Here is a 57,671-nt window from a genome sequence, read left to right as displayed (position 1 = left end):
GCTACCTAAGGTAATTTCAAATAATCCCGAAATAAATGGAATGCTTAACATTTCCGGAAATGATAAAAAGGAGAGACCCATTTCAACCGATTTTCCAAGTGCAGCAGTTATATGTAAGTGATAAAGAAGTTTGTTCACCACTGAGAAAAGAATAATGAATCCACCGACCATTAACAAGGTTTGAATGGATGAATTGACAGCATCACCTAGAAGTTTACCAATAGGCCGATTATCTTTTAATCTAGTTTGATGCAGTGCAGAAACAGCAGCTCTAAGTTTAAATCTTTTTCTACTTTCCCTAGTTTCGACAGGTGACTCATTCCCATAAAACCGCATGATAATGCCAACGCATATATTCCCTAAATAATGGGCTAATCCGAGGAGAAGACCTAAACGGGGATTATGGAAGAATCCTACTGAAACAGCTCCGAAGATAAATAAAGGATTTGAAGAATTTGTGAAAGAAACGAGCCTTTCAGCCTCAATTTGTGTTAATTGGCCTTCCTGGCGTAACCTCGCTGTAAATTTGGCGCCGGCTGGGAACCCTGAGGCCATCCCCATTGCCCATACAAATCCTCCCACACCAGGCACCTTAAACAGTGGTCTCATGAGGGGTTCCAGCAAAACGCCAATGAACCTAACAACCCCAAAGCCAATTAACATTTCAGAAACAATAAAAAAAGGTAACAGAGAAGGGAAAACGATTTCCCACCACATATCGAGACCGCGTATAGAGGCTTTTAATGACTCTTGCGGGAAAGAAATAAGTGATACTGCCAAAATAGTGACAGATGTGGATAAAAGAATAGTTTTTAGTTTTGAGCGAAACAATGAAGGGGACCTCCTTCCAAGGGGATAAACTAGTTCAAACTGTGCAAATCAAATATTTGAATGGTAAAATAGAAAATATTCTTTTAACGATTTTGGAAAACACTGTCTCGCTGAAACGTATGGCCGTTTCCGGATTTCGCCTTGTCCCATATAACACAAATATACTCATAGAAGGTTATTTTAGACCATAAGATTGAATGAGTAAGCTAAGATTCTATGGATGAATAAATTGGAGGTAGCGATTATGGAGCACCCTAGAATAGGTTTAGCACTTGGTTCGGGTGGTGCACGAGGGTTTGCTCATTTAGGAGTCATTATCGCCTTGAAAGATGCGGGAATTCCAATTCATCTAATTGCTGGCAGCAGCATGGGGGCACTTGTTGCCAGTTTTTATGGGGCGGGCATCGACTTGAACCGGCTATATAAATTTTCAACCGCCTTTAAAAGGAAATACTTTTTGGATTTTACCGTTCCAAAAATGGGCTTTATCTCAGGAAAGAAAGTGAAGGATTTTATCAAGGTTTTTACTCATGGAAAAAATATTGAGGACTTATCGATACCAATTGGCATTGTCGCAACCGATTTACTAACAGGAGAAAAGGTTGTTTTCAAAGACGGGCCTGTCGCTGAAGCTGTAAGAGCAAGCATCTCTATCCCTGGGATTTTTGTACCGGAAAAATACAAGGGGAGGCTCTTGGTGGATGGCGGTGTTGCTGATCGTGTCCCTATCTCTGTTGCGAAAGAAATGGGTGCAGATATTGTTATTGCCGTAGATGTTTCCATGGTGAAACGTAACGCCGAAATTACCTCGATTTACGATGTCATTATGCAGAGTATTGACATAATGCAAATGGAAATCGTCAACAGCAGAGAGAATACGGCAGACGTGATGATCCGTCCCCCTGTCGATGTTTATAGCTCGCGAGCCTTCACCAATATTGAGGAAATTATCAACCTTGGTCAGGAAGAAACTAAAAAATATCTAAAGCAAATAGAAACTGTCATTGAAGAGTGGAAGGGGTAAACGTCCAATGCGCAAAAAAATATATATAGGATCCTTCGTATTGCTTGCCATCATCTTAATAGGGGCGATGAATTATTCATTGCCCTATTATGTATCAAAACCGGGAATGGCGAAGGAGCTTGGGCCGATTATAACAGTGGAAAACGGCTATAAGGATGAAGGAAACTTTATGCTTACAACAGTAAGAATGGGAAGGGCTAATATTTACTCCTATTTAGAAGCAAAGATGCAAAAATATGAGGAAATTTATCCACTGGATTTGGTGTTAAATAAAAAAGAGACTGAAGAAGAGTACAATGTCAGGCAGCTCCATCTGATGGCCGCCTCGAAGTTGAATGCGATAGAGGTCGCCTACCGGAAAGCCGGTGTGCCTGTAGACTATAATTATAAAGGAATTTACGTTATGCAGGTGATGAACGATATGCCCGCCGCTGGGAAGCTTCAAGCAGGTGATCGGATTTTCAAAGTGGATGGGCATCCATTCCCGTCCTCAGAAGAATTCATTAACTATGTGGGCAAAAAACAAGCCGGGGATAAGATTGAATTAACCTTTTCTCGAAATAAGGCAACAAAAAATGTTACCTTGAGTCTTCAGCCGTTTAAAGAAGACCCTAAAAGGGTTGGAATTGGCATTTCATTAGTGGATGATAAGGAAATTGTTGTCGACCCAAAGGTTACGGTAAAGACCGATACAATTGGCGGCCCATCTGCAGGACTGATGTTTTCTTTGGAAATCTATAACCAGTTAACGAAAGATGATTTAACGAAAGGCTACCAAATTGCTGGAACAGGCACGATTGATGTTGACGGGACTGTGGGACCTATTGGCGGGATTGAACAAAAAATTGTCGCCGCTGACAAGGCAGGAGCGGAATTCTTTTTAGCTCCGAATGAAAAAGGGGTCAAGAATTCTAACTACCAGGCTGCCGTAAAGACCGCTCGTGATATTAAAACAAAAATGAAGATTGTTCCAATCGATAGTTTCGATGAAGCAGTTCAATATTTAGAGAAGCTTCCAGAGAAGTAAAAAAGATGGTGCCTATCGCATCATCTTTTTTACTCAACCAATATTGGCGGCTGCTTGTATTCTTGTTTAATCATTTCATTTTTTAACTGATTCGGGATGACTAGGGAATAAACTCGTGCTGCTTTTACATCCAGTAAAATTTCTTTTTCCTTAAAGGAAGATAGTTTAGAAACGAGGGGGAGGCTGAACTCCTTTTTTCTCTTATTCAAGTATGCTTTTCCTATTGTTGTCATTCCTAATAGTCTTAAATAAGAGGCTTTTTCACTATTTCCATCCATTTCTGCCTTTTTTGTATTTGTCAAAATATGAACGCATAATCTTTGAAGTCTTGTCCATGTATAACGTTTTGTTTTTATTTTTTTCATAAATTCTTGAAAGTTATTGGACACTAGAGCTGCGGATAGTAATCTGTGCTCAAGTCCTTCCTCCACTTCATAAATTTCTCTTAGTTCTTCTGGACTGCTATGAATGAGCCGGAATTGAAGGAAGCTCCAATAATTTTCCCATTGGTGAAACGCTTGATTTTCGTGTAAATATTGTTGTAACAATTGATTGGTTGGCTCCGGTACATATTGGTCAATTTCCGATTTACCATCCTCATTTGAAAAGATCGCTTTTCGGATACTCGTTGCGCTCGCTATCGTTTCCGAAGCAAAATTTTCATCGTGATAGTCAGCGTTTTTGCGAGGAACCGTCAATGCTTTTATTGAGCTTTTTTGCTGGTTGATTGCTTTTATGTATTGAAAGCCTAGGATATTATTTGGTTTTGCTAAATCCAAATATCGTTCCGAATCTGGTAATTGTCTAAATGAAAGTGATACGGCCTTAGGGTAACTGACACCTGTATCGATAAATCGTTTGATATGATCATCAAATCGTGTTTGCTGTCCTTCTAAAAAATCAATTGTTTGATAAAAGGCGGAAAGATCCCCGCTTTCACTTCCAAAGCATAAAGATTCGCAGCCAACTGCATCAAGAATCGAGACGGCCCCATTTGCAAAGGTTTCTGCCTTTTGTACAGCGAAGCGGTAGGGAAGTTCAATAACAATATCTACACCATTTAATAGCGCCATCCTCGTGCGATACCATTTGGAAACAAGTGCAGGTTCCCCACGCTGCAAAAAATTCCCACTCATGACCGCAATCACAACATCGGCCTTTGCTGCTTCCTTCGATGCCTTCAAATGGTGGGCGTGTCCGTTATGAAAGGGGTTATATTCGACAATTAAGCCAACAGCTCTCATACTAATCTCCTTCATTAAAAATTATTATCATTATAGCAAATTTTTAAAGAAACCAATCAATTTTTATGATAAGATGTTGTAGATGTTTGTAAAAAGTGGTTCTGGATAAACTAATATAGGATAACGTTTGTTCAAATTGCCTTTTTAAAAAATCACCTGACGAGGTGTAAAGAAAAAACATTGACAAAAATTTTAACGAAGGCTATAATTACTTTTGTTGCCTTGAGGTGATTCAATTGAAATGGACATTAAGTCAATTACAAAAATATCGAAACAAGGATTTTTTGCTTGATGAAACGATTCGGGTAGATGAGATTATTGAAATCGATCCATCCATTCGGGAAGTCTCTCCGATTCACATTACGGGTCGTGGAGATATTGATTCAACGAAAGTGACATTCCATTTAAAAATCGAAGGTCATTTAATTCTTCCTTGTTCTCGTACTTTAGTGGATGTTAAACTTCCAATTAATGTCGAAACAACTGAAACGTTCCTCTTACAAGGTTCAGTTTATGAAACTGAAGAGGAAGCGCATCAAGTAAAAGGTGACGTGATTGATGTAATGCCAATCATCCGTGAAATTCTTTTACTTGAGGTTCCGATGCAAGTGTTTTGCGAAGACGTCGATTCTGAAGGAGCTGCACCGCAATCCGGTAAGGATTGGGAAGTGGTTCATGAAGAGGATCAAGTAAAAAAGGTTGATCCGAGACTAGCAGGCCTTGCTAAGTTTTTTGACGAAAACAATTCTTCTTCGTAAATCTAATCGGCAAAAACTAAGAAGCAAAGTGAAGAACCAGTATCCCTGGCCTTCATTCCTTTCTTAATACTCTTTAAGGAGGTGGGAAGAATGGCTGTACCTTTTAGAAGAACTTCTAAAACTGTAAAGAGAAAACGTCGTACTCATTTTAAATTAAACGTACCTGGTATGGTAAGCTGCCCAAACTGTGGTGAAATGAAACTTAGCCACCGCGTATGTAAAGCTTGCGGAACATACAAAGGAAAAGACGTTGTAAACGACTAATTTCTGTTAGGATAGAAAGCACAAGGGTTTTTATGCCCTTGTGCTTTTGTCGTTTACAAAAGTTGTTAATAAATAATCATCTATATGAATGGAAGTGGGAATTTGTCATATACCATTGAAAAACGGGATAAGGGTTATCTGTTATTTACAATTACAAGAAATGAAAAAAGAAATGCTATTAATTATGATGTGATGAACGGAATAGGAGCGGCGATAAAAAGAGCTTCTGAGGATGATAGTAAGGCGCTGATTATTACTGGAGAAGGGGACCAGGCCTTTTGTTCCGGAGGAGATTTATCCGTTTTTCATCTACTGCACACTAAAGAGGAAGCCTACTCTATGCTTTCAAAGATGGCTGCGATTCTTTATTCGCTGCTTACGTTACCGATTCCGACCATAGCGCTCATAAATGGATCCTCGATTGGGGGCGGCTGTGAACTTGCTGCAGCCTGCGATTTTCGTCTTGCGCGAAATGGAATTAAAGCAGGTTTTGTCCAAGGAAAGCAGGCGATAACCACTGGCTGGGGCGGAGGGGCTATCCTTGCAGAAAAACTCCCGGCAGCAAACGCAATGAAAATGCTAATGGATGCTGAACTGCAAACAGCAGAAGAATTAAAAGCTTCCGGTTTTATTGATAATCTTTTCGAAAAAGATGCGTTAAAGTCGTGTGAAGCATATCTTGAAAAAATCTTAGCCAAGGATTTAAGAGTCCTGAAGTCCTATAAAAGAATATGGACTCGAAAGTGGGAGGAATCGAAGCTGCGCGAAAGAATAGAGGAAGAGGTAAGAAATTGTGCATTGCTATGGGAAAGTGATGCCCATCATGATTATGTTAACCGATTTATGAATAAAGATTAAAAAGACAACCCTTGTTTGAGTCTATCTTTTCTAGTAGATGCATATGTATTATAAAAACACTAGGAGGGATGAACTGATGTCACCAACCCGACAAGATGCGTGGTCCCAAGACGAAGATTTGCTGCTTGCTGAAGTGGTGCTCCGCTATATCCGTGAAGGCGGAACACAGCTGCAAGCATTTGAGGAAGTAGGCAAACAGCTATCAAGAACCTCGGCAGCCTGCGGATTCCGTTGGAACTCATATGTTAGAAAGCAATATAAATCAGGAATTGAGCTTGCAAAGAAACAGCGTAAAGAGTTGAAGAAGCAAGAAAACCCAGTGGAAGCGGAGCCTTTTCAAGAAGAGCATCAAGTGGAAACGATATCGGCGCCGCCTGGATGTGAGCAGGGCAGTACAATTACCTTCCCCGCAGTCGTTCATTTTTTAGAAGGACTTCAAAAACGAGCGGAAAACTCATCCAGCATTGAAGAGGTTAGGAAGAAATCTTCGGAAAAAATCAAAGAGTTGGAGAAGAAAACTTTTTATTTGGCTGCGGAAAATGAAAGACTGGCAAAAAATTTAAAGGCAATTGAAGAGGATTACCGCTCTTTAATTGAAATTATGGAAAGAGCTCGGAAGATGGTTGTCCTCCAAGATGAGGACAGACAGCAAAAGGTAAAATTCCAAATGGACAAAAACGGCAATCTTGAAAGAGTAGAGAAATAGTAAAAAGCGGACACTTCTTTGTCCGCTTTTTACTTCGTTCCTCTATTAATGATGCTGTGCTTCGACACCATCTGGATACCAGACAAGTGGATTTTCTCCACGGTCACGCTCCATGTCATATTCTACATTAGCAAACTCCATCTTTTCCCAAAAGCTGCTTGACTTCACTCTCGGGTTTGTTTTGATTGGCAGACCAAAGCTTTTCGCAAACTCGACAAGCTGTTTGCCATACCCCTTACCTTGATAATCAGGTAACACTTCAAGCTTCCATAATTCTAAATAGTTTTGCGGTGGATAGAAATAGCGGTCAAATTTAGCGTTAATTTGATATAGACTCATGCGTGCTACTAGTTTGTCCCCGAAATAAACTCCGTAAAATGGTGATTCACTATCATTATCAATCATATTTGCTTCAAGATCTTCAAGCATGGATAACTCTTGAATCCCATATTCTTTAAATTTTTTAAACTCTTCCAGTGTTTTAAAATTTACTTTTAGTTTTTCCACTTTTACTCCCATAGCCATCCTCCTAAAATAATAACCTCATATTTTTGTCTATATGCGATTGTTTCTGAATAACGTGAGGTGAATAATTTTTGCATTTTTCAAAACGAATTAATATCATTATATAACAAAAATAGAAAAAATTCTTCCTATAAACTCTGATAGCGTTTTCAAATTTTGCAGGAAATTCGGGGAATGATGTAGAAACATATTAATGATGGAACAAAAGGGGTATGAAAGGGGAAAAAATGTGCAAAAAATTTTAATTGCCAATCGAGGAGAAATTGCGCTGCGGATCATTAAGACTTGTCAGGAGATGGGAATTGAAACGATTGCGATTTATTCCGAAGCTGACAAGGAAATGCCGTTTGTGAAAGCGGCTTCTAAGGCGGTTTGTGTGGGGGAACCGCCTGTCAATAAATCCTATTTGCAGGCAGAAAAAATTTTAGAAATTGCAAGAAGCGAAAACGTGGATGCCATCCATCCAGGATATGGCTTTTTATCTGAAAATGCCGCATTTGCGAAACAAGCGCTCAAAGATGGAATTATTTTTATCGGACCAAATCCCGAAACGATCGAATTAATGGGAGATAAAATCGTTTCGCGCCAAACAATGGAGCTGGCGGGAATACCAGTAGTGCCCGGAAGCGAATCCGGGTTAAAGACGATTGAGGAGGCTTGCGGCCTTGCAGCATCAATCGGTTATCCTGTCATGCTGAAGGCAAGCGGCGGCGGCGGCGGGATTGGAATGGTGCTTTGTGAAAATGAGCAAGCGCTCGTTAAGTCTTATGATTCGACAAAGTCGCGAGCAATGGCCTATTTCGGTTCTGATGAAGTTTTTATTGAGAAATATATTGCTGATGCCAGGCATGTTGAAGTTCAGGTATTTGGCGACAATCACGGAAATATCGTTCACCTGTTTGAGCGGGACTGTTCGATTCAAAGAAGACATCAAAAGGTTGTCGAAGAATCACCATCGCCATTTCTTTCGGAAGCTGTAAGACAAAAGATGTTCGAAACGGCAGTAAAAGCAGCGCGTGCCGTAGATTACACGAATGCAGGAACGATTGAATTCATTGTCGATGAAAATGAAAATTTTTATTTTTTAGAAATGAATACACGACTGCAGGTAGAGCATCCCGTAACCGAAATGATTACGAATCTTGATTTAGTCAAATGGCAAATTCTCGCAGCAAGAGGGGAGAAATTACCTTTGCCGCAATCAGCGATTGTTTCATCAGGCAATGCGATTGAGTTTCGTCTTTATGCGGAAGACCCTGTCCGCTTTTTACCATCACCAGGGAAAATTACTTCGCTTAACTGGAATCAAAGCGGCGAAGTAAGGATTGATGCGGGTTACGAGGAGGGGGGAACTGTTACCCCATTTTATGACCCAATGATTGCCAAATGTATCGTTCATGGTCAAACACGGAAAGAAGCATTGGCAGCAGCAGAAAACTTCTTTAACGGTGTGAAAATTGAAGGAATAAAAACAAATGCACCACTTTTTTTAAAGATTCTAGCCAATGAAGACTTCCAAAATGGATCGTATACGACAAGTTTTTTAACAAAAAAATTAGTGAAATAAGGGGAGAGAAGCATGAAAGAAATTACAGCATCGATGGCAGGAACGGTTTTGAATATTTTTACAGAAAACGGTAACCCCGTTAGTGCAGGTCAGGAAGTATTAATGCTTGAATCGATGAAAATGGAAATTCCGATTGAAAGCACGACAGAAGGCATTGTACTAGAAGTGAAGGTTACGATCGGTGATTTTGTCAATGAAGGCGACGTTCTCATTGTCTTAGAATAGCATTTTTCGAGGGGGAGCATTAATGGCAGCAACAAACACATTAACTGAGCAATTAAATGAAAACAGAAAAAAAATTGAGACTGGCGGTCAACCAAAATATCATGAGAAAGCCAAGGAACAAAAAAAACTCTTTGTTCGTGACCGGCTTGCCTTATTGTTTGATGAAGGTAAATACGAAGAAGACGGTAAATTTGCCAATTTTAAGGCTGGAGATTTGCCGGCAGATGGCGTCATAACGGCCATTGGTAAAATTAATGGCCAGACAGTCTGTGTCATGGCAAATGATTCGACCATCAAAGCTGGTTCTTGGGGAGCTCGGACAGTTGAAAAGATAATCCGGATTCAGGAAACAGCGGAGAAATTGCAGGTTCCTTTATTTTATCTAGTCGATTCAGCCGGAGCACGAATTACTGACCAATTAGAGATGTTTCCAAACCGCCGCGGAGCAGGAAAAATCTTCTATAATCAAGTGAAGCTTTCCGGGATGATTCCGCAGGTTTGTATTCTATTTGGCCCTTCAGCAGCTGGAGGTGCATACATTCCAGCGTTTTGCGATATCGTCATCATGGTTGACCAAAATGCCTCGATGTATCTTGGCTCACCACGGATGGCTGAAAAGGTTATTGGTGAAAAGGTTTCCTTAGAAGAAATGGGCGGCGCCAGAATGCACTGTTCAGTCAGCGGCTGCGGTGATGTCCTTGCCTTCAGTGAGGAAGAAGCGATTGAATCAGCGAAACAGTATATCAGCTATTTTCCTGCCAGCTTTAAAGAAAGAACAAAAATCACGGATGGTGTGGCCGCGAAAGAAGGCCGCGAATTAGAAGCAATCATTCCAGAAAACCAAAACGCTCCGTTTGATATGTATGAATGTATCGATAGACTGGTTGACAATGCTAGTTTTTATGAAGTGAAAAGATTGTTTGCACCGGAATTAATTACCGGATTAGCTAGAATCGATGGAAGGGCTGTTGGTATCATTGCGAATCAGCCTAAAGTAAAAGGCGGCGTATTATTCGTTGATTCTGCTGATAAGGCGGCAAAATTTATCCAGCTCTGCGACGCCTTTCACATTCCATTATTATTCCTTGCCGATGTACCTGGTTTTATGATTGGGACAAAGGTAGAACGCGCCGGAATTATTCGTCATGGGGCAAAATTAATTGCGGCGATGAGCTCGGCAACGGTACCGAAAATTTCTGTTGTTGTTAGGAAGGCTTATGGTGCTGGTCTTTATGCGATGGCTGGTCCGGCGTTTGAACCTGATTGCTGTATCGCACTGCCAACTGCACAAATTGCCGTTATGGGTCCTGAAGCGGCTGTCAATGCTGTCTATTCCAACAAGATTAATGAAATTGAGGATCCAAAAGAAAGAATCGCCTTCGTCCAAGCAAAGCAAAAAGAGTATAAAGAACATATCGATATTTATAAGTTAGCATCTGATCTCATTGTTGACGAAATTGTTGCACCAGCTGAATTGAGAGATGTGCTCATTCAGCGCTTTGCTTACTATGAAACGAAAGAATTAACCTTTAGTGTTCGCAAACACCCAGTTTATCCAGTATAGTCCAAAAATCCCTGGTCGTTCTATTGACGATAAGGGATTTTTTTCATTAATCTCATTCACAAGAAACCGCTATTATCTGATAAAATAGGAGGAAAGACTACCAAATGAGGGATTACCATGAAGGTTGGAATAATCGGAGCCGGTTCAATTGGATTATTATTTGCTGCGTATATTAGCAGAGTTTTCGAGGTAACGATTTACACAAGAACAGAGGAGCAAGCAGCCCAGATAAATAAATATGGAATCTTATTGCAAAAAGAATCAGAACAAACGATATCCATGGTTAGTGCGTTACCAATTACCGAATGGCAGGGAACAGAGGCTTTAACGATTATTGCTGTTAAGCAATACCAGCTTCAAGCGATTATTGAAAAAATAAATCATTTACCCGTGATGCCTGAAAATCTATTATTTCTACAGAATGGGATGGGCCATTTAAAGCTTCTTAAGAAAATCCGGGCCAAGAATATCTTTCTGGGTTCAGTCGAACATGGAGCATTAAAGGAAAATCCATATCGAGTAAACCATAATGGTGAAGGTAAAACTAACGTTGCGGTTTTCAACGGAGATGGCTTATTGCTGCATCAATTTTCTGCCAGCTTTTCAAAGGAATTTCCGATTGTATTCCAGGAAGACTACTACAAAATGCTGGAAAATAAATTAATTGTCAATGCGGTCATTAATCCCTTGACTGCCATCCTACAGGTGCAAAATGGGGAATTGGTAAACAATCGCGCTTATTATCATGTATTAAAGAGTCTTTTTTGTGAAATCTCTTTTATTTTGAATTTGGAAAAACAGGAGGAGCATCTACAGCAAATTATTGCTATTTGTAAAAACACTGCAGAAAATCGCTCTTCGATGCTAAAAGATATTGAAGCAAACAGACTGACGGAAATAAACGCTATTTTGGGATTTTTATTGGAAGAGGCTGTTAGACAGGAAAAGAAAGCTCCTCAACTAGAAATTTTTTATTATTTGATTAAAGGAAAAGAAGGAGAGAGGGGGCGGAGGTCCTGACTACTATCTTTTCCTCTATATTAACTGTGGTCTTTACACTGCCGTTTATCGGTTCTATATTAGTGTATTTACTAATAAAATTAATGACAAAAAACAAGCGCAAATCTATTCATAAAGCGTTAGATTATACAACCATTTTATATATTATTTCTGTTCACTTTTTAATTATCACCCTATCGGGGAAATCATTATCGTGGCTAATCATTTTATTTATGATTTTAATTGCAATGGTGTTTGTTGTCGTTCATTGGAAGGTGAAGCAGGAAATCATCTTAAAAAAGGTGGTCAAGGGTTTTTGGCGCTTTAATTTTATTATTTTTTTTCTTGCCTATATTACCTTAACCCTTTATGGTTTAATTTATCGTGCGATAACCTTTACCTTTGTATCTTAAGCAAAAATTTTTTTAAAATGGGTGGGTAGTGGTATACTCGTAAAAGAATGAATTTGGATGAACAGAAAGGAAGTACATGAATGGAGATTTTAAATCTCTCTTTACCAGCAGCCAATCGGTTTGCGTCAAGTTATTTGGAACAATCTGCTGATATTCAGCCTTTTTTTCATTATCGGTTTAATGATCGACACGATGATATGAAAAGAATAGCTGAATTAGCTGGTAGACCGTTTCCGCGCATGGAGGTTGCTGCCCATATTGAGACTTTTATGAAGCGTTTTCCTTCTTCAGATGCTGTTGAGAGGTCTATAGATAAATTAAAACAAAGTAATAGCGTCGTTGTGATAGGCGGACAGCAAGCTGGAATCCTAACTGGACCGCTTTACTCGATACATAAAGTTATTTCGATTATTAAATTGGCAATACAAAAAGAAAGTCAGCTTGGGATTCCTGTTATTCCTGTTTTTTGGATAGCGGGAGAAGATCATGATTTCCAAGAAGTTAATCATTTGTTTGTGCCGGTTGAGCAAAAAACAGACAAATGGACCTATCCGGAAAAAGTTTACCAAAAGAAAATGGTATCAGATATTCATTTAAACAAAGACCTTTGTTATTCATGGGTAAAAAATTTAATTGAAAACTTTGGAGAGACGGAACACACGAAAGAATTATTAGCATTTGCTGAAGCTCAGCTTGTAAAATCGTCCACCTTCGTCGATTTTTTTGCTAATATTATCATGGAATTGTTTAAGGATTATGGGCTTTTAATCGTTGATTCCGGGAACAAGGAATTCCGCCAGTTACAGAAGGAATTCTTAACGGCGCAAATTACTCATCATGATTCGATAACATACTCATTGTTAGAGCAGCAAAAGCAAATAGGTAAAAAGGGTTTTCCCCTTACAATTGAAGCAAGCGAGCAAGCGGCAAACCTGTTCTATTATGATGAAAAAAGAAATGAGCGAATTTTACTTGAATATGATCGCACAATAGATTGTTTTGTGGGTAAAAGTGGCGCTATCTCCTTTTCTAAGGAAGAGTTAGTGGGGCTGGCTGCTGAAAATCCAGCGAAACTAAGCAATAATGTGGTGACGAGGCCGCTAATGCAGGAATGGCTTTTTCCAACCATTGCGTTTATTGCAGGTCCTGGGGAAATTTCGTACTGGGCGGAGCTGAAACTTGTTTTTGAACATTTTAAAATAAGTATGCCTCCAATTGTCCCGCGTTTGAATATTACCTTCCTAGACCGTTCGGTTGAAACAGATATTTCGGAGTTAAATTTGGATTTAGCGGATGTTTTAAGCAGGGGAACGGAAATAGAAAGAGCCAAGTTTCTAGAAGTAATCAAAGATAAAGAATTAGAAGAATTATTTTCAAGGACAAAAGACCTGTTATTAAAGCAGTATCAGCTGATTGAAGCCAAAACAGAGGAGCTAAACCAAGCACTGGTGCCGATGCTTAAGAAGAACGAAAATTACCTGTTAAAGGAAATCAGTTTCATGGAAGCCAAGCTTGAAGGCGCCGTTAAACTGAAACACAATACCCAATTAAGGAAATTTGCCCGGGTCGATCTTGCATTAAGGCCAGATGGCTTTCCGCAAGAAAGAGTTTGGAATATTTTTTACTATTTAAATCAATATGGTCTTAACTTTATTAACGAGATAATGATGCTTTCTTTTGATTTTGATGGCCGCCATAAGGTAATCGCCATTTAGAAAAACTTCACTTTACAAGTGAAGTTTTTTTGTTTTTTAAAAGGATTTTAAACAATTCGGGGCGAATAGTTTAAAAATAGGTGGTGGAAAGTGGGGGAATGTGGTACATTTTTAATAGAAAGTGGGGGTAATGGGTATGTTCATGGGTGAATACCATCACAGCATTGATAATAAAGGCAGGCTTATCGTGCCCTCCAAGTTCCGCGAAGAGCTTGGCGAGATGTTTATCATCACGCGCGGATTGGATCAATGTTTATTTGGTTACCCAGTATCAGAGTGGGGGCTTATTGAAGAGAAGTTAAAAGGCCTTCCGCTGACAAAAAAAGATGCCCGAGCTTTTACCAGATTCTTCTTTTCAGGGGCAACAGAGAGTGAACTTGATAAGCAAGGAAGAATTAATATCCCTGCACCGCTTTTTCAATATGCAAAGTTGGATAAAGAATGTGTCATTTTAGGTGTTTCCAATCGAATTGAAATTTGGAGTAAACAGATTTGGGAAGATTATTTTACACAGTCAGAAGAATCTTTTACGGAAATTGCAGAAAATATGATTGGCTTTGATATATAATGGGAAAGTTATATTAATATATTTTCTCATTATGATCGTTCGATTGGAAAAGGAAGGTACGTAAATGTTTGAACATACAACTGTGTTATTAAAGGAAGCTGTTGACGGATTAAATATTAAGTCAGATGGTATTTACGTTGATTGTACGCTGGGAGGGGCCGGACATAGTGCTCTCATCCTTTCAAAGCTTGGTACGGACGGAAAATTGTTTGCATTTGACCAGGACGAAACAGCTATAGCCCATGCTAAAGAGAGATTATCCGAATACGGAGATCGTTTAATTATTATTAAAAGTAATTTCCTATATTTACAAGAAGAACTTGCGAATCGCGGGATTGAAAAAGTTGATGGTGTTCTTTATGACCTAGGCGTGTCCTCACCGCAATTGGATACACCGGAAAGAGGCTTTAGCTACCATCACGATGCACCACTCGATATGAGAATGGACAATGAAGCAGAGATTTCTGCTTATGATGTCATTAATCATTGGTCATATGAGGATTTAGTACGAATCTTTTTCCGCTACGGCGAGGAGAAGTTCTCTAAGCAAATTACCCGCAAGATAGAAGCTGCCAGAGAGAAAAAACCGATTCAAACAACAGCTGAATTAGTTGAAATTATTAAGGATGCAATCCCTGCACCTGCGAGGAGAAAGGGCGGACATCCCGCCAAACGAATTTTTCAAGCGGTCAGAATTGCAGTCAATGATGAATTAGCTGTGTTTGAACAATCATTAAATCAAGCAATAGATTTGTTAAATCCAGAAGGTCGAATAAGTGTGATTACTTTTCACTCATTAGAGGATCGAATTTGTAAGGCTGCCTTTAAAAAGGCGAGTGAAACCCCTAATTTGCTTCGTGGTTTACCAACCATTCCGGATGAGTATAAACCGCTTTTAAAGTTAATATCTCGAAAACCAATTGTCCCGTCGGAAGAAGAATTAGAGGCAAATAATCGTGCTCGATCAGCTAAATTGCGAGTTGCAGAAAAAAACAAATAAAAAAATCCGGAGGGGAAATGTTTGAGTAATCTTGCCAGGAATTTAGAACGACAACAGAAAGTCGAACACAAAGTCGAAAAACAGAGTCAAATAAAGATTAAAAAATCCTGGCTCACTCCAGGAGAAAAAATTATTGGGATTGCATTTGCCGGTTTGGTTTGTTTTGGCTCTGTCCAGCTCATTTCAAATCAAGCAAAAATTTACAAGGTTAACACTGATATTCAAACAGTCGAGTCACAGGTAAATGAACAGCAGAAGGTAAATAGTGATTTGCAGGTTCAGGTACGTGAGATGAGCACATACGAACGGATTCGCGATAAGGCTAAAAAAATGGGTCTTGAATTAAATCATGATAACGTCAAGGTCGTGCTGGAGAAATGAACAAGAAACAGCCATATATGAATGTGGGAGCAGCGATATTGTTTGTAATATTCGGCCTGCTCTTTTTTGTATTACTATACAGATTCTATTCGATTCAAATCACTGGAGAAGTAGGCGGTCAACCGCTTACTGCTAAAGCGCAGCAGAAATACAGCAAGGAAGGAATGATTCAAGCTGCCAGGGGAGACATCCTTGACCGAAATGGTGAGATTGTCGCTGAGGATGCAGCCGCTTATACCCTTATTGCCATTCTTGATAAGAAAATGACGACGAATTCCAAAAAACCAAAACATGTGAAAGATCCAAGCAAGACAGCGAAACAACTCTCACAAGTCATTGACATGGATGAATCAGAGATTTATAGAATTTTAACGGCAGGGATCAAAAAAGGCAGATTTCAGGTTGAGTTAGGCAAAGCGGGGAAAGATATCAGCCATCAAACAAAGAAAAAAATTGAAGCCTTAGGGCTTCCTGGAATTACGTTTATCCGAGATTCAAAACGTTTCTATCCAAATGGAATTTTTGCTTCCCATTTAGTGGGGTATAAAGAAAGTTTAAAGCAGGATGATGGTACCTATAAAACAGTAAGCATGGGAATCGAAAAACAGATGGATGATGAACTGACAGGGAAAAATGGCAAAATCAATTATGAGAGTGATTTGTGGGGCTATTTACTTCCCGATGGAGAAGAAAAGATTACTCCAGCCCAAAATGGAAATGATATTTATTTAACACTAGATAAGAAGATTCAAACCTTTTTGGAAGACGCCATGGATCAAGCAGTAAAGCAATATAAACCGAAAAAAATAATTGCGATTGTGGCGGATCCAAAAACAGGGCAAATATTAGCGATGGGGCAGCGGCCGACGTTTCATCCGAAGACAAAAGAAGGTATTGATAAAAGCTGGTATAATGAAGCGATTGAAACCTCGTTTGAACCAGGTTCGACGATGAAAATCTTTACCCTTGCAGCCGCCATCCAGGAAAACAAGTTTGATCTAAATGAAAAGTACCCTTCCGGTTCCTATCAGGTGACACCAAAAGACCAAGCCATTCATGACCATAATGGTTCAGGGTGGGGATCAATCACCTATCTTGAAGGTGTACAGCGTTCTTCCAATGTCGCATTTGCCAAAATTGCCAAGGAGAAGTTAGGGTTTGATAAATTTAGAGAGTATTTATCCAAATTCGGCTTTGATAAACCGACAGGGATTGAACTTCCAGGAGAAACATCAGGAAAAATTCAATACACGTATCCGATTGAAAAAATCACTACTGCCTATGGACAGGGAACGGCCATTACGGCGATTCAGCAAATCCAGGCGGCAACAGCGATTGCGAATGATGGGAAGATGTTAAAGCCGCATGTAGTCGAAAAAATTGTTAATCATGATACTGGTAAAACAATTAAGGAAGTAACACCGGAAGTCGTTTCGACACCTATTTCTGCTGCAACTGCCCGCAAGGTTCGGGATATTCTTGAAACGGTTGTGACGTCTCCTAAAGGCACTGGCGGCCGTTACAAAATTGACGGTTACAGTGTAGCAGGTAAAACGGGGACTGCTAATATTCCTGGATCAGGTGGAAGATACTTACAAGGTCCGAATAGTTATATGTTTTCCTTTTTAGGAATGGCCCCGAAGGATAACCCTAAGTTAATTGTTTATGTTGCGGTTCAAGAACCAGAGCTGAAAGGGGAGGAAACGGGTCAAGGAGCGATTCCCGTTTCAGCGATTTTTAATCCCGTTATGCAAAACAGCCTGCATTATTTAAATATCCAGCCATCCACAGTAGTAAAAGCAGCCGTTAATAAATTACCAAAGCTAAAGGGTCAGTCAGTGGAGGAAACGGTCAAAAGTCTTAATGCAAGCGGCTATGATACCGTGGTGCTTGGCAGCGGTACAAAAATAACCGGGCAGCTTCCAGAGGCTGGGACAGCTGTCTTAGAGGGTGAAAAGGTCATCATTCAAACCGATGGTGATTTAATAGCACCTGATATGACAGGATGGTCACTCCGTGATGTGATGAAAATAGCTAATCTCGCCGGGCTTAAGCTCAATCCCAAGGGGAAAGGATATGTTGTCCAGCAAAATCTAAAACCAAAAGCAGTATTACGTGACGGGGATATCCTGATTGTAGATTTAAAAACTCCTGAAGAACAGTGGGAAGAAGCAAAGAAAGCAAACAAAGATGAACAAGGAAAGACAGAGGAAAACTCGGAAGATAAGGTCCAAGATTAACCGTAGATCCCGCTTAATAAAGCGGGATATTTGCATGTCTTGACCTTGAGGCTCCGTTCTAATTAAAAAAGTACAAGCATATAAATGAACGATAATGTTAAGTGAATGCTGAGAAAGGAGAATCATTCATTATATGCGTGTATCTAATGTTACTGTCCGTAAACGGCTAATGATTGCACTATTCATTGGTATATTAACCTTCTTGGTTATTGATGTCCGGCTTGGCTATGTACAATTTGTCCTGGGTGATATGTTAACGGATCGGGCCAAGGGTTCTTGGAGCCGGAACATCCCCTTTGAACCTGAGCGCGGTGAAATTGTCGACCGGAACGGTGTAGCATTGGCAACGAATGTTAGTGCGCCGACCGTTTATGTTATTCCAAGGCAGGTAAAAGACCCGGCAGCCACTGCTGAAAAGCTGGCAGCTGTGTTAAATATGCCAAAAGACAAAGCCTATCGAGAAATAACGAAAAAAGCATCGTCCGTCCGGATAAAGGAAGGCAGAAAAATTTCTCATGAAAAAGCAAAAGAAATCAGAGCACTCGGTCTTGAAGGGGTCTATATAGGTGAAGACTCTAAGCGGCATTATCCAATGGGGAGTTATCTTTCCCATGTCCTTGGATTTGCAGGTGTCGACAACCAAGGTTTAATGGGACTCGAGAAGTACTATGATAAAGAGTTAAGTGGTGAACGCGGGGCTGTTAAATTTTACGCCAATGCTAAAGGTGAAAGAATGAATGATATGGCTGACGATTATGAACATCCAATTAACGGCCTTAATTTGAAACTGACGATTGATTCCAAGATTCAGACCGTTATTGAAAGAGAACTGGACATAGCCCAGGCAAAATATAATCCAGATGGAATTGTCGCAATTGCAATGAACCCAAACAACGGTGAAATATTAGGGATGTCAAGCAGACCGACATTTGATCCAGCAAATTTCCGAAATGTTCCCCAAGAGGTTTATAATCGAAACCTGCCTGTCTGGTCCACTTATGAGCCAGGGTCAACGTTTAAAATCATTACCCTAGCGGCCGCGCTTAATGAAGGGAAAGTGGATCTAGAAAAGGAGCATTTTCATGACTCAGGTTCCGTTCAGATAGCCGGAGCAAGGTTAAAATGCTGGAAAAGGGGCGGTCATGGCGATCAAACCTTTTTGGAAGTAGTCCAAAACTCCTGTAACCCGGGGTTCGTTGCATTAGGTGAGCGTTTAGGAAAAGACAAGCTATTTAAATATATTAAGGATTTTGGATTTGGACAGAAGACTGGAATTGATTTGCAGGGGGAAGGAACCGGGATTTTATTTAATTTAAACCGGGTTGGTCCTGTTGAACAAGCAACCACAGCGTTTGGACAAGGTGTATCTGTCACGCCGATTCAGCAAGTAACAGCAGTAGCTGCAGCCGTAAATGGCGGAATATTATACAAGCCGTTTATTGCCAAAGAATTAATCGATCCGCTGACAAAAGAAGTTGTCATGCGAAATTCTCCCGTTGAAAAAAGAAGAGTCATTACGGAGGAAACGTCCAAAGAAATCAGACATGCCCTCGAAAGTGTTGTTGCTCAAGGAACAGGTGGAAGGGCGTTTGTTGACGGCTATCGGGTGGGCGGAAAGACAGGAACAGCACAAAAAGCACAGGGCGGGCGATATTTAGAAAATAACTTCATCGTTTCTTTTATTGGATTTGCTCCTGCGGATGACCCGCAAATTGTTGTCTATGTTGCGGTTGACAATCCTAAAGGAGTTACTGCCTTCGGGGGTACAATTAGTGCGCCAATCGTTGGCAATATAATGAAAGATAGTCTAACTGCGATGGGGATAGAACCGAGAAAAGAGCAAATTGAAAAGAAAATAAAATGGCCGGATTCTCCTTTAATTAAGCTGCCTGATTTCGAGGGATTATCGAAAGAAGAGCTCCAAGAACAAATTATTAATCTAAGAATTGATGCCAGCGGTGAAGGGGATATTGTTGTGCGGCAATCGCCTGAAGCTGGTACCAAAGTAAAAGAAGGTTCTAAGATTTGGCTTTATTTCGGTAAAGGCGATTAACCTGAATTAGATGTAAGTCATTGAAAGGGCGGCTGGAATCGATTCCGCCGCCGATTTTTTTATTTATCCTGCATAACTAAATAGCAAAATAAAAAGATTTAATGTAAAATAAGATGGAACTTTTGCTAGGAGTTCCTTTAGGTAATGATTAGCAAGAATGAATGTAAGGTCATGAGAGGATTTGAGTTAAAATGAAGCTGCAAGAGCTACTTAAGTCTTTGCATCCAATTGTTCCTTTTACGGGCGAAAACCCGGTTATTACATCGATTGAAAATGATAATCGGAAGGTGCAAAAAGGGAGCTTATTTATTTGTATTAAAGGCTACACCGTGGACGGCCACGATTTTGCGGAATCTGCAGTTGAAAAAGGGGCTGCCGCGATACTTGCAGAGCGCCCGTTATCTTTAGAAGTGCCTGTTTTTGTTGTTAAGGATACAACAAGAGCAATGGCAGTGCTCGCTGATACCTTTTACGAGCAGCCAACGAGAAAACTGCAGTTAATCGGCATCACCGGTACAAACGGAAAAACGACTACCAGTCATTTAATTGAAAAAATATTTGCGGATGCAGGAGAAAAAACAGGCCTGATTGGTACGATGTATACGAAAATTGCTGACAAGACATTGGAGACCAAAAACACAACACCAGAGAGCCTGACACTGCAAAAGACGTTTCGGGAAATGGTGGGAGCCGGCGTCAGTTTAGCAGTCATGGAGGTTTCCTCTCACGCTCTCGACCAAGGTAGAGTCCATAGATGTGATTATGATGTGGCGGTATTTACTAACCTAACGCAGGATCATCTTGATTACCATAAAACAATGGCGGAATATCAGCGGGCCAAGAGCTTATTATTTGCCCAACTTGGCAATACCTTTGATAATGGTAAACCTAAATATGCTATCATAAATGCTGATGACCCTGCTTCAGAAATGTTAACAAGGTCAACGGCGGCAAATGTTATTACATATGGAATTGATGAAAAGGCGGATATTCAAGCAAAAAATATTCAAATGACTCCTAAAGGGACTAAATTTGAAATTTTGATTGAAGATGCCAGCTATCCAATCAACATACAGTTTCTTGGGAAATTCAGTGTTTATAATGTTTTAGCAAGTTTTGCGGCCGCATTAGTTTCCGGGATTGGAATCAACGACATTATCGCATCCATTGAGAGTATGGAAGGGGTAGCTGGAAGGTTTGAGCTTGTGAACGCCGGCCAAGAATATACGGTAATTGTTGATTATGCCCATACACCAGATAGCCTGGAAAATGTGTTAAACACAATTCAGCATTTTGCGAAGAAAAGGGTTTTCGTGGTCGTAGGCTGCGGCGGCGACCGAGATAAAACGAAACGGCCTTTGATGGCACAGATTGCCTGCGAGCTTTCAACCGATCCAATTTTCACCTCGGATAACCCAAGAAGTGAAGAACCGCTAGCAATCCTAAAGGATATGGAAGCAGGAGTAGAAGGTGAAGCCTACCAAGTCATTCCTGACCGTAAAGAGGCAATTAAAACAGCTGTCAGTCAGGCATCAGCAGGGGACGTTATTTTAATTGCCGGAAAAGGACATGAAACCTATCAAATAATAGGCAATGTTGTTCATGACTTTGATGACCGGCTGGTGGCAAGGGAAGCAATCGAGGTGAGATAGGGATGTATTTATCTAGTAAAGACATAGCTGTCTTGTTCAATCATCAACGAGGAATGAACGACGACTTTTCGTTTAATACGATTACAGACAAAGCAAGTTTTTCGCAGCCCAAGGGTTTATTTGTCCGATTAAACAAGGAATCAGGGGAACTTTCGGAAGCCATTGCAAATGGAGCCATCGCAGCCATTTGGGATGATGATGAAAAGCTGCCGCAATATACACCAAACCATTTTCCGGTTTTCTTTACCAATGATTCAGCGGAAGCAATAAAAGAGCTAATAAAAATATATAATGAAAAATTAGATGGAGAAATGAATAGTAAAATGGAGATAACTAACTTTAAATTTTCAAATAAAAAACTTCTTAATAAAAATAAACAAACATATGATATAGCTGTGATATTAGAAAAACTAACAAATAAAATGGCACTAAATAAGGAGAGGAGGGGATAAAATGAAGGAGCAAGTTATTTTTTTCACAATTATTATGGGCTTTCTTATATCGGTCTTACTTTCTCCGATTTTTATTCCCTTCTTAAGAAGATTGAAATTTGGACAAAGCATTCGGGAAGAAGGTCCTAAATCACATCAAAAAAAATCAGGAACCCCAACAATGGGCGGGGTAATGATTTTATTTTCAATCATTATTACGACACTTGTCATGATTGGGAAATACTCAGATCAAATACCAGTTACCGTGTTTTTACTGCTGTTTGTTACATTTGGTTTCGGTTTGCTTGGTTTCTTGGATGATTTTATCAAAGTAGTCTTAAAACGAAATTTAGGGTTAACATCAAAGCAAAAGCTTTTAGGTCAAATTATTATATCGATTATTTTTTATCTAATCTATAAACATACCGGACAATCAACCGAAATCAAACTTCCGTTTGGTGATTACTCGTTTGATCTTGGCTGGTCCTATGTATTTTTAATCATTTTCTGGCTGGTTGGTTTTTCAAATGCAGTCAATCTGACAGATGGTCTTGACGGCCTGGTGTCTGGCACCGCAGCCATCGCATTCGGTGCATTTGCCGTTCTGGCTTGGAATCAAAACAACTTTGAAATTGCTATTTTCTCGGTAGCTGTGGTTGGGGCAGTCTTGGGTTTCTTGGTATTTAACGCCCATCCTGCTAAGGTGTTCATGGGGGATACAGGATCACTTGCCCTTGGCGGCGCCATCGCAGGTATCGCGATATTAACCAAACTTGAACTTTTGCTAATTATTATTGGTGGAGTATTTGTTATCGAAACGTTATCGGTTATCCTCCAGGTCGCATCTTTTAAGACGACGGGTAAGCGAATTTTCCGAATGAGCCCTTTGCATCATCACTACGAATTGGTCGGCTGGTCGGAATGGCGAGTTGTCGTTACCTTCTGGAGCGTAGGAATCATATTGGCAGTACTAGGAATCTATATTGAGGTGTGGTTGTAAGTGAAGCAGATTGATTTGTATCGTCATAAGAAAATCCTTGTTCTTGGGCTGGCAAAAAGTGGGGTAACCGCTGCTGCTCTTTTACATAAACTTGGGGCATTTGTTACCGTTAATGATAAAAAACCTTTCTCGGAAAATCCTGAGGCACAGGGATTATTAGAGCAAGGAATTAAAGTGATTTGTGGAGACCATCCGATTGAGCTATTGGATGAGGGCTTTGAGCTTATTGTAAAAAATCCCGGCATTCCTTATAATAACCCAATGATTGCCGGTGCGATTGAAAAGGAAATTCCTGTTATTACGGAAGTAGAGCTTGCTTATCAAATATCAGAAGCTCCTTTTATCGCGATTACAGGGACAAATGGAAAAACAACAACAACAACACTTATTTTTGAAATGTTGAACCAAGGAAACAAACAGCCGTTAATTGCTGGAAACATTGGAACAGTGGCATCAGGTGTAGCACAAAAGGCGACGAAGGAAAATACGATTGTGATTGAATTATCGTCGTTTCAGCTAATGGGAATTGACACCTTTAAACCTAGAATTGCCATTATCACAAACCTTTATGATGCACATTTGGATTACCATGGAACTAGAAGAGAATACATGGCGGCAAAGTCGAATATTACGAAAACGCAAACGGAACTGGAATATTTAATCATAAATGCCGATCAGGAAGAAACACTTGAAATTGCCCGCCATTCCAAAGCGAAGATAATTCCCTTTTCTACAAAGAAACAGCTGTCTGAAGGTGCGTTCATTAGCAATGGCTGGATTTGTTTTAATGATGAGCAAATAATGGAGATTGAAAAAATAGCTTTGCCTGGCGTACATAATCTCGAAAACATTTTATCCGCTATGGCAGCCGCCAAGCTTTCCGGTGTAGAAAATAGTGCGATTCAAGAAGTGCTGCAAGCCTTTACGGGTGTTAAACATCGTTTGCAATATGTTACTGCAGTGAATGGCAGAAAATTTTATAACGACTCAAAGGCCACGAATATTTTAGCAGCCATCAATGCTCTTGCCGCTTTTGAGGCGCCAATTATTTTACTCGCAGGCGGACTTGACCGCGGCAATGAATTTGATGAACTGCTTCCTTATTTAAAAAATGTTAAAGCATTGATTACATTTGGAGAGACGGCTCCAAAGATTGAGCGGATTGGAAGCAAGGCTGGAATAAAAACAATCAAGCGTGTCGATAATGTTGACAAGGCGGTGCCCGAGGCTTATCGTCACTCTGAACCAGGGGACATCGTTTTATTATCTCCTGCCTGCGCAAGCTGGGATCAATATAAAACTTTTGAAGTCAGGGGAGACATTTTTATCGAAGCGGTGCATAAGCTTAAGTAAGGGCTTGTCTCACCTAGTATCCACATCTGTGGTCCTGCTAAGCCCCAATACTCGCAGTTGAGGTGGATAGTGTGCCGACAAAGAGAACTACTCCTGATTTTATTTTAATGATCGTAACCTTCACGCTGCTGGCGATCGGGTTAATCATGGTTTACAGCGCAAGTGCGATTTGGGCTGAATATAAATTTCATGATTCCTTTTTCTTTGCAAAAAGGCAGACCTTGTTTGCCGGAGTCGGAATTGCTGCCATGTTTTTTATTATGAATATCAACTACTGGACATGGAGAACCTGGTCGAAAACAATCATTATTGTTTGTTTTGTGCTGTTAATCCTCGTCTTAATTCCTGGAATAGGAAATGAGCGGAATGGGTCAAGGAGCTGGATTGGGGTTGGGGCTTTTTCGATTCAGCCTTCAGAATTTATGAAGCTGGCGATGATTGCTTTTTTGGCAAAATTTCTCTCTGAACGGCAAAAGCTGATTACCTCGTTTAAAAAAGGTCTCATCCCTTCTTTAGGGCTTGCATTTTTAGCCTTTGCCATGATCATGCTCCAACCGGATTTAGGCACAGGAACCGTTATGATGGGTACATGTGTGGTCATGATTTTCATCGCAGGTGCACGCATTAGTCACTTTGCTTTCTTAGGGCTTCTGGGAGTTGCTGGCTTTATCGGCTTAATAGCTTCCGCTCCATATCGAATAAAGAGAATTACCTCATTTTTAGATCCTTGGTCAGACCCACTCGTGAGTGGATTTCAAATCATTCAATCGCTTTACGCAATCGGCCCTGGTGGATTATTTGGACTTGGCCTTGGTCAAAGCAGACAAAAGTTTTTTTATCTGCCTGAACCACAAACAGATTTTATCTTCGCAATCCTCTCTGAAGAATTAGGATTTATTGGCGGTTCGTTCATTTTACTCTTATTTGCGCTATTATTATGGCGCGGTATCCGGATTGCTCTTGGCGCACCAGATTTATATGGAAGCTTTCTTGCGGTTGGGATTATCGCCATGGTAGCCATTCAGGTTATGATTAATATCGGTGTCGTAACAGGGCTTATGCCGGTAACCGGCATAACACTGCCATTTTTAAGCTATGGGGGCTCATCATTGACCTTAATGCTAATGGCTATCGGTGTCCTCCTTAACATTAGCCGGTATTCAAGATATTAAAAATGATACCCTGTTCTCTGGCAGGGTTCTTTTTTCGTTACATTTAGATAACAATCTTTTTTCATTTGCTTTTTTTACTCTGTTTTTATAGTAAGATAGGTATGCAATCAGGTGTTAAATAGTTAATGAGGTGGAAAAATGAAAATAGTCGTAAGCGGCGGCGGGACTGGCGGACATATTTATCCGGCACTCGCACTAATTAGGGAAATTCAAAAAGAGAACAAAGATGCAGAATTTCTATACATAGGTACAATAAATGGCTTAGAAAGTAAACTCGTTCCTAGGGAGAATATCTCATTTAAATCGATTCATATTACTGGATTCAAGAGAAAGCTGTCCTTTGAAAATGTAAAAACGATTTTTCGATTTCTGAAAGGTGTAACAGATAGCAAAAGAATATTAAAAGAGTTTAAGCCTGACATTGTCATTGGAACTGGCGGATATGTGTGCGGACCTGTGGTATATGCGGCCGCTAAACTGCGAATTCCAACCATTATTCATGAACAAAATAGTGTACCCGGCCTGACAAATAAATTCCTGAGCCGATATGTGAATAAAATTGCGATATGCTTCGAAGAGGCTAAAAATTATTTTCCAGGAGATAAGGTCGTATTTACTGGGAATCCACGGGCATCTGAGGTAATTGGCAAGGATGGGATAAAAGGCCGGCTGTCAGCAGGACTTAGTACAACCATGCCTGCTGTCCTAATCTTTGGAGGCAGCCGTGGTGCCAGGCCAATCAATGAAGCGGTAGTTAAGGCATTATCAGAATTGGCAGAAAAGCCTTATCAAGTTCTCTATATTACTGGCGATGTTCATTATGAAGCCGTCAAAAAGGAAGCAGAGTTAATTGGAAGTCCGAAAAATGTCGTGATAAAACCGTTTATTCATAATATGCCCGAGGTTCTTGCCGGTATTGATTTGGTTGTCTCAAGAGCTGGCGCAACAACACTGGCAGAAATAACCTCACTTGGCATTCCAAGCGTTCTTGTCCCGAGTCCGTATGTTACCAATAATCATCAAGAGAAGAACGCTCGATCCTTAAGTAACCATGGTGCGGCAGAATTACTTTTAGAAAAAGATTTAAATAGTAAAAGTCTGGTCAACTCCATTGATCAAATTCTTTTAAATAATGAAATTGTAAAAGAGATGAGAGTAAAGGCGAAAAAAATCGGAGTTCCAGATTCAGCAGAGAAGCTTTACGCATTAATGAGACAGCTTGTTAAAGAAAAACAAAAGTAGCCCAAATCGATTTTGGTGCATAAACTAAAGTTAAGTGTATATTGGAAAGTTAGGTGGTTAATATGGACGGAATTATAACGGAATTACAGGCTTTAAATATTGGGAAGGTAAAGAAAAATGAATCTCTTGCCCAACATACGACAATTAAAATTGGCGGTCCAGCCGACCTGCTTATTGAACCTTCGTCAGTAGAAAACTTAAATCATGTAATGGGTGTGATTAGAAAAAACCGCTTAAAGTGGCGGGCAATTGGCAGAGGGTCCAATCTTTTAGTCTCTGACAAAGGGATTGAAGGGGCTGTGATTAAGCTCGGTTCCGGTTTGGACCATCTTGAAATTAATGACACCGAAATTACAGTCGGCGGTGGTCATTCTCTCGTCAGCCTATCGACTTTAATTAGCAAAAAGGGGCTGACAGGACTTGAGTTTGCCAGCGGTATCCCAGGGTCTGTCGGCGGGGCTGTTTATATGAACGCCGGTGCACATGGTTCAGATATTAGCAAAATTCTAACTAGGGCACGTATTCTTTTTGATGATGGGACGATGGAGTGGCTTTCGTCTGCAGAAATGGAATTTTCTTATCGTACCTCTGTCCTCCAGAAGAAACGTCCAGGAATTGTCGTCGAAGCTGTTTTTCAGCTTGCACAAGGTGATCGAGCAGCAATTGTTTCACAAATGCTAAAGAACAAGGATTATCGAAAAGAAACACAGCCGTGGAATTTTCCTTGTGCTGGCAGTATTTTTCGAAATCCCCTGCCTAATTATGCCGGTAACTTAATTGAGGTCGCCGGATTAAAGGGCTTCAGTATTGGCGGCGCAAAGATTTCAGAAATGCATGGGAATTTTATTGTCAATGCCGGTAACGCTACTGCTGGAGATGTACTTGCCTTAATTGAGCATGTAAAGGATACCATTTACAGTTTATATGAAATAAAAATGGAGACCGAGGTAGAAATAATCGGTAGAAAATAAGAAAAGCGGAAGCGCCTTGCTCAGCCTCAGGCATAGCACAAGACGAGCCGGCCGAAAGGTTGTTTTTTAACCTTTTGGACGGATTGGCTTGTGACCTCGAGGGGCTAGGCGCTGGAGCTAGACAGCTCTCAAATAAACTTACTTTTCTTGTAAGAAATCCCTTACGAATGACAAAAATTGTGTTATAATAACTGATAATATAATAGGTGGAAAGCCTGAAGATTATGAATGACGGCATGATTTCTCGTGCCGTTGTTTCTCATTTCATGGTAACCACATCGATTTTTTTAGGACAAGCCGATGTTGTAATTTAGGGCAGCCGCTTTATGTGGAGGAATCACGAATGGAAAAAGGTAAAATTGTTGCTCTTGAGGATCGTATTCCTAAGCTTAAGGAGCAAAGAAGGCGGAAAGCAAACAGACGTCTAGTGCTCTTGTTAATTTTGTTTTTTACAGTGATTGTCGTCATTGCCTATACACAATCACCTTTTAGTCATGTTAAGACCATTACAATAAAAGGGAATGAAGTCTATTCTCATGGAGAAATAATCAAGAAGAGCGGCCTTTCGAAAAACACAAATATTTGGAAAGTTAGGAATAACACTATTGCTTCGAAATTACAGCAATTATCCGAAATTAAGAAAGCCGATGTAAACATTCAATGGCCAAACACGGTTCTAATTCAAGTAAAAGAGTATAAAAGAATAGCCTATCTTAAGCAAGATACAAACTACTTTCCAGTAATGGAAAATGGTAAAATCCTGAAGGATAGACAAGCGGAAAAAATTCCTGTTAATTCTCCGATTCTTTTGGAATTTAAAGAAGGGGCAGCCCTTAACAAAATGATGAAAGAGTTAGAAAATCTTCCAAGTGAAATTTTAAACTCCATTTCCGAAATTTATTATTCTCCGAAAAAAACCGATCTATATCATATTTCCTTATTTATGAATGATGGCTTTGAGATAAGTGCGACATTAAGAAGTTTTTCGGAAAAGATGGTACATTATCCCTCAATCATCAGCCAATTAGATCCTAACAAAAAGGGACTCATCGATCTGGAAGTAGGTTCATATTTTAAGGCTTTTGAACCGGAAGTGGAGGGAAAAGAAGTTGAAAAAGATCAAGGTGAAGGGTAAACATTTTATCTTGTCCCTTGTCTGTCTTGTACTTGGGTTTATGATTGCCTTTTCCTATCATCTGACCCAAATTGAGAAGCAAAATGAAAATCTCGATAGGTCAGGTAAACAATATGAAAAGACGCTTGTCTTAAGAAATCAATTGATTGCCCAAGAAGAGACGAATCGTAAGCTTCAAAAAGAATTACATCAAAAGCAAGATAAGGTACTTAAAAATGAAAAAGACCTAGCAAAGGAAGCCCAAGTTTTTCTTAACCAGGCTGAAGATACTGAAAAATATCGGATGTTTCTAGGCAAAGTAATGGTAAAAGGGAAGGGAGTAAAAATTACTCTTTCCGATGGTGACTATGACCCAAAAGAAGTGAATATTAATAATTATCTTGTCCATGAACACCATGTATTTAAAGTAGTAAATGAACTTTATATTTCTGGTGCAGCAGCTGTTGCGATAAATGGCCAAAGGCTGACGAGCCATTCTTATATTGTATGTAATGGGCCAGTCATTACCGTTGATGGGATTCAGTATCCAGCTCCGTTTGTCATTACAGCAATCGGGGATTCTGATGTACTTGCCTCCTCGATAAACTTGACTGGAGGAGTAAAGGACCAGCTAGTTAATGATAACCTAGTTTTTACACTTGAAAAAGTAAATGAAATGATTATGAATCCAATTTTAGGAAGTTGATTAAAAGTCCACTTTAAGATTAATTTAAAGGTTAGGTAAAAATAATGGACAAGCCCAAAATGAATGTTAGTTTTACCTTAATTGCTGCAGTAGTCGGTTTTATGATTGCGATTCAATTTCAAACAGTGAAGAAACCGGATGAGCGGGATACCCGCGATGTCTGGCAGCTACGCGCGGCCTTACTGAAAGAAAAAGAACTTCAGTCCAATTTATTGGGGGAGATTCGTTCTAATGAAGAAAAAATATCAGCCTATGAATCTGAAAGGAAACAGAGTAAGGAACAGGTATTACGGGATACATTACAAGAATTAAAAATGGAAGCGGGGCTGACGGAAATTTCAGGACCTGGGATTACACTGAAAATTGAACCTGTAATTGAGGATATCAAGCTAGGCGCTCCTGTTACAACGGTCGTTTCACCCGAACTCCTAAAAAGGCTGCTGAACGAATTGAACATGTATGAAGCAAAATATCTGGCGATTGATGGTCAAAGAATTATTAATACCACTGTAATAAGGGATATTAATCGGGAAACTAAAATTGACGGGCATACACTCAAGAATTTGCCGATAGAAGTTAAAGTCGGCGTTGATACGATTAATACTGCTGAAAAATTGTCTAACCGGATGAAAGTATCAAAGGCCAGGGATGAATTCTTTACTGAAAGCTTGAGACTTACCGTTTCTGAGGCGAATCCAGTCGTGACTATTCCTGCCTATGAAAATCCAATTCGTATTAAATACATGGAGCCGATTAAAGAAGGGGGCGGTTCCTAATGTGGCTTCCGTTTGTGGGACTAATTATTGGCATCATTCTCGGTTTATTAACGGAAATTCGAATCCCTGAAGAATATTCCAATTATTTATCAATTGCAGTCTTAGCAGCCCTTGATACGCTTTTCGGGGGAATTAGGGCTTACCTGCAGAATATTTATGATGATAAGGTATTTGTTTCTGGATTCTTTTTTAATATAATACTAGCAGCAAGTTTAGCTTTTCTCGGTGTTCATCTTGGTGTAGACTTGTATTTAGCAGCAGTTTTTGCGTTTGGTGTCAGGTTGTTCCAAAATATTGCCGTCATTAGACGAATAATATTGACAAAATGGTCACCAAACAAAGAAAAAGTAGAAAAAAATTGATATTTTTTAAAGGGAAATATTTTAGTTGTGACGAATAATTTTATATGATAATACTATGAAAACATTTAATTGAACAAAAGGAATTGTTGTTCGACCTATGGAAATTTAAAGGAGGTGCCAAAGAATGAACAGCAATGAAATATATGTTAGCCTTGACATCGGTACATCCAGTGTAAAAGTAATCATTGGGGAAATGGTCAATGACTCGGGCAAAGACTCGTTGAATATAATTGGTGTTGGCAATGTGAAATCTGAAGGCTTACGAAAAGGGTCGATCGTCGACATGGACGATACCGTTCATTCTATTAAGCGGGCGATTGAGCAGGCGGAAAGGATGATTGGGGCAGAGATTAGGGAAGTAGTGGTCGGGATTTCCGGGAACAACGTCATGCTCCAGCAATGTCACGGTATTGTAGCTGTTTCCAGCCAAAATCGGGAAATTACCAATGAAGATGTCATTCGGGTTATTGAGGCTTCCCATGTCGGATCGATTCCACCTGAACGAGAAAACATTGGCGTCATTCGAAAACAATTTATCTTAGATGGTAAGGATGAAATTAATGACCCAAGAGGTATGATTGGTGTTCGTTTGGAAATGGAAGGATCGCTTATTACCGGCTCTAAATCGATAATCATTAATACATTACGATGTGTTGAAAGAGCTGGACTTGAAATTTTAGATATTATTTTGCAGCCTCTGGCAGCAGGTGATTATGCTTTATCCAAAGATGAAAAAAATCTCGGTGTAGCCTTAATTGATATCGGCGGCGGGTCTACCTCAATCGCACTGTTTGAGGAAGGATTTTTGAAATCGACAAGTGTGATCCCCGTTGGCGGAGATTTGCTTACAAATGACCTTTCAAAGGTTCTGCACACGTCTACCGAGGATGCCGAGAAAATCAAGGTAAAATATGGACATGCCTTCTATGACAATGCTTCTGAGGATGAATTCTTCAGTGTTCCAATTATCGGAAGCGATCAGCATCAGCAATTTAATCAGCTCTATGTTTCTGAAATTATTGAAGCAAGAATGGAAGAAGTCTTTGAATTGATCGCGCATGAATTGAAACGTTTAGGCGTGACAGATTTACCAGGTGGTTTTGTTTTAACAGGCGGCACAGCAAAGATGCAGGGAATATTGGAGCTTGCACAGGATATCTTTCAAACTCCAGTCCGCATTGCCTCGCCTGACTACATTGGTGTAAGAGAACCTCAATATACAACAGCGGTTGGCTTAATTAAATATGCTTACAAGAATACTAGATTACCTGGAGGAACCAACGGCGGTACTTCAGCGGTGTCAGAGCCGGCCGAAAAAAGAATGCCAAAGCAACAGCAGCCTAAAGCAAAAGTAGAAAAACATCCGGAAGATAAGATGTCATCAAAAGTAAAAAAATTCCTTGGTTACTTTTTCGAATAATTTCAGCGAAAAGGAAATCGACGAATTAGGAGGATTTGTCATGTTAGAATTTGATACAAATTTAGATTCTCTTGCAACAATAAAAGTAATCGGTGTTGGCGGCGGTGGAAATAACGCAGTAAACCGAATGATTGAACATGGCGTTCAGGGTGTGGAATTTATCGCCGTTAATACGGATGCGCAAGCCTTGAATCTTTCAAAAGCAGAAGTAAAAATGCAGATTGGTTCTAAACTGACTCGCGGCCTTGGAGCTGGAGCTAATCCTGAGGTTGGTAAGAAAGCGGCAGAAGAAAGCAAAGAGCAAATTGAAGAAGCGCTTAGGGGCGCTGACATGGTTTTCGTTACGGCAGGTATGGGCGGAGGAACAGGTACGGGTGCAGCGCCGGTTATCGCGCAAATTGCCCGTAACCTCGGTGCATTAACGGTTGGTGTTGTTACCCGTCCATTCACATTTGAAGGCAAAAAGCGCTCGAATCAAGCATCTGGCGGTATCGGATCTATGAAAGAAGCCGTTGATACACTAATTGTAATTCCAAATGACCGCCTTCTTGAAATCGTTGATAAAAGTACGCCAATGCTAGAGGCGTTCCGCGAAGCAGACAATGTCCTTCGCCAAGGGGTTTCAGGTATATCCGATTTAATTGCTGTCCCAGGACTTATTAACTTGGACTTTGCCGATGTGAAAACAATCATGTCTAACAAAGGCTCTGCCTTAATGGGAATTGGCGTTTCCTCCGGCGAAAATCGTGCTGCTGAGGCAGCGAAGAAAGCGATTAGCTCTCCTTTATTAGAAACGTCCATTGATGGAGCGCAGGGTGTGCTAATGAATATTACAGGCGGTACAAATTTAAGTCTGTATGAAGTTCAGGAAGCTGCGGATATTGTTGCAAGTGCATCTGATCAAGAAGTGAATATGATTTTCGGTTCCGTTATCAATGAAAATCTTAAAGATGAAATCGTGGTAACCGTTATCGCAACAGGATTTAATGAAGAAGGTTCACAACCAAAGGTAACGCGCCCGTCTTTTGGACAAGCTAAACCGACTACCGGACCTGTCAAGCGGGAGCACAAACGTGAAGAAACTCCGCAAGAACCAGTCCGGAATACAAATGTATCACAAGAGGAGACGTTGGATATTCCAACCTTCTTGCGCAACCGAAATCGAAGAAGATAATATCAATAATAGTTAAGGCATGGTCCCATGGGGCTATGCCTTTTTTGGCTGATAGGAAAGTATAACTTTCCTATCAGGCATAAGTGCAACTACGCCTCTGTCTTCGCCTAACGGCTCGCCAATCGGCGAGTTTTCTTTATTTATTCTTAATTTGACAAAATTCGTTGTGAATAGGGAAAATTTCTGTTTTTTTGATTACAGAAAGTGACACACTTCAGCCGCATAAGTACGTTATACTTTTTCGTAAACAGAAGTAAGGAGGAAGCTGATTGGTTGTTTATTTAGATATTATCTGGGCATTGAATTTATTATTTGACAGCCTACTCCTTTATTTAACAGCCATTTTTCTAAAAAGAAACATTCGATTATGGAGAATACTCGCCGGGGGATTTACCGGTTCGTTGATTATTTTATTATCGTTTACACCATTAAATCTCTATACAAGCCATCCGATTTCCAAACTTATCTGTTCCATCTTGATGGTATTGATTGCCTTTGGATATAAGCGGCTGACCTTCTTTATGAAGGCATTAATGACGTTTTATGCTGCCACTTTTTTTATAGGCGGTGCCATCATGGGGGCTCACTACTTTATTCAATATGATTATGAATGGACGACAAAGGTTTTAAAAGGATTTGGCGATCCAATTAGCTGGCTGTTCGTCCTGATTGGTTTCCCGGTTGCCTGGCACTTCTCAAGAAAAAATGGAGAAAGTATCGAAATGACCAAAATTCAATTCGAACAAATTGTAAATGTGAGGTTGACTATTGAGGGAGAAAGCTTAGTTTTTAAAGGATTAATAGATAGCGGCAATCAATTATATGATCCTTTGTCGAAGCTGCCAGTCATGTTTGTTTCTATCAAAAAACAAATCGAGACAATCCCCGAAACAATAAAAAGACTGGCTGCCGATCCGGAACCACTAATCACGGGAAGTGAGGAATTTCCTGACGAATGGCAAAATAGGCTCAGGATCGTCCCATGCCGTGTGATAGGACAAGAGCATCAGCTTATAATTGCCGTCAAACCCGATTTTATTTTAATCGAACATAGTGGTTCACAGTACTTATGTGAAAAAGGTCTTGTCTCCTTTACGATAAAGGAACTTTCTGCTGATGATGCGTTTCAATGTATTGTTCATCCAAAAATGTTAACCGGGATGAAGCAGCAAGAGGAGGCTGTGAAGGTAAGTTAATAATACTATACTTTTGAAACTAATATGTCGTTATTCACCATTATATTCAATTGACATAAGACTCATTCAAAGAATTAACCTAACATAATAAAGGCGGTGTGAGCAGAGCAAGGCTCACTTTATCGAAAGTATAAAATGTATAAATTCTACACAACTTTGATAAACTGATTAGCTTTTGCGCCGCTCCGCCCCTTTTCCACACAATAACATAGTTTAGAAGGAGGAACTTACATGAATAAATGGAGACTTCGCTTATCCTACTACTGGTACAAAATACTAATAAAATTGGGCTTAAAAACGGATGAAGTTTATTATATTGGCGGAAGCGAAGCCTTGCCGCCTCCTTTAAGTAAAGATGAGGAAGAGTTGTTATTAAAAAAATTGCCTGGCGGTGATAAGGCAGCGAGATCAATCTTAATTGAACGAAACCTAAGGCTGGTTGTTTACATTGCCAGGAAGTTTGAGAATACGGGGATTAATATTGAGGATTTAATCAGTATTGGCACGATTGGTTTAATCAAAGCGGTTAATACCTTTAACCCAGAGAAAAAAATAAAACTAGCTACATACGCTTCAAGATGTATCGAAAATGAGATTCTTATGTACTTACGGCGAAACAATAAAATCAGATCAGAGGTATCCTTTGATGAACCGCTCAATATTGACTGGGATGGGAATGAGCTGTTACTATCTGATGTCTTGGGAACGGATGATGATATTATTACAAAGGATCTGGAAGCAAATGTTGATAGGAAACTTTTAACAAAAGCATTGCATCAGCTTACCGATCGTGAAAAGCAAATTATGGAGCTTCGGTTTGGCTTATCAAACGGGGAAGAAAAGACACAAAAGGATGTAGCAGACATGCTGGGTATATCCCAATCTTATATTTCAAGATTAGAAAAAAGAATTATTAAACGGTTACGAAAAGAATTTAATAAAATGGTATAAACGGAAGCGGGAAAAAGAAAAAAATTTCCATTAAAAAAACCCTTTTATCTCACGATTTAATTGCACTTTTCGACATTTATGCACCTGTCCCGAGTTGTGGGCAGGTGCATATTTTTCCTTCTCAAGGAAATACTGTTTTTTGTACAGCAGCTCCTGTGAGGAGGGAAAAGGATTGACTCGAAATAAAGTTGAAATTTGCGGTGTGGACACATCAAAACTTCCTGTTTTAAAAAACGAAGAAATGAGAATACTCTTCAAGCAAATGCAAGAGGGCGATATATCTGCCCGGGAAAAGCTCGTCAATGGTAACTTACGCCTCGTACTAAGTGTGATTCAGCGCTTTAACAACCGGGGTGAATTTGTTGATGACCTGTTTCAGGTTGGCTGTATTGGACTGATGAAATCGATTGATAACTTTGATTTAGGTCAAAATGTAAAGTTTTCCACTTACGCCGTACCGATGATAATTGGAGAAATTCGCAGATACTTACGTGATAATAACCCAATTCGCGTTTCCCGTTCCTTGAGGGATATCGCTTATAAGGCCCTTCAGGTCAGGGAGCGATTAATGAGCGAAACCTCACGTGAACCGACTGCTGAAGAGATTGCCAAGGTCTTAGAAGTGCCGCATGAGGAAATTGTCTTCGCCCTTGATGCCATCCAGGACCCGGTGTCATTGTTTGAGCCAATTTATAATGATGGCGGCGACCCAATTTATGTAATGGACCAGTTAAGTGATGAGAAAAATAAAGATATCCATTGGATTGAAGAAATAGCCCTAAAGGAAGGTATGCGAAGATTAAATGAGCGCGAAAAATTAATTTTGCGGAAACGTTTTTTTCAAGGAAAAACACAGATGGAAGTGGCTGATGAAATCGGCATTTCCCAAGCCCAGGTTTCACGATTAGAAAAAGCAGCCATTAGACAAATGAATAAAAATATTCAAAGTTAAAGCTGTCCAAACCGGACAGCTTTATTTTTCTTTTACTAATTCGCCAAGTGCTGTCATATATTTTTTATAGTAATGTAATTGGGAGTGGTGGATATGGTGAAGATTTCCGAATTCCAGATAAAAGATGTGGTCAATGTATCGGATGGCAAACGGCTTGGTAATATTGGTGATATAGAAATTAATTTAACGACTGGGAAAATCGAAGCGGTCGTCATTTCTGGCAGCGGAAGAGTATTAGGCTTTTTTGGAAAGGATGAAGATATCGTTATTCCCTGGAAAAATATTATTAAAATAGGTCAAGATGTAATCTTGGTCAGGTATCGGGGAAGTGTAGAGAAAATATCTGAAGAGGCTGAGGTTTGACAAATACCTTTTACGGTGACCATTCTCGCATTTCATGGTAAACTAAAGAAAAATACAAGAGGTATTGACATGGAGCCCTTTGTTTTAAAAAATCAATCCTATTTAACTATTGAGAGCTGGACCAAGCAATTCCCGGGATTGTCTGCCGGTATAACAACTAAACGTGGTGGGGAGAGCAAAGGGAGTTTCGAAACCCTGAATCTCGGCTTTCATGTTGGCGATGAAAAAAGCAGCGTCTGCTTAAATAGAGAAAAAGTCGCTGAGCTGCTGGAATTCCCGCTAAACTGTTGGGTGGGGGCCGAACAAACCCATGACATTGCCGTTAAAAAGATAACAAAAGCAGACCGTGGAAAAGGGTCCAATTCCTATGAACATTCATTTAAAGGCACTGATGGTTTTTATACGAATGAAGAGGGCATCCTGCTTACGCTTTGTTTTGCCGACTGTGTCCCTCTTTTTTTTATTGCTCCTGAAAAAAAGATGATTGGGGTGGCACATGCCGGCTGGAAAGGGACAGTTGGAAAGATAGCAAACGAAATGATCCAAGCATGGGGCAGGGAAGGGATTAAGCCTGAAGAGATTATTGTCGCAATTGGGCCGTCTATTTGTGAAAAATGTTATCTTGTTGATGAACGGATTATTAACTTAGTTGAAAATACACTAGTAGATAAAGGCAGATTACCATATAATTTAATTGAAGAAGGTCAATATTCATTAGATTTACGAGAATTAAACAGACAAATACTCTTGGAAGCGGAAGTACCGAATCAAAATATTCTTTCGACTGGATTTTGTTCCAGCTGCAACCAGGAGGAATTTTTCTCGCACCGCCGTGACCAAGGCGGGACTGGAAGAATGCTAAGTTTTATCGGCTGGAAGGAGATTACGGATCGTTTATGAGAGTAGCAGCCAAACTTGAACAAATTAAACAACAAATAAATGAAGCGTGTCTTAAAGTGAATCGAAACCCGGATGAAGTGAAATTGATTGCTGTTACAAAATATGTGAGCATTGACAGGGCTTCTGAGGCGTTTGAAGCAGGGATAAAGAATCTAGGTGAGAACCGCGATGACGGCCTGCTTGCAAAGTGGTCAGTATTAAGAGATAAGCCTGATTGGCATTTTATTGGAACACTCCAGACACGTAAGGTGAAAAATATTATTGACAAGGTTGAATATATCCATTCGTTGGACAGGCTTTCGCTTGCCGAAGAAATAAATAAACGTGCAGACCATAAAATTAAATGTCTCGTGCAGGTAAATGTTTCACATGAAGAATCCAAACATGGATTATCGGCTGAAGAGACAATTAAATTTATTGAATCGCTTCGGCCTTTTGATAATATAAGTGTTGAAGGATTAATGACAATGGCTCCGCTCACAAAGGATGAACAAATTGTTCGTGACTGTTTTCGCAAATTAAGGGAACTTCGCACTCAAGTACAAGACCGGAATTTAGATTTTGCTCCGTGCACGGAACTGTCGATGGGAATGTCGGGTGATTTTCCAATTGCGATTGAAGAAGGGGCAACAATGGTAAGAATAGGTACTGCACTTGTCGGTGAAGATGGTTAGGAGAGAAAAAAATGACGATTAAATCGAAATTAAAAACATTTTTCTTTTTAGATGATGAATATGATGATAATAATGATGATTTTGTAGAAACAAGTGAACCTGTAAAGCAAAGGCAGCAGGCGCCTGTTAAAAACAAAAATGTTATCAGCCTGCAAAGTGTCCCAAAGTCATCATCAAGTTCTACAAATCCGTCAAATGGTTCAAAGGTCATATTAGTGGAACCGCGTTCGTATTCGGAGTCAACAGATATTGCTGACCATTTAAAAAGTCGCCGCGCTGTTGTCATAAACCTCCAGCGCATTGATAATGAACAAGGCAGGCAAATTATTGACTTTATCAGCGGCGTTGTTTATGCAATTGGCGGCGACATTCAAAAAATCGGCTTAAGTATTTTTTTATGTGCGCCTGATAATGTAGAGGTTTCTGGGAATATTTCAGACCTTATTCCTGACCTTGATAATCAAAATACGAGGTGGTAATGTAAATGGCATTTGTTTTTAGTCTATTGCAACAGGTAATTCAAATTTATTCGTGGGCATTAATTGTCTATATTTTAATGTCATGGTTCCCGAATGCGAGGGAATCCGCGATTGGCCAATTTTTGGCGAGAATTTGCGAACCCTATTTAGAACCATTTCGAAAGATTATTCCACCAATTGGGATGATGGATATTTCGCCAATTGTTGCCTTCCTTGTGTTAAACTTTGCAAACAGCGGGCTTACTAGAGTTTACCAATGGCTCGTTTAAGAATTTAATCATAGGTTGTGTGTTAATTAATGAACATTTATCAGCATTTCCGTCCAGAAGAACGGGAATTTATTGACCAAGTAGTCCAGTGGAAAAGTTATGTCGAGACCCACTATACGCCAAAGCTGACTGATTTTCTTGACCCAAGGGAACAGCATATTCTCAAAATGCTCATTGGCGAAAATGGCGATGTGTCCTATCAGCTTTTTGGCGGCAGTCATGATTTAGAACGAAAAAGAGCCTTCATCTACCCTGATTATTTGACTGCAAATGGTGATGATTTTCAAATTAGCCTTTTCGAAATTCACTATCCAACGAAGTTCGTGACAATTGAACATCGTCAGGTTTTGGGAACGCTGATGTCCTTAGGGTTAAAACGGGGGAAATTTGGCGACATCCTAATAAAGGATGAGAGAATACAATTTTTTGCCGCTAAGGAAGTTAATGAGTATGTTAAAAACAATCTTGAATCAATTGGCAGGGCAGGTGTCAAGTTAGTTGAAACAAGCAGCGGAGAGGCAATATCTGCAAAAGAATTATGGCTAGAAAATGATTTAACAGTATCTTCTTTACGGCTGGATACTGTTATTTCCGGTATATATCATCTATCCAGGCAAAAATCGCAAACCTTTATTCAACAGGGCCTTGTAAAAGTAAACTGGACATTAACCGAAAACCCGGCGTTTTCTTGTGAAATCGGCGATATGATTTCTGTTCGCGGTCATGGAAGAGCAAAAATGATCGCGATTGATGGAAAAACCAAAAAAGAAAAATGGCGAATTATCGTTGGAAAGCAAAAATAATTCATTTTTAGTGCAGGATTATTGAAAAACGTGTCGAATATTTCCTTATACATATAAAAGTACAGTTCGTATGGAGGTGGCATCATGCCGTTAACGCCGTTAGATATTCATAATAAAGAATTTAATAAAGGTTTTCGTGGGTACGATGAAGATGAAGTCAACGAATTTCTTGACCAGGTCATTAAGGATTATGAACTAGTCCTTAGAGAGAAAAAGGAAATGGATGAACGCTTGAATGAAATGAAAGAGCGTCTTGGCCACTTTGTGAATATTGAAGAAACTCTCAACAAGTCAATTATTATTGCCCAAGAGGCGGGTGAAGATGTAAAGCGTATTGCCCAAAAGGAAGCAAAGCTGATTATTAAGGAAGCTGAGAAAAACGCGGACCGGATTGTCAATGAATCCTTATCTAAAGCGCGGAAAATTGCCCTTGAAATTGAAGATTTAAAGAAGCAGTCAAAAGTGTTCCGAACTCGTTTTAAAATGCTGATTGAAGCACAGCTGGATATGCTGAGCACAGATGATTGGGATCATTTATTAGAGTATGAAGTGGATGCAACTGAGTTGAAAATTCATCAAGAAGAAGATTCCTTAGCTTGACGAATAGGCATTATTTCGCATATAATTTTTTAATAAGTTTAATATGACAGACATGACAATGACAGGGACAGTACAATTGTTCTAATACTTTCTAAAGCGAACCGGGGAGGGTGAAAGCCCGGTAAAGCAGAAGAATTGGAAGATCACCCTCGAGTTCCGGACCGAATTCCATAATGGATAGTAGGATCAGGCGTGTTATTCACGTTACGAATGGTAAAGAGGATAGTGTGTTTCATTTCATACTATTTATCAGGGTGGTACCGCGGGAATTAAACCTTCTCGTCCCTATTTTGGGATGAGAGGGTTTTTTTATTGTTCTTAATGGCTATTCTGTTAGATGATAGGATTACAGGAGGAAGAAAAAATGGAATACAAAGATACGTTATTAATGCCGAAAACTGAATTCCCGATGAGAGGCAATTTGCCGCAAAGAGAACCTGAGGTTCAGGCGAAATGGGAAGAAATGAATATTTATCAAAAGGTGCAAGAACGGACGAAAGGACGTCCAATGTTTGTTCTCCATGATGGACCACCCTACGCAAATGGGGATATCCATATGGGCCATGCGCTTAACAAAATTTTAAAGGATATGATTGTCCGCTATAAATCAATGAGCGGCTTCCATTCGCCATATGTACCAGGCTGGGATACACACGGGCTGCCGATTGAACAGGCTCTAACCAATAAAGGTGTTAAACGGAAAGAAATGACGGTGGCTGAATTCCGGGAGCTTTGTACGAAGTATGCCCTTGAGCAAATTGATAATCAGCGCTCACAATTTAAACGTCTCGGTGTTCGCGGTGACTGGGAAAATCCTTACATTACGCTTAAACCGGAATACGAAGCGCAACAAATTAAAGTCTTCGGTGAAATGGCGAAAAAGGGTTATATTTATAAAGGACTTAAGCCGGTATATTGGTCGCCTTCAAGTGAATCTGCACTTGCTGAGGCAGAAATTGAATACCAAGATAAACGTTCAGCATCCATCTATGTTGGCTTTAAGGTGAAAGACGGGAAAGGTGTCCTTGATACGGATACGCAAATTGTCATTTGGACAACAACACCTTGGACGATTCCAGCAAACTTAGGGATTTCTGTTCATCCTGACTTAACCTATGTGGTCGTTACCGCAAATGGTAACAAATTCTTAGTGGCTGAAGACCTTCTTGAAGCAGTAACGAAGGAAATTGGCTGGGAGGATGCTGCGGTTGTCCAAAAGGTCAAAGGGGCGGAATTAGAACAGATTGTTGCGGCACATCCGTTATATGAACGTGACTCTTTAGTTATGTTAGGTGAACACGTTACGACAGACGCTGGAACAGGCTGTGTTCATACCGCGCCGGGTCACGGGGAAGACGACTTCTATATTGGTCAAAAATACGGCCTGGATGTTCTATGCCCTGTTGATGATAAAGGGGTTATGACCAGTGAAGCCCCAGGTTTTGAAGGGTTATTCTACGATACGGCTAACAAAGCAATCACACAAGCGTTGGAAGAAGCTGGAGCGCTTTTAAAGCTTTCGTTTATTACCCACTCATACCCGCACGATTGGAGAACAAAGAAGCCGGTTATTTACCGTGCGACAGCACAGTGGTTTGCTTCCATTAAGGATTTCCGTAATGAACTATTGGAAGCCGTGAAGGAAACGAAATGGGTGCCGGCCTGGGGTGAAACACGTTTATTCAATATGGTTCGCGACCGTGGCGACTGGTGTATTTCCCGTCAACGGGTATGGGGTGTTCCTATCCCTGTTTTCTATGATGAAAATGGCAAAGAAATTATTACCGATGAAACAATCGAACATGTGTCAAATTTATTCCGTGAACATGGTTCAAATATTTGGTTTGAGCATGAAGCCAAGGATTTACTTCCTGAAGGATTTACCCATCCTGGAAGTCCTAATGGAACATTTACAAAAGAAACTGATATTATGGATGTTTGGTTTGACTCTGGCTCTTCCCATCAAGCTGTGTTAGTTGAGAGAGAGGATTTGGTCCGTCCTGCAGATCTTTATCTTGAAGGTTCCGACCAATACCGCGGCTGGTTTAACTCGTCATTATCCACTGCTGTTGCTGTAACCGGTGAAGCGCCATATAAAGGAGTACTAAGCCACGGGTTTGCCCTTGATGGTGAAGGCAGAAAAATGAGCAAATCGGTTGGAAATGTCGTTGTACCTGCGAAGGTCATGAACCAATTGGGCGCCGATATTTTACGCCTTTGGGTAGCATCCGTTGATTATCAATCAGATGTTCGTGTCTCTGACGCCATCCTGAAGCAGGTTGCCGAGGTATATCGTAAAATCCGTAATACCTTCCGTTTCTTACTTGGAAATCTAGCTGACTTTGATCCGGCAGTGAATCGGGTTGCTTATGAAGATTTACGTGAAGTGGATCAATTTATGCTCGTTAAATTAAATAAGTTGATAAAAAATGTACGTAATGCGTATGAAAACTATGAGTTTGCAGGTATTTATCACGCGGTCAATAATTTCTGTACACTTGACCTAAGTGCATTTTATCTTGATTTTGCCAAGGATGTTTTATACATTGAAGCGGTTGACCACCATGAGCGCCGGGCGATTCAAACCGTTTTATATGAAGCATTACTTGCGTTAACAAAGTTGGTATCGCCAATTCTATCTCATACGGCTGATGAAGTATGGAAGTTCATTCCTGCTGTTACTGAAGAAAGTGTCCAATTAACCGACCTTCCTGACTATCAGGAATTTGCGGGTGCGAAAGCCCTTGAAGAAAAATGGACGGCATTCATGAAGCTTCGTGACGATGTGTTAAAAGCACTCGAAGGAGCACGAAATGAAAAAGTTATTGGAAAATCGTTAACGGCAAAAGTTTCACTGTATGTTAATGATAAATCGAAGGCTCTTTTAGCTTCGATTGAAGAAAATATGAAACAGCTGTTTATCGTTTCAGGCTTTGAAGTGGCTGGATTGTACGAAGAAGCTCCTGAAAATGCTGTGAAATTAGAAACTGCAGCCATTGTTATTACAAAGGCTGAAGGTGAAACATGCGACCGCTGCTGGATTGTTTCAACAGAAGTTGGTCAGGATTCAGCGCATCCGACACTTTGCCCGCGTTGTGCTGAAGTTGTAAAAGAGAATTATTCACACTTGGCATAAGAAGAGGCCCCAAGCTAATTGCTTGGGGCTTTTTCATTAATTATCCTCTTCCGTTAATTGTTGTTGTTGATGTCAAATGTTTTCCCGTGTCAGTAATTCTTGGCCGGATATAATAAGACAAATGACAATACGGAGGTAATAGCACTATGAATGCCATGCAGGAAGAGCTGTTCTTGGAACTCCGTCAAACCCAAAAAGAAATTGAAAATTCATTAAAAAACAAACAAAAGCCCGATTGGCTGACATCGATTTTGAAAGAAGAACTTGCTGACATTGATGCAGCATTACTAAAAATGAAAAGCGGGAATTTTGGACTATGTGAAATTTCCGGAGAGTTTTTGCCAGATGATTTATTGAAAATAATTCCAACCTTAAAATCTATAAAGGATTCCGATGATTTAGAAATATATTACAAAAAACCGCTTCACTAGTCTTTTTTATCAAGTTTCATTGTCGTTTCGCGAAAAAGTATGCTAAAATGCTTAAGAAGTAATATTGGCTGATGTGGAGGTATTTCTTAGTGTTTTATTACTACTTAATCGCTCTTTTTGTTATTTTATTAGATCAGAGTACGAAATGGTTAATTGTTAACAACATGCATCAAGGAGAAAGCATTCCGATTATTGATAATGTTTTGTACATTACTTCTCATCGCAATCAAGGAGCTGCATGGGGGATCTTACAAGGTCAAATGTGGCTTTTTTATGTTATTACAATCGTTGTTATTGCCGCAATTATGTATTATATCTATAAAGCAGCGAAGGGCAAATGGCTCCTTGGGGTATCTCTTGCTTTTATGCTAGGCGGTGCAATCGGAAATTTCATTGACCGTGTGATTCACAAAGAAGTCGTCGACTTTATTCACACCTATATTTTTGGCTATAATTTTCCCGTTTTTAATATTGCGGATTCGGCTTTAGTGATTGGTGTAATTATGTTGATGATTCAAATGCTGCTAGATGAAAGAGAATCAAAGGAGAAATTAAATGGAGACAATGGAACACATCATTCTTGAGGAGCAAAAGGGAGATCGTATCGATAAGGTACTCTCAGGGCTTGATGAAGAATGGTCACGAACACAAGTTCAGCAATGGATTAAAGATGGGCATATCCTTGTTAATGGACAAACGGTTAAAACCAATTATAAATGCAGTTTAAATGATAAAATTGCAATCACGATTCCGGATCCAGAAGAGTTAGATGTGATTCCTGAAGAGTTGAATTTGGAAATTTATTATGAAGACAAAGATGTCTTGGTTGTCAATAAACCTAGGGGGATGGTGGTTCATCCCGCTCCCGGACATTTGACAGGGACCCTTGTTAACGGCTTAATGGCCCATTGTAAGGACTTATCTGGGATCAATGGGGTGTTAAGACCTGGGATTGTTCATCGAATTGACAAGGACACTACCGGCCTGTTAATGGTTGCTAAAAACGATATGGCTCATGAAAGCCTAGTTAATCAATTAGTCGAGAAAACTGTTACTCGTAAGTATATGGCGATTGTTCACGGTGTTATTCCACATGACTTTGGAACCATAGATGCCCCGCTGGGCAGGGATACAAAGGATAGGCAAAGTATGACAGTCGTTGATCATGGAAAACATGCTGTGACACATTTCCATGTCATCGAACGCTTTAAAGACTTTACATTTGTAGAATGTCAATTAGAGACTGGCAGAACCCATCAAATTCGTGTTCATATGAAATATATCGGCTACCCGCTTGCCGGGGATCCAAAGTATGGACCGAAAAAAACATTGGATATTGACGGACAGGCATTGCACGCTGGTGTGCTTGGATTTATTCACCCGAGAACCGGTGAATATTTAGAATTCGAGGCCCCGCTTCCAGATGATATCGAACGTTTGCTTGCGCAATTGCGAAAAAGTAATTGACGATTGTCGAAAATTACAGTAAGATAACGATAGTTGAATATGCCTTTAATTCGGTCCCGTGAGGCTGAGAAGGAAACGGTTAAAGAATGTAGGCTAGTTATGCCTGATTCTTAAAATTAACTTGTCTACCTCTCGCCAATATCGGTGAGAGGTTTTTTATTTTTGAAAGTAGGTGTTGCGATTTGCAAAAAGCACTTGTTCTTGATGAGCAGGCAATTGGCAGGGCGTTGACCCGAATTGCCCATCAAATTATCGAGAAAAATAAAGGTATTGAAGAGTGTGTTCTTGTTGGAATACGTACAAGAGGAATTTATCTGGCCGATCGCCTTGCTTCAAAAATTGCTGATATTGAGGGAAAGTCGGTTCCTGTTGGTGAATTAGATATTACTCTTTATCGGGATGATTTAACGAAGAAAACCGAGAATCAGGAACCACTTGTAAAAGGGTCAAATATTCCGGTTGAAATCAGAAACAAAAAGGTCATTCTCGTTGACGATGTATTGTATACAGGCAGAACGGTAAGAGCCGGACTTGATGCCCTTATGGATCTTGGCAGGCCTTCAGCTATCCAGCTTGCGGTTTTAGTGGATCGCGGCCATCGAGAGCTTCCAATTCGCGCTGATTATGTAGGGAAAAACATCCCAACATCAAGTGACGAAAAAATCGTGGTTGAATTAGCAGAAGTAGATAAAGTGGATCAAGTAAGTATCTTTGAAAAATAAATAGCTACCCTTTTAAAAGCAGTCCCGTGAGGCTGACAAAGGGGAAAGTGTCGCTCATTTTATTTAGGTGCGGCAATTTCTAAACCCTCTTTGTGCCTCCAGTGGACAAAGAGGGTTTTTTAATTAAAAAAATAAACCAGAAAACAGGGGAGATTAGAATGAACAACAAACCCATCCTAGACGTAAATGAGATTCCAAAACCAGACCAATGGCTGACATTAAGCATCCAGCATTTGTTCTCCATGTTTGGGGCAACCATTCTTGTGCCGTACCTTGTCGGCTTAAGCCCGGCAATTGCCCTTATCTCAAGCGGCCTGGGGACATTGGCATTTTTACTGATTACAAAATGGCAAGTACCAGCATATCTCGGGTCTTCCTTTGCGTATATAATCCCAATCAAACTCCTCAATGAAGCAGGCGGACCTGGTGCAGCAATGGCAGGGACCTTCCTGGCAGGACTCGTCTACGGGATGATTGCCCTGATTATTAGTAAGGGGGGATATCGTTGGATTATGAATCTGCTCCCGCCAATTGTAGTCGGACCGGTTATCATTGTTATTGGCTTGTCCATTGCCCCGACAGCGGTGGGAATGGCAATGAATAATACAGCAGGGGAATATAGCGTGATCCACTTCTCTGCTGCCTTGGTCACACTTGCTGCGACCATAATTTTCTCGATTTTTGCCAAAAAAATATTTAGCATGATCCCGATATTAGCAGGAATAATTGTTGGATATATTTACGCATTAATGGTGGGAATCGTTGATTTTACGGCAGTATTGAAAGCCGATTGGTTGGAAATGCCGGAATTTATCATCCCATTTGTCAGCTATAAGGTAAAAGTCACATGGGACATTTTCTGGTTAATGGTACCTGTCGCAGTGGTAACGATTTCCGAACATATCGGCCACCAGTTAATCCTTAGTAAGGTAGTAGGACGTGATTACATTAAGGAACCAGGGTTACATCGTTCTATCCTTGGGGACGGGACAGCAACGATTGTTTCAGCTTTAGTAGGCGGTCCTCCAAAAACAACCTACGGTGAAAATATTGGCGTCTTGGCAATTACCCGTGTCTACAGTGTATACGTACTGGCAGGCGCAGCAGTATTAGCGGTCATCTTCGGTTTTATTGGAAAAATAACAGCATTAATCCAAACGATTCCAACCCCAGTTATGGGTGGTGTCTCCATCCTATTGTTTGGAATAATCGCCTCATCAGGGCTAAGGATGTTAGTTGACAGTAAAATTGATTTTGATGATAAACGAAATCTGGTCATTTCATCAGTAATTCTTGTCGTTGGACTTGGCGGAGCTATTCTTAAGCTGCCATTTAAAGATATCCAAATTCAAGGGATGGCGTTAGCCGCCATTTTGGGTGTTGTTTTAAACCTCATCCTTCCGGGCAGACAGCCAGTAAGTGGCAGTATGTTTGATGCAGAAGTAGATAAAAACAAGAAAACAGCATAATATAGTTACCTTTTAACGAAGTCCAGAGAGGCTTAGAAGGGTGTTTAGCTTGAACCAGGTGGTTTCAGCTTTGATTCAATGCACCCTGAAGGAGATTTCAGGGTGCATTTTTAATGCTAAGAAAGGATGTGGAAGCGATGCTGCACCATTTACTAACCACGAATGAATTAAAGGTAGAGGAAATTTATCAACTACTTGAGGATGCGGGAAGGTTTTCGGAAGGAATGGTCTGGAGACCGGCACAGCAAATGTTTACCGCAAACCTATTTTTTGAAGCAAGTACAAGAACTAAATGCAGTTTCGAGGTGGCGGAACGAAGGTTAGGCATTGGGGTCATTCCATTTGAAGTGGAAACCTCAAGTGTCCAAAAAGGAGAAACACTTTATGATACGGTCAAAACATTGGAAGCGATCGGTGTCAATGCAATCGTTATTCGCCACGGGCAGGATCGTTATTTTGATGAATTGGTTGGAAAAATTAATATCCCAATTTTAAACGGAGGCGATGGATGCGGACACCATCCAACGCAGTCGCTCCTTGATCTTATGACAATTCAGCAGGAATTTGGCGGGTTTGAGGGCTTAAGAATTGCGATAATTGGCGATATCAGTCACAGCCGGGTGGCACATTCAAATGCCGATGCCTTAACTAGACTTGGTGCGGAAGTTATTTTCTCTGGACCGGAGGAATGGTTTGACTACCATAGTTTAAATTCTGCAAGATTTAGACCGATTGACGAAGCCGTCAGATCCTCGGATGTGGTCATGCTGCTAAGAGTCCAGCATGAACGGCATCAAAAGACGGGAAGCTTTACAGCTTCCGAGTATCATCACCAGTATGGCTTGACGCTAGAGCGGGAACAGCAAATGAAGCCTAACAGTATTATTATGCATCCCGCTCCTGTAAACCGGAATGTAGAAATTGCTGATAGCTTAGTAGAATGCAAACGTTCAAGAATCTTTAAGCAAATGGAAAACGGTGTCTATGTCAGAATGGCGGCCTTAAAACGGTCAATTGAGAGTTTAATGGGAGGAAATCAATATGAAACTGCTTCTTCAGAACGCAAATTACATAGCATCTAACGGAGAAAAAAATTCGGCTGATATTTTAATAGAAAACGGGATTGTTACGAAAATAGAAAAGAAGATTGAAGCGGAAGTTGACCGAAAAGTGGATGCGCCGGGAATGTTGGTTTCACCGGGATTTATCGACTTGCATGTCCATCTGCGCGAGCCCGGCGGAGAAAAGAAAGAGACAATTGCGACCGGAACCCTAGCTGCAGCTAGGGGGGGATTTACAACTGTGGCAGCCATGCCGAATACGAGACCGGTGCCTGACACCTTAAACCACATGGAGGACTTGCAAAAGCGGATTCAGGAGACTGCTTATGTGCGGGTTTTACCGTATGCCTCGATTACGACGAGACAGCTTGGTCAGGAATTGACGGACTTTGCAGCGTTGAAAAGTGCTGGGGCGTTTGCCTTTACCGATGACGGGGTAGGGGTGCAGTCGGCTGGGATGATGCTTAAGGCGATGAAAAAAGCGGCAGCTCTTAATATGGCGGTGGTTGCCCATTGTGAAGATAACAGCCTGATTAATAATGGCTGTGTCCATCAAGGGGCATTTGCAAAGCGCAATAATTTACATGGAATCCCATCAATTTGTGAAGCTGTTCAGATTGCCAGAGATGTCCTGCTCGCTGAATCCGCGGATTGTCATTACCATGTCTGCCATGTCAGCACGAAGGAATCTGTCAGGGTAATCAGGGATGCGAAACGTGCAGGAATTAAGGTAACAGCGGAAGTCACGCCGCACCATCTGATCTTAACTGAAGAGGATATTCCAGGACTTGACGCTAACTATAAAATGAATCCGCCGCTAAGAGATGCTGCTGATCGGGCTGCCTTAATCGAAGGCCTGCTGGATGGCACAATTGATTTCATCGCCACTGATCATGCCCCGCACACACCTGAAGAGAAAAGCGAAGGGATGGAATTGGCACCATTCGGGATTGTCGGATTAGAAACAGCTTTTCCGCTCCTATATACACATTTAGTAGTAAACAATATTATCTCACTTGAAGAATTAATCGGCTTTTTAACGACGAAACCGGCAGAAAGCTTTGCTCTTCCATATGGAAAAATCAAAGTCGGAGCGCCAGCAGATCTTGTCCTTTTAAATCTTAATGAAGAAAGAGAGATTGACCCGAACGCATTTTTTTCCAAAGGAAAAAACACTCCATTTACAGGCTGGAATTGTAAAGGCTGGCCGGAGATGACAATCGTAAATGGGGAGATCGTTTGGGAAAAAGGATGTGTGACAGCATGAAGGCACAGCTTATTTTAGAAGAGGGCACGGTGTTTATCGGAGACGGTTTTGGCAGTCATATGGATACAATGGGCGAAGTCGTTTTTAATACGGGAATGACTGGCTATCAGGAGATCCTTTCTGATCCATCTTATTGCGGGCAAATTGTCATGCTTACCTACCCGCTAGTTGGAAACTATGGAATTAACCGCGATGATTTTGAATCCATCAATCCGGCTTTAAAGGGATTTATTGTAAAGGAAGTGACGGACTTTCCGTCTAACTGGCGCAGCGAATTTACCCTTGATGAATATTTTAAAATGAAAAAAATCCCCGGAATTGCAGGGATTGACACGAGAAAACTACCGAGGATTATCCGTCAGTATGGAACATTAAAAGGGGCGATTTGCAGTATTGACCGCGATCCATATGAGGTGGTCAGCAGGCTGCGGCAAACAAGACTCCCAATCGACCAAGTAAGAACAGTATCAACAAAAAATTCTTATCCAAGCCCTGGCCGCGGGAAACGCATTGTTCTCGTTGATTTGGGGATGAAGCATGGTATCTTAAGAGAATTAAACAAGCGCGGCTGTGATGTTGTTGTTGTTCCGTATCATACGACTGCCGAAGAAATTCTCCGACTTCGTCCAGACGGGATCATGCTGTCAAATGGGCCAGGCGACCCGAAGGATGTTCCCGAAGCCATTCATATGATTAAACAAGTGATAGGGGTCATTCCGATATTTGGTATTTGCCTTGGACATCAAATATTTGCTTTGGCGTGCGGAGCAAACACGGTAAAAATGAAATATGGCCACCGTGGTTCCAACCATCCTGTCAAGGAGCTGGCGACAGGAAAAATTGCAATTACTTCACAAAATCATGGACACACAGTAGAAACAGAATCCTTACATCAAACGAGATTAACAATCACCCATACAGCATTGAACGATGGGACAATCGAAGGGCTAAAACATTTAGACTATCCTGCGTTTACCGTTCAATATCATCCTGAGGCATCGCCGGGACCGGAGGATGCAAACGGCTTATTTGAACACTTTCTTGCCATGATTGCAGCAGAAAAACAGGAGGTTACGACAATATGCCAAAACGTACAAATATAAACTCTATTTTAGTACTAGGGTCCGGACCCATTGTCATCGGTCAAGCAGCTGAATTTGATTACGCCGGTACGCAGGCGTGTATCGCGTTAAAGGAAGAGGGCTATCGTGTTATCCTCGTAAACTCAAACCCAGCAACAATCATGACCGATACAGAAATCGCTGACGCCGTATATATCGAACCGTTAACTGTCGAGTTTGTCAGCAGAATCATTCGGAAAGAACGCCCTGATGCAATACTAGCCACTCTTGGCGGCCAAACGGGGCTAAACCTTGCCGTAGAACTGGCAAATTCAGGCGTATTAAAAGAATGTGAAGTTGAAATTTTAGGCACAAAGCTTGCGGCCATTAATCAAGCAGAGGACCGCGAGTTATTCCGGAGCTTAATGAAGGAGCTAAATGAACCTGTTCCCGATAGTGAAATTATTCATGAAATTGCGGAAGCAAAAGCTTTCGTTGAAAAAATTGGCTTTCCGGTCATTGTCCGCCCAGCCTTTACACTTGGCGGAACCGGCGGCGGGATTTGCCGTAATGAGGAAGAACTTGAAGAAATCGTTACGGGCGGTTTGAAAAATAGTCCGGTACATCAATGCTTGCTAGAAAAAAGCATCGCTGGCTATAAGGAAATTGAATATGAAGTTATGCGAGATGCCAATGATAACGCGATTGTCGTCTGTAACATGGAAAACATCGACCCTGTTGGTGTCCATACCGGTGACTCCATCGTTGTCGCTCCAAGTCAAACCTTAAGCGACCGCGAATATCAGCTGCTCAGGAATGTATCGCTTAAAATTATTCGCGCTCTCGGCATTGAAGGAGGCTGCAATGTTCAGCTGGCCTTAGATCCGTATAGCTTTAATTACTATATTATCGAAGTAAATCCTAGGGTTAGCCGCTCATCTGCTCTTGCCTCGAAAGCCACCGGCTATCCAATTGCCAAGCTTGCTGCCAAAATCGCAGTCGGGTTAACACTCGATGAAATGTTAAATCCAGTTACGGGAAAAACATATGCGTGTTTCGAACCGGCACTTGATTATATCGTGACTAAGATCCCGCGTTGGCCATTTGATAAATTTGAATCGGGTAACCGTTCGCTTGGAACGCAAATGAAAGCAACCGGTGAAGTTATGGCAATCGGCCGTACGTTTGAAGAGTCACTGTTAAAGGCAATTCGCTCTCTTGAGGCTGGGGTCCATCATTTTGAATTAAACGATGCGGATGAAATTGATGACGAGCTCCTTGAAAAACGCATTCAAAAAGCCGGGGATGAGCGCCTCTTTTATATAGCGGAGGCTCTAAAGCGGGGAACTTCGATTGAAACCATTCATCAATGGAGTAAAATTGATCTATTTTTCCTAAAGAAAATGGCCGGAATCATTGAACTTGAAGCGTTGCTTGCTGCCCGCCCAAATGACAGTGAACTTCTGAAAGAAGCAAAACAAAAGGGTTTTTCTGATAAACAAATTGCTGAGCTTTGGAATCGTTCTGAATCTCAGGTTTATCAATTACGCAAGGACTTAGGTCTAATCCCGGTCTACAAAATGGTCGATACATGTGCGGCTGAATTTGAGAGTGAAACTCCGTATTACTATGGGACGTATGAAGAGGAAAATGAATCCGTTGTTTCAGACAAGAAGAGTGTGATTGTGCTTGGCTCTGGTCCCATTCGAATCGGCCAAGGGATCGAGTTTGATTATGCTACCGTCCATTCAGTAAAAGCCATTAAAGAAGCAGGCTATGAGGCAATTATTATTAACAACAATCCGGAAACCGTCTCAACCGATTTCAGTATCTCCGATAAGCTCTATTTTGAACCGTTGACACTTGAGGATGTCATGCATATCATTGACCTTGAACAGCCAATTGGGGTCGTAGTCCAGTTCGGCGGCCAGACCGCGATCAATTTGGCAGCAGGGCTTCACGCTAATGGTGTGAAAATTTTAGGAACAAGCTTAGAGGATTTAGACCGGGCAGAGAATCGTGATAAATTTGAACAAGCGCTGGAACTATTAAACATTCCGCAGCCGCTTGGTAAAACCGCCTTATCGGTCGAAGAAGCTGTTAGCATTGCCGAGGAGATTGGCTACCCGGTACTAGTTCGTCCTTCTTACGTCCTTGGCGGCCGGGCCATGGAAATTGTCTATCAAAAGGAAGAACTGCTTCATTACATGGAAAATGCTGTAAAAATTAATCCAGAAGTCCCCGTTTTGATTGACCGCTACTTAACGGGAAAGGAGATTGAGGTGGATGCTATTTGTGACGGGGAGCAGGTCTTAATCCCGGGAATCATGGAGCATATTGAACGGGCTGGAGTCCACTCCGGGGATTCGATTGCCGTCTATCCGCCGCAGACACTTTCAGAGAATGTGAAACGAGCACTTGCCCACTATACCGAAAAATTGGCGCGGGGCTTAAACATTATCGGACTATTAAACATTCAATATGTTTTATCTGGTGATCAAGTCTATGTTCTTGAAGTGAATCCACGTTCAAGCAGGACGATGCCGTTTTTAAGTAAAATCACCAATGTGCCAATGGCAAAGATTGCAACAAAGGCAATCTTAGGAATTTCGCTTGAACAACAAGGATACCAGCCGGGGCTTCTTGAGGAAAAAAGCGGCGTTTATGTCAAGGTTCCCGTTTTCTCGTTTGCTAAGCTGAAAAGTGTCGATATTACTTTAGGACCGGAGATGAAATCAACCGGTGAAGTAATGGGCAAGGATCATACTCTCGAAAAGGCTCTATATAAGGGGCTGATTGCCTCAGGAATGAATATTAAAAGGATTGGTACTGTCTTGTTCACCGTTGCGGATAAAGATAAAGAAGAAGCATTAAAACTCGCCGAAAGATTTGCTGTAAATGGGTATCGGTTAATGGCCACAATCGGGACGGCCACAGTCTTGGAATCTGCCGGTTTGAAGGTAAATGTTGTTGGGAAAATTGGCTCTGAAGGCCAGACCTTATTAGATGTGATTCAGCAAGGTGAGGTTCAATTCATTATCAATACGCTGACAAAAGGGAAACAGCCGGAGAGAGATGGTTTTAGAATCCGTCGAGAAGCTGTTGAAAACGGAGTTCCATGTTTAACTTCCTTAGACACCGCAGATGCGATTTTAAAAGTAATCGAATCGATGAATTTTTCAGCGGAAGCGATTGAAGGAGCTGAAAAGGAGGCCGTCATCAAATGATGCAAAAGGAGTTTTGCCGGATCATCAGCCAAACGGAAATTGCTGAGGACATTTTTGAACTGTCAGTTAAGGGGGAATTGGTTAGTCAAATCAATGCTCCAGGCCAGTTTGTCCATATTCGGGTCACAGACAGATGGGGCCCCCTTTTACGAAGACCGATTAGTATTTCTTCCTTTAATAAAGCGACTAAGCAATTGACGATGATTTATCGTAAGGAAGGGCAGGGGACCGCATTGCTTGCCAAAATGGTGCCGGGGATGGAGCTTGATATCCTTGGCCCGCTTGGAAACGGTTTTCCTATTGAGGAGGTAAGCAGTGGTGAAACAGCGTTGCTCGTCGGCGGTGGAATCGGTGTTCCGCCACTTTATGAACTATCGAAGCAATTGGCAGCAAAAGGCTGTAATGTTATTCATGTCCTCGGTTTTCAAACCAAATCAACGGTATTTTACGAACAGGAATTTTTGAAAAATGGCGAAACGTACGTTGCAACGGTTGATGGTACCTACGCGGCAAAAGGCTTTGTAACGGATGTAGTGGATAGATTAAGGTTTGATTGTATTTTTGCATGCGGCCCAACCCCAATGTTAAAAGCACTTGAACAACACTATTCAGATAAAAAGATGTTTTTATCATTAGAAGAACGAATGGGCTGCGGAATCGGGGCGTGCTTTGCCTGCGTCTGTAAAAAGGCAGACGACCCTTTAGGCGTTTCCTATAAAAAAGTCTGCAGTGACGGACCTGTTTTCCGTGCCGGTGAGGTAGTGATATGAGCCGTTTGAATGTAGAATTACCGGGTTTAAACCTAAAAAACCCAATTATGCCTGCCTCAGGCTGCTTTGGGTTTGGGCGGGAGTATAGCCAATTTTATGATTTAAGTGTCCTAGGAGCGATTATGATTAAAGCAACGACAGTTGAACCGAGATTCGGCAATCCCACACCACGAGTTGCTGAAACGGATGCCGGCATGCTCAATGCCATTGGTTTGCAAAATCCTGGTTTAGAAAAAGTAATCGCCAAGGAGTTACCGTGGTTATCACAATTTGATGTTCCAATTATTGCGAACGTTGCCGGCTCACTTGAAGAAGATTATGTGGCGGTTGCAAGCGAAATTTCGAAGGCTGCGAATGTTCACGCATTGGAATTAAATATTTCTTGTCCAAACGTCAAGACAGGAGGCATTGCCTTTGGAACGATTCCTGAGGTAGCGAAGCAATTGACCCGGAAGGTGAAAGAGGTATCTGAGGTTCCTGTTTATGTGAAGCTCTCACCGAATGTCACGAATATTGTCGAGATGGCCAAGGCCGTTGAGGAAGGCGGTGCCGATGGTTTAACGATGATTAATACAATTGTCGGCATGAGACTTGATTTAAAAACTGGAAGGCCGATTTTAGCAAACAGGACCGGTGGACTATCTGGACCAGCGATTAAGCCGGTGGCGATTCGGATGATCTATGAGGTAAGCCAGGCCGTTTCACTGCCGATTATCGGAATGGGCGGTGTGCAATCGGCTGAGGATGTCGTCGAGTATTTTTACGCAGGTGCAAGTGCCGTGGCAGTTGGGACAGCGAATTTCGTCGATCCATTTGTTTGCCCAACTATCATTGAGGAATTGCCGCCGATTTTAGAAAAATTAGGGTTCGAACACATCAGTGAATGCAAGGGAAGGAGCTGGAAACAGCATGAACCATTCGCTCATTATCGCGCTTGATTTTGCTGACATCAGCGAGGTTGGCCGATTTTTGACACCGTTTGAAGATAGGCAGCTTTTTCTAAAGGTAGGCATGGAATTATTTTACCAGGAAGGTCCGGCAATCGTTGATTATTTGAAAGTTAGAGGGCATCAGCTTTTTCTAGATTTAAAGCTTCATGATATTCCGAATACCGTAAAAAGTGCAATGAAAGGACTGGCGCGATTGGAATGTGATTTGGTCAATGTTCATGCCGCAGGGGGGAAAGAAATGATGCGTGAAGCATTAGAAGGATTAGAGGCAGGAACAGCTGCTGGTCGAAAGCGCCCTAGGTGTATCGCTGTTACGCAATTGACAAGTACTTCGCAAGAACAGATGAATAAAGAACAGCTGATTCCCGTCGCATTGGACGAATCTGTGCTCCATTATGCTTCGTTAGCAAAAGATGCTGGGTTAGATGGGGTCGTATGCTCGGCGTGGGAATCTGATGCTATTCGGAAAAAGGTTGGGCAGTCATTTTTAACCGTTTGCCCGGGAATCAGGATGAAGTCTGATCAAATTGATGATCAAAAGCGCGTAACTACCCCAGATTATGCAAGAGATGCAGGAGTAAGTGCAATAGTTGTCGGACGCTCAATTACACGGTCAGCTGACCCAGTAGAGAGCTATGAAAAATGGATGAATGCATGGAAAGGGGACTATTAATGAAACACAAAATTGCCGAAAAACTATTAGAAATCAATGCGGTAGCCTTGAGACCACAGGATCCTTTTACTTGGACATCAGGGTTAAAATCACCGATCTATTGTGATAATCGCCTGACTCTTTCATTCCCAGAAGTGAGGCGGGAAATAGCAGCGGGATTACAAACACTGATCCTTGAACACTTTAAGGAAGCTGAAGTTATTGCCGGAACAGCAACCGCAGGGATTCCGCATGCAGCCTGGGTCAGTGAGCTGTTGAACTTGCCGATGTGCTATGTACGTTCGAAAGCGAAAGGGCATGGCAAGGGGAATCAGATTGAAGGCAAGGTTGAACAAGGTCAGAAGGTTGTCGTTGTCGAAGATTTAATTTCAACCGGCGGCAGTGTAATTACAGCAGTTCAAGCCTTACGGGATGCTGGCTGTGAAGTGCTGGGAGTAGTATCAATTTTTACATATGGGCTTGAAAAAGGAAAACAGCTTCTTCAAGAAGCAGAAATTGACAGTTTTTCACTAACCGATTTTCCAGCGTTAATCGAGGCAGCCATTTCAGCTGGATATGTCAGCGCAGATGATCAAGAAAGCCTGCTTTTGTGGAGGAAAGACCCTGTAAATTGGCAATAATACGGCGATTAGAAAAGTCCCAAGTGAAAAATCGACACTTGGGACGTGATTTAAGTATCGTCTATGCAATTTGTGAGAAAAAATATCTTTTTTCGGGATTTCCAATTAATTTTGAGATTAATAATCCAAATTTCAGGGAAGTGCTGGTTTAGAGGTGGAAGTTTGTTAAGAAGGGAATCCCTGTCGAATCACAATCAAGTAGATTCGCAATTAAAACCATCAGATTCGCAAATAAAACCATCAGATTCGCAAATAAAACCATCAGATTCGCAAATAAAACCATCAGATTCGCAAA

General features: G+C 40.9%; 57 protein-coding genes and 1 other annotated feature (1 of these 58 running past the window's edge). Of the genes, 54 read left to right on the top strand and 3 right to left on the bottom strand.

Annotated features, from left to right (window positions below; translation table 11 throughout):
• Positions 1-831, bottom strand: the 5' portion of a protein-coding gene (spoVV, locus tag BANVL01_RS01230; protein WP_066085032.1) for a dipicolinic acid transporter SpoVV. Its footprint begins 384 nt before the window's first position; the window shows 831 of its 1,215 coding nt (coding positions 1-831); it begins with the start codon at positions 829-831; the stop codon falls past the left edge of the window.
• Positions 832-1,075: 244 nt separating this feature from the next.
• Between spoVV and BANVL01_RS01220 the strand changes: the two genes are divergently transcribed.
• Positions 1,076-1,855, top strand: coding sequence for a patatin-like phospholipase family protein (locus tag BANVL01_RS01220; protein ID WP_066085037.1), 780 nt, complete (start codon positions 1,076-1,078; stop codon positions 1,853-1,855).
• A gap of 7 nt (positions 1,856-1,862) precedes the next feature.
• Complete coding sequence (locus BANVL01_RS01215; protein WP_066085040.1) at positions 1,863-2,882, top strand: SepM family pheromone-processing serine protease; 1,020 nt, start codon at positions 1,863-1,865, stop codon at positions 2,880-2,882.
• A 29-nt stretch (positions 2,883-2,911) separates the two neighbouring features.
• Here BANVL01_RS01215 and BANVL01_RS01210 read toward each other — a convergent pair whose 3' ends face one another.
• On the bottom strand, positions 2,912-4,126 hold the full coding sequence (locus tag BANVL01_RS01210) for a nucleotidyltransferase (protein WP_066085044.1): 1,215 nt from the start codon (positions 4,124-4,126) through the stop codon (positions 2,912-2,914).
• A 236-nt stretch (positions 4,127-4,362) separates the two neighbouring features.
• Between BANVL01_RS01210 and BANVL01_RS01205 the strand changes: the two genes are divergently transcribed.
• From BANVL01_RS01205 to BANVL01_RS01190, 4 genes are all read left to right on the top strand, one after another.
• Positions 4,363-4,884, top strand: coding sequence for a YceD family protein (locus BANVL01_RS01205; protein WP_066085048.1), 522 nt, complete (start codon positions 4,363-4,365; stop codon positions 4,882-4,884).
• A 90-nt stretch (positions 4,885-4,974) separates the two neighbouring features.
• A complete protein-coding gene (rpmF, locus tag BANVL01_RS01200) occupies positions 4,975-5,148 on the top strand; it encodes a 50S ribosomal protein L32 (protein ID WP_063251584.1) in 174 nt (57 codons plus the stop codon).
• Between the two features lie 102 nt (positions 5,149-5,250).
• Positions 5,251-6,006: an enoyl-CoA hydratase/isomerase family protein gene (locus BANVL01_RS01195; RefSeq protein WP_235845455.1), complete on the top strand. Its 756-nt coding sequence runs from the start codon at positions 5,251-5,253 to the stop codon at positions 6,004-6,006.
• Between the two features lie 76 nt (positions 6,007-6,082).
• Positions 6,083-6,712 (top strand): RsfA family transcriptional regulator, encoded by a 630-nt coding sequence (locus BANVL01_RS01190; RefSeq protein ID WP_066085053.1) that lies wholly within the window; start codon positions 6,083-6,085, stop codon positions 6,710-6,712.
• Between the two features lie 45 nt (positions 6,713-6,757).
• Here the strand turns inward: BANVL01_RS01190 and BANVL01_RS01185 are convergent, their stop codons facing one another.
• On the bottom strand, positions 6,758-7,231 hold the full coding sequence (locus BANVL01_RS01185) for an N-acetyltransferase (protein WP_066085056.1): 474 nt from the start codon (positions 7,229-7,231) through the stop codon (positions 6,758-6,760).
• A 235-nt stretch (positions 7,232-7,466) separates the two neighbouring features.
• On the opposite strand from BANVL01_RS01185, the gene BANVL01_RS01180 reads away from it, so the two are divergent.
• The 48 genes from BANVL01_RS01180 (at position 7,467) to pyrE (ending at position 57,376) form a co-directional block, all read left to right on the top strand.
• On the top strand, positions 7,467-8,804 hold the full coding sequence (locus BANVL01_RS01180) for an acetyl-CoA carboxylase biotin carboxylase subunit (protein ID WP_066096314.1): 1,338 nt from the start codon (positions 7,467-7,469) through the stop codon (positions 8,802-8,804).
• A gap of 12 nt (positions 8,805-8,816) precedes the next feature.
• Positions 8,817-9,029: a biotin/lipoyl-containing protein gene (locus BANVL01_RS01175; protein ID WP_066085059.1), complete on the top strand. Its 213-nt coding sequence runs from the start codon at positions 8,817-8,819 to the stop codon at positions 9,027-9,029.
• A 22-nt stretch (positions 9,030-9,051) separates the two neighbouring features.
• Positions 9,052-10,593: an acyl-CoA carboxylase subunit beta gene (locus BANVL01_RS01170; protein WP_066085062.1), complete on the top strand. Its 1,542-nt coding sequence runs from the start codon at positions 9,052-9,054 to the stop codon at positions 10,591-10,593.
• A gap of 117 nt (positions 10,594-10,710) precedes the next feature.
• Entirely contained in the window at positions 10,711-11,613 is a 903-nt protein-coding gene (locus BANVL01_RS01165; RefSeq protein ID WP_066085064.1) for a 2-dehydropantoate 2-reductase, read from the top strand.
• A 26-nt stretch (positions 11,614-11,639) separates the two neighbouring features.
• A complete protein-coding gene (locus BANVL01_RS01160) occupies positions 11,640-12,005 on the top strand; it encodes a DUF3397 domain-containing protein (RefSeq protein ID WP_235845454.1) in 366 nt (121 codons plus the stop codon).
• A gap of 80 nt (positions 12,006-12,085) precedes the next feature.
• Entirely contained in the window at positions 12,086-13,720 is a 1,635-nt protein-coding gene (gene bshC, locus BANVL01_RS01155) for a bacillithiol biosynthesis cysteine-adding enzyme BshC (protein WP_066085070.1), read from the top strand.
• A gap of 136 nt (positions 13,721-13,856) precedes the next feature.
• Complete coding sequence (gene mraZ, locus BANVL01_RS01150) at positions 13,857-14,288, top strand: division/cell wall cluster transcriptional repressor MraZ (protein WP_066085075.1); 432 nt, start codon at positions 13,857-13,859, stop codon at positions 14,286-14,288.
• 64 nt (positions 14,289-14,352) lie between these two features.
• Positions 14,353-15,288 carry a 16S rRNA (cytosine(1402)-N(4))-methyltransferase RsmH gene (rsmH, locus tag BANVL01_RS01145; protein WP_066085078.1) on the top strand — a complete coding sequence of 312 codons (936 nt, stop codon included), beginning with the start codon at positions 14,353-14,355 and terminating at the stop codon, positions 15,286-15,288.
• A 21-nt stretch (positions 15,289-15,309) separates the two neighbouring features.
• Positions 15,310-15,669, top strand: coding sequence for a cell division protein FtsL (ftsL, locus tag BANVL01_RS01140; protein WP_066085081.1), 360 nt, complete (start codon positions 15,310-15,312; stop codon positions 15,667-15,669).
• Positions 15,666-17,909, top strand: coding sequence for a penicillin-binding protein (locus BANVL01_RS01135; RefSeq protein WP_066085085.1), 2,244 nt, complete (start codon positions 15,666-15,668; stop codon positions 17,907-17,909). The genes ftsL and BANVL01_RS01135 overlap by 4 nt, the downstream gene beginning before the upstream one ends.
• A gap of 133 nt (positions 17,910-18,042) precedes the next feature.
• The gene (locus BANVL01_RS01130; RefSeq protein WP_066085087.1) at positions 18,043-19,962 is read left to right on the top strand and encodes a stage V sporulation protein D; all 1,920 of its coding nucleotides are present in this window, start codon (positions 18,043-18,045) and stop codon (positions 19,960-19,962) included.
• Between the two features lie 191 nt (positions 19,963-20,153).
• A complete protein-coding gene (locus BANVL01_RS01125) occupies positions 20,154-21,614 on the top strand; it encodes a UDP-N-acetylmuramoyl-L-alanyl-D-glutamate--2,6-diaminopimelate ligase (protein WP_066085090.1) in 1,461 nt (486 codons plus the stop codon).
• A 2-nt stretch (positions 21,615-21,616) separates the two neighbouring features.
• A complete protein-coding gene (locus BANVL01_RS01120; protein ID WP_066085093.1) occupies positions 21,617-22,066 on the top strand; it encodes a hypothetical protein in 450 nt (149 codons plus the stop codon).
• A gap of 1 nt (position 22,067) precedes the next feature.
• On the top strand, positions 22,068-23,045 hold the full coding sequence (mraY, locus tag BANVL01_RS01115; RefSeq protein WP_066085096.1) for a phospho-N-acetylmuramoyl-pentapeptide-transferase: 978 nt from the start codon (positions 22,068-22,070) through the stop codon (positions 23,043-23,045).
• Complete coding sequence (gene murD / locus BANVL01_RS01110) at positions 23,046-24,398, top strand: UDP-N-acetylmuramoyl-L-alanine--D-glutamate ligase (RefSeq protein ID WP_066085100.1); 1,353 nt, start codon at positions 23,046-23,048, stop codon at positions 24,396-24,398. It begins immediately after the preceding gene.
• 71 nt (positions 24,399-24,469) lie between these two features.
• On the top strand, positions 24,470-25,570 hold the full coding sequence (spoVE, locus tag BANVL01_RS01105; protein ID WP_066085103.1) for a stage V sporulation protein E: 1,101 nt from the start codon (positions 24,470-24,472) through the stop codon (positions 25,568-25,570).
• A 138-nt stretch (positions 25,571-25,708) separates the two neighbouring features.
• Positions 25,709-26,812, top strand: a complete 1,104-nt coding sequence (gene murG, locus BANVL01_RS01100; RefSeq protein WP_066085104.1) for an undecaprenyldiphospho-muramoylpentapeptide beta-N-acetylglucosaminyltransferase — start codon at positions 25,709-25,711, stop codon at positions 26,810-26,812.
• A 62-nt stretch (positions 26,813-26,874) separates the two neighbouring features.
• Positions 26,875-27,783: a UDP-N-acetylmuramate dehydrogenase gene (gene murB / locus BANVL01_RS01095; protein ID WP_066085107.1), complete on the top strand. Its 909-nt coding sequence runs from the start codon at positions 26,875-26,877 to the stop codon at positions 27,781-27,783.
• A 343-nt stretch (positions 27,784-28,126) separates the two neighbouring features.
• On the top strand, positions 28,127-28,918 hold the full coding sequence (locus BANVL01_RS01090) for a cell division protein FtsQ/DivIB (protein ID WP_066085110.1): 792 nt from the start codon (positions 28,127-28,129) through the stop codon (positions 28,916-28,918).
• Complete coding sequence (locus tag BANVL01_RS01085) at positions 28,893-29,603, top strand: DUF881 domain-containing protein (protein WP_082804830.1); 711 nt, start codon at positions 28,893-28,895, stop codon at positions 29,601-29,603. The genes BANVL01_RS01090 and BANVL01_RS01085 overlap by 26 nt, the downstream gene beginning before the upstream one ends.
• Before the next feature lie 44 nt (positions 29,604-29,647).
• Positions 29,648-30,379, top strand: a complete 732-nt coding sequence (locus tag BANVL01_RS01080; protein WP_066085113.1) for a DUF881 domain-containing protein — start codon at positions 29,648-29,650, stop codon at positions 30,377-30,379.
• Positions 30,379-30,741 (top strand): small basic family protein, encoded by a 363-nt coding sequence (locus BANVL01_RS01075; protein WP_066085114.1) that lies wholly within the window; start codon positions 30,379-30,381, stop codon positions 30,739-30,741. The genes BANVL01_RS01080 and BANVL01_RS01075 overlap by 1 nt, the downstream gene beginning before the upstream one ends.
• 124 nt (positions 30,742-30,865) lie before the next feature.
• Positions 30,866-32,161, top strand: a complete 1,296-nt coding sequence (ftsA, locus tag BANVL01_RS01070) for a cell division protein FtsA (RefSeq protein ID WP_066085119.1) — start codon at positions 30,866-30,868, stop codon at positions 32,159-32,161.
• A 40-nt stretch (positions 32,162-32,201) separates the two neighbouring features.
• Positions 32,202-33,335 (top strand): cell division protein FtsZ, encoded by a 1,134-nt coding sequence (gene ftsZ / locus BANVL01_RS01065; RefSeq protein ID WP_066085121.1) that lies wholly within the window; start codon positions 32,202-32,204, stop codon positions 33,333-33,335.
• Between the two features lie 269 nt (positions 33,336-33,604).
• Positions 33,605-34,531: a sigma-E processing peptidase SpoIIGA gene (gene spoIIGA / locus BANVL01_RS01060; RefSeq protein ID WP_066085124.1), complete on the top strand. Its 927-nt coding sequence runs from the start codon at positions 33,605-33,607 to the stop codon at positions 34,529-34,531.
• Between the two features lie 231 nt (positions 34,532-34,762).
• Positions 34,763-35,482, top strand: coding sequence for an RNA polymerase sporulation sigma factor SigE (sigE, locus tag BANVL01_RS01055; protein WP_066085127.1), 720 nt, complete (start codon positions 34,763-34,765; stop codon positions 35,480-35,482).
• Positions 35,483-35,654: 172 nt separating this feature from the next.
• A complete protein-coding gene (gene sigG / locus BANVL01_RS01050) occupies positions 35,655-36,434 on the top strand; it encodes an RNA polymerase sporulation sigma factor SigG (RefSeq protein ID WP_040204876.1) in 780 nt (259 codons plus the stop codon).
• Positions 36,435-36,527: 93 nt separating this feature from the next.
• Positions 36,528-36,797: a YlmC/YmxH family sporulation protein gene (locus BANVL01_RS01045; RefSeq protein WP_024026908.1), complete on the top strand. Its 270-nt coding sequence runs from the start codon at positions 36,528-36,530 to the stop codon at positions 36,795-36,797.
• 69 nt (positions 36,798-36,866) lie between these two features.
• The gene (gene pgeF, locus BANVL01_RS01040) at positions 36,867-37,697 is read left to right on the top strand and encodes a peptidoglycan editing factor PgeF (RefSeq protein ID WP_066085130.1); all 831 of its coding nucleotides are present in this window, start codon (positions 36,867-36,869) and stop codon (positions 37,695-37,697) included.
• Positions 37,694-38,371, top strand: coding sequence for a YggS family pyridoxal phosphate-dependent enzyme (locus BANVL01_RS01035; protein ID WP_066085131.1), 678 nt, complete (start codon positions 37,694-37,696; stop codon positions 38,369-38,371). The genes pgeF and BANVL01_RS01035 overlap by 4 nt, the downstream gene beginning before the upstream one ends.
• 11 nt (positions 38,372-38,382) lie before the next feature.
• Complete coding sequence (locus tag BANVL01_RS01030) at positions 38,383-38,850, top strand: cell division protein SepF (RefSeq protein ID WP_066085135.1); 468 nt, start codon at positions 38,383-38,385, stop codon at positions 38,848-38,850.
• A gap of 5 nt (positions 38,851-38,855) precedes the next feature.
• A complete protein-coding gene (locus tag BANVL01_RS01025; protein ID WP_066085137.1) occupies positions 38,856-39,119 on the top strand; it encodes a YggT family protein in 264 nt (87 codons plus the stop codon).
• Positions 39,120-39,148: 29 nt separating this feature from the next.
• Positions 39,149-39,922 (top strand): YlmH family RNA-binding protein, encoded by a 774-nt coding sequence (locus tag BANVL01_RS01020; RefSeq protein ID WP_066085140.1) that lies wholly within the window; start codon positions 39,149-39,151, stop codon positions 39,920-39,922.
• Between the two features lie 84 nt (positions 39,923-40,006).
• Positions 40,007-40,522: a DivIVA domain-containing protein gene (locus BANVL01_RS01015; protein ID WP_066085143.1), complete on the top strand. Its 516-nt coding sequence runs from the start codon at positions 40,007-40,009 to the stop codon at positions 40,520-40,522.
• A gap of 49 nt (positions 40,523-40,571) precedes the next feature.
• Positions 40,572-40,812, top strand: a binding site (T-box leader).
• Between the two features lie 74 nt (positions 40,813-40,886).
• Positions 40,887-43,658 carry an isoleucine--tRNA ligase gene (gene ileS / locus BANVL01_RS01010; RefSeq protein WP_066085146.1) on the top strand — a complete coding sequence of 924 codons (2,772 nt, stop codon included), beginning with the start codon at positions 40,887-40,889 and terminating at the stop codon, positions 43,656-43,658.
• A gap of 146 nt (positions 43,659-43,804) precedes the next feature.
• The gene (locus tag BANVL01_RS01005) at positions 43,805-44,089 is read left to right on the top strand and encodes a hypothetical protein (protein WP_066085152.1); all 285 of its coding nucleotides are present in this window, start codon (positions 43,805-43,807) and stop codon (positions 44,087-44,089) included.
• 89 nt (positions 44,090-44,178) lie between these two features.
• Positions 44,179-44,673, top strand: coding sequence for a signal peptidase II (gene lspA / locus BANVL01_RS01000; RefSeq protein ID WP_235845453.1), 495 nt, complete (start codon positions 44,179-44,181; stop codon positions 44,671-44,673).
• Entirely contained in the window at positions 44,645-45,556 is a 912-nt protein-coding gene (locus tag BANVL01_RS00995; protein WP_066085160.1) for an RluA family pseudouridine synthase, read from the top strand. The genes lspA and BANVL01_RS00995 overlap by 29 nt, the downstream gene beginning before the upstream one ends.
• 182 nt (positions 45,557-45,738) lie before the next feature.
• Positions 45,739-46,278, top strand: coding sequence for a bifunctional pyr operon transcriptional regulator/uracil phosphoribosyltransferase PyrR (pyrR, locus tag BANVL01_RS00990; protein WP_066085163.1), 540 nt, complete (start codon positions 45,739-45,741; stop codon positions 46,276-46,278).
• 158 nt (positions 46,279-46,436) lie between these two features.
• A complete protein-coding gene (locus tag BANVL01_RS00985; protein WP_066085167.1) occupies positions 46,437-47,747 on the top strand; it encodes a solute carrier family 23 protein in 1,311 nt (436 codons plus the stop codon).
• A 140-nt stretch (positions 47,748-47,887) separates the two neighbouring features.
• A complete protein-coding gene (locus tag BANVL01_RS00980; protein ID WP_066096320.1) occupies positions 47,888-48,829 on the top strand; it encodes an aspartate carbamoyltransferase catalytic subunit in 942 nt (313 codons plus the stop codon).
• Positions 48,789-50,075 (top strand): dihydroorotase, encoded by a 1,287-nt coding sequence (pyrC, locus tag BANVL01_RS00975; protein ID WP_066085172.1) that lies wholly within the window; start codon positions 48,789-48,791, stop codon positions 50,073-50,075. Before BANVL01_RS00980 ends, pyrC begins: the two co-directional genes overlap by 41 nt.
• On the top strand, positions 50,072-51,178 hold the full coding sequence (locus tag BANVL01_RS00970) for a carbamoyl phosphate synthase small subunit (RefSeq protein WP_066085178.1): 1,107 nt from the start codon (positions 50,072-50,074) through the stop codon (positions 51,176-51,178). The genes pyrC and BANVL01_RS00970 overlap by 4 nt, the downstream gene beginning before the upstream one ends.
• Positions 51,157-54,363: a carbamoyl-phosphate synthase large subunit gene (gene carB / locus BANVL01_RS00965; RefSeq protein ID WP_066085180.1), complete on the top strand. Its 3,207-nt coding sequence runs from the start codon at positions 51,157-51,159 to the stop codon at positions 54,361-54,363. The genes BANVL01_RS00970 and carB overlap by 22 nt, the downstream gene beginning before the upstream one ends.
• Positions 54,360-55,133, top strand: coding sequence for a dihydroorotate dehydrogenase electron transfer subunit (locus tag BANVL01_RS00960; protein ID WP_066085183.1), 774 nt, complete (start codon positions 54,360-54,362; stop codon positions 55,131-55,133). Before carB ends, BANVL01_RS00960 begins: the two co-directional genes overlap by 4 nt.
• Complete coding sequence (locus BANVL01_RS00955; RefSeq protein ID WP_066085186.1) at positions 55,130-56,071, top strand: dihydroorotate dehydrogenase; 942 nt, start codon at positions 55,130-55,132, stop codon at positions 56,069-56,071. Before BANVL01_RS00960 ends, BANVL01_RS00955 begins: the two co-directional genes overlap by 4 nt.
• Positions 56,043-56,756, top strand: coding sequence for an orotidine-5'-phosphate decarboxylase (gene pyrF / locus BANVL01_RS00950; protein WP_066085189.1), 714 nt, complete (start codon positions 56,043-56,045; stop codon positions 56,754-56,756). The genes BANVL01_RS00955 and pyrF overlap by 29 nt, the downstream gene beginning before the upstream one ends.
• Positions 56,756-57,376 (top strand): orotate phosphoribosyltransferase, encoded by a 621-nt coding sequence (gene pyrE / locus BANVL01_RS00945; RefSeq protein ID WP_066085192.1) that lies wholly within the window; start codon positions 56,756-56,758, stop codon positions 57,374-57,376. Before pyrF ends, pyrE begins: the two co-directional genes overlap by 1 nt.
• Positions 57,377-57,671 lie beyond the last annotated feature (295 nt).

The organism is Neobacillus novalis NBRC 102450 (assembly GCF_001591805.1).
Classification (GTDB): Bacteria; Bacillota; Bacilli; order Bacillales; family Cytobacillaceae; genus Neobacillus; species Neobacillus novalis.
This window is presented reverse-complemented; position numbering and strand designations above follow the sequence as displayed.

What these genes read in the sequence shown, in the direction of transcription:
- BANVL01_RS01220 (WP_066085037.1), top strand. Translation starts at nt 1,076, where the DNA reads ATGGAGCACCCTAGAATAGGTTTAGCACTTGGTTCGGGTGGTGCACGA.
- BANVL01_RS01215 (WP_066085040.1), top strand. Translation starts at nt 1,863, where the DNA reads ATGCGCAAAAAAATATATATAGGATCCTTCGTATTGCTTGCCATCATC.
- BANVL01_RS01210 (WP_066085044.1), bottom strand. Translation starts at nt 4,126, where the DNA reads ATGAGAGCTGTTGGCTTAATTGTCGAATATAACCCCTTTCATAACGGA.
- rpmF (WP_063251584.1), top strand. Translation starts at nt 4,975, where the DNA reads ATGGCTGTACCTTTTAGAAGAACTTCTAAAACTGTAAAGAGAAAACGT.
- BANVL01_RS01190 (WP_066085053.1), top strand. Translation starts at nt 6,083, where the DNA reads ATGTCACCAACCCGACAAGATGCGTGGTCCCAAGACGAAGATTTGCTG.
- BANVL01_RS01185 (WP_066085056.1), bottom strand. Translation starts at nt 7,231, where the DNA reads ATGGGAGTAAAAGTGGAAAAACTAAAAGTAAATTTTAAAACACTGGAA.
- BANVL01_RS01175 (WP_066085059.1), top strand. Translation starts at nt 8,817, where the DNA reads ATGAAAGAAATTACAGCATCGATGGCAGGAACGGTTTTGAATATTTTT.
- BANVL01_RS01170 (WP_066085062.1), top strand. Translation starts at nt 9,052, where the DNA reads ATGGCAGCAACAAACACATTAACTGAGCAATTAAATGAAAACAGAAAA.
- BANVL01_RS01165 (WP_066085064.1), top strand. Translation starts at nt 10,711, where the DNA reads ATGAAGGTTGGAATAATCGGAGCCGGTTCAATTGGATTATTATTTGCT.
- bshC (WP_066085070.1), top strand. Translation starts at nt 12,086, where the DNA reads ATGGAGATTTTAAATCTCTCTTTACCAGCAGCCAATCGGTTTGCGTCA.
- mraZ (WP_066085075.1), top strand. Translation starts at nt 13,857, where the DNA reads ATGTTCATGGGTGAATACCATCACAGCATTGATAATAAAGGCAGGCTT.
- rsmH (WP_066085078.1), top strand. Translation starts at nt 14,353, where the DNA reads ATGTTTGAACATACAACTGTGTTATTAAAGGAAGCTGTTGACGGATTA.
- BANVL01_RS01135 (WP_066085085.1), top strand. Translation starts at nt 15,666, where the DNA reads ATGAACAAGAAACAGCCATATATGAATGTGGGAGCAGCGATATTGTTT.
- BANVL01_RS01130 (WP_066085087.1), top strand. Translation starts at nt 18,043, where the DNA reads ATGCGTGTATCTAATGTTACTGTCCGTAAACGGCTAATGATTGCACTA.
- BANVL01_RS01125 (WP_066085090.1), top strand. Translation starts at nt 20,154, where the DNA reads ATGAAGCTGCAAGAGCTACTTAAGTCTTTGCATCCAATTGTTCCTTTT.
- BANVL01_RS01120 (WP_066085093.1), top strand. Translation starts at nt 21,617, where the DNA reads ATGTATTTATCTAGTAAAGACATAGCTGTCTTGTTCAATCATCAACGA.
- mraY (WP_066085096.1), top strand. Translation starts at nt 22,068, where the DNA reads ATGAAGGAGCAAGTTATTTTTTTCACAATTATTATGGGCTTTCTTATA.
- murG (WP_066085104.1), top strand. Translation starts at nt 25,709, where the DNA reads ATGAAAATAGTCGTAAGCGGCGGCGGGACTGGCGGACATATTTATCCG.
- murB (WP_066085107.1), top strand. Translation starts at nt 26,875, where the DNA reads ATGGACGGAATTATAACGGAATTACAGGCTTTAAATATTGGGAAGGTA.
- BANVL01_RS01090 (WP_066085110.1), top strand. Translation starts at nt 28,127, where the DNA reads ATGGAAAAAGGTAAAATTGTTGCTCTTGAGGATCGTATTCCTAAGCTT.
- BANVL01_RS01080 (WP_066085113.1), top strand. Translation starts at nt 29,648, where the DNA reads ATGGACAAGCCCAAAATGAATGTTAGTTTTACCTTAATTGCTGCAGTA.
- BANVL01_RS01075 (WP_066085114.1), top strand. Translation starts at nt 30,379, where the DNA reads ATGTGGCTTCCGTTTGTGGGACTAATTATTGGCATCATTCTCGGTTTA.
- ftsA (WP_066085119.1), top strand. Translation starts at nt 30,866, where the DNA reads ATGAACAGCAATGAAATATATGTTAGCCTTGACATCGGTACATCCAGT.
- ftsZ (WP_066085121.1), top strand. Translation starts at nt 32,202, where the DNA reads ATGTTAGAATTTGATACAAATTTAGATTCTCTTGCAACAATAAAAGTA.
- sigE (WP_066085127.1), top strand. Translation starts at nt 34,763, where the DNA reads ATGAATAAATGGAGACTTCGCTTATCCTACTACTGGTACAAAATACTA.
- BANVL01_RS01045 (WP_024026908.1), top strand. Translation starts at nt 36,528, where the DNA reads ATGGTGAAGATTTCCGAATTCCAGATAAAAGATGTGGTCAATGTATCG.
- pgeF (WP_066085130.1), top strand. Translation starts at nt 36,867, where the DNA reads ATGGAGCCCTTTGTTTTAAAAAATCAATCCTATTTAACTATTGAGAGC.
- BANVL01_RS01035 (WP_066085131.1), top strand. Translation starts at nt 37,694, where the DNA reads ATGAGAGTAGCAGCCAAACTTGAACAAATTAAACAACAAATAAATGAA.
- BANVL01_RS01030 (WP_066085135.1), top strand. Translation starts at nt 38,383, where the DNA reads ATGACGATTAAATCGAAATTAAAAACATTTTTCTTTTTAGATGATGAA.
- BANVL01_RS01025 (WP_066085137.1), top strand. Translation starts at nt 38,856, where the DNA reads ATGGCATTTGTTTTTAGTCTATTGCAACAGGTAATTCAAATTTATTCG.
- BANVL01_RS01020 (WP_066085140.1), top strand. Translation starts at nt 39,149, where the DNA reads ATGAACATTTATCAGCATTTCCGTCCAGAAGAACGGGAATTTATTGAC.
- BANVL01_RS01015 (WP_066085143.1), top strand. Translation starts at nt 40,007, where the DNA reads ATGCCGTTAACGCCGTTAGATATTCATAATAAAGAATTTAATAAAGGT.
- ileS (WP_066085146.1), top strand. Translation starts at nt 40,887, where the DNA reads ATGGAATACAAAGATACGTTATTAATGCCGAAAACTGAATTCCCGATG.
- BANVL01_RS01005 (WP_066085152.1), top strand. Translation starts at nt 43,805, where the DNA reads ATGAATGCCATGCAGGAAGAGCTGTTCTTGGAACTCCGTCAAACCCAA.
- BANVL01_RS00995 (WP_066085160.1), top strand. Translation starts at nt 44,645, where the DNA reads ATGGAGACAATGGAACACATCATTCTTGAGGAGCAAAAGGGAGATCGT.
- BANVL01_RS00985 (WP_066085167.1), top strand. Translation starts at nt 46,437, where the DNA reads ATGAACAACAAACCCATCCTAGACGTAAATGAGATTCCAAAACCAGAC.
- pyrC (WP_066085172.1), top strand. Translation starts at nt 48,789, where the DNA reads ATGAAACTGCTTCTTCAGAACGCAAATTACATAGCATCTAACGGAGAA.
- BANVL01_RS00970 (WP_066085178.1), top strand. Translation starts at nt 50,072, where the DNA reads ATGAAGGCACAGCTTATTTTAGAAGAGGGCACGGTGTTTATCGGAGAC.
- carB (WP_066085180.1), top strand. Translation starts at nt 51,157, where the DNA reads ATGCCAAAACGTACAAATATAAACTCTATTTTAGTACTAGGGTCCGGA.
- BANVL01_RS00960 (WP_066085183.1), top strand. Translation starts at nt 54,360, where the DNA reads ATGATGCAAAAGGAGTTTTGCCGGATCATCAGCCAAACGGAAATTGCT.
- BANVL01_RS00955 (WP_066085186.1), top strand. Translation starts at nt 55,130, where the DNA reads ATGAGCCGTTTGAATGTAGAATTACCGGGTTTAAACCTAAAAAACCCA.
- pyrF (WP_066085189.1), top strand. Translation starts at nt 56,043, where the DNA reads ATGAACCATTCGCTCATTATCGCGCTTGATTTTGCTGACATCAGCGAG.
- pyrE (WP_066085192.1), top strand. Translation starts at nt 56,756, where the DNA reads ATGAAACACAAAATTGCCGAAAAACTATTAGAAATCAATGCGGTAGCC.